Raw genomic sequence first — 57671 nt, 5'->3', positions numbered from 1 at the left:
TCGAAGAAAAAGTTCACCACCTTGCCCACAAAAACACTTCCGGTTTTCAATCGATTGGTGGTCAACCCCTTGAACAAAGACGAAATCTATGTAAGCTACAATCGCAAACACGATTTTACCTTCGGTCCAGGTGATGTATGGCGAAGCTTAGATGGCGGAAAAACTTGGATTACCTGTGCCCGATACGGTCCGTATTGGAAAGGAAACAAGGATCTGGACTATTGGAAAAGCAGGAACAACCCTACCGGAACCAATATCGAGTTTGCCCACCTAAAGACCTATATGGACGGTACTGCGGGTTCCTCCGGTAACCGAATGATGTCAATAGCCCCTAATGGCAACCTTTATATCGGTATAGACCAACAAACCCTACGATCGACGGACAAAGGCATGACCTGGCAGCAAATAGATGATTATGAGACCTCACCGGGCAGTAACAAATGGATCGGCCGAGGAGGCAGTAATCTTCCAGGAAGGTTTATGCTTTTAGAAACGGGTATTAAAAACAGAAGATTGCTCTGTAGCGGCGAACACGGATTGTGGCAAACTACGGATTTAGAAGGGTGGCCCGACAAACAGGCCGTAGCCGTTGAGCAAATTGAAGGACAGGTACATGACCATAGCGGTAATCATGGGGCCCACTCTATATCGACCGTAGCGGTACATCCGCAAGACCCCAAAACTATTTTCATTTTGTCTTGGCGCCAAGAACACCGCGGTAAACTGCGCAAGACTACCGATGGCGGAAAAACTTGGGCGAATATCGCTACCATTTTTGAAGCCGACAATAACTCTTGGCAAGGTCTGGCCCCGCAGAACTCCCTATTGATCGACCCGAATGACCCCAATACCATGTATTTCTGCTCGACCTCGCGAAAAATTTCTGAAATAGGCGGGGGAAAACCTGAAAAACTCACCAAAGGCGGCTATGGTTTCTATCGTTCTTTTGACGGAGGCCATACTTGGGAATTGAGTAATACCGGTTTTCATAAAAATGCAAGTGTTAGGCGTATCATTATGCATCCTGATCAACCGGAAACCCTATACGCCGCCCTGAACGATAAAAACGGGGGACTCTATATTTCTAAGGACAAAGGGAGTAATTGGGAAAAGATGACCATTCCATCCGTCATAAATTCGGTGAACAATGTATTCATAGACCGGAATACCAAGGATATACTCATTTCTACCGGACAACGTAGTGGTACTTATGAAGAAGGCGGGGTTTGGCGGAGTTCGGACGAGGGCGAAACTTGGCAACAAATATTCAAGGCCCCCTTTGTTTGGCAGGCCGAAACCTCTCCCCTTGACCCGAAACTTATCGTTCTCAGTGCTGCGGGACAACAGGTGAGTATGTCGGGTAAATTCATGAATCCGGGTATTTACCTCAGTACGGATGGCGGTAAAAGCTGGAAAAAAATCAACAAGGGCCTGGGCCAACCCGACAAAATCGTCGACGTTAAACCCGACCCCTATAACAAAGATGTGCTTTGGTGTGCCGGATGGGGCAGCGGTTGGTTCATAAGCTACTTAAACGGAGTAACAGAAGGTTGGGCCCAATAACAACAAAAAAATAACCAAAATGAAACACTTTAAAACCCTTTTTGCTTTCTGCTATGTTTTCATCGTGACAACCGCAATAAGTTTTGCCCAAAACTCAAACAATAAAAGTGAACTATCAGCTTTGTCCTACGAAGCAGAATGGTCCTCATTGCAAAAACACAACACACCAGATTGGTTGTACGGAATGAAATTCGGAATCTATTTTCATTGGGGACCGCAAACCGTACAAGTAGCCTCCAAAAACCAAGAAATGACCGTTCTTGAAGCTATTGAAGCTTGGAAAGGCGAAAAATTCGATGCTAAAAATTGGGTAGATTTAATGGAAGATGCGGGTGCCCAATTTGGGGGTCCAGTAGCATGGCACGGCAGCGGAATCGTAAATTGGAATAGCGATATTACCGATTGGAATTCCGTAAAAAAAGGCCCTAAAGTAGATATTTATGGAAGCCTGGCAAAAGAACTACGCAAACGCAATATGCCTATAATATCATCTTTTCATACGGGTGATTTTTGGAGCCGTATGTGGGGCCAACTATCAAAGGAAGATCCAATTTACCTCAACCCCTATGAAGACAACTCAATGTACGCTACGGCCAATGAAGGCCGAACAGCAGAGGTCATTTTCCAGGCGTGGTTTGATCGTATTTCTGAAGCTATTGACAAACACGAACCAGATATGATTTGGTTTGATACTGGATTTGGAGGAACCGTAAAAGGCGAATTAAAAAAGTACACAGACCGTGGCCGCCTGTTACCGGAAGGTGATAATGAACTGATCAGTGTACCCGAAAGTTATCAGCAAAAATTGATCAGTGATTATTTTAACAAGGGGCTAAAATTAGGGAAAGAAGTAGAAGTATTTTATAAAACTCATGATATTCCACCAGGAATAGGAATTCGTGATATTGAAGACGGAAACCTATTGGGAATGCAATATGACCCATGGATGGCAGACATCAATATGCAACGTCACTTTGAATGGCCCAGTCCTTGGTTCTACAATCCTGCGAACAAAGTAAAAGAGGCCGGCACATTAATCGATATGTTGATAGACATGACCAGTAAGAATGGTAGAATGCTTCTAAACGTACCCCCTAAGGCCGATGGTAGTTTTCCAGAGGAAACAAAAAAGGAACTATATGCCATGGGTGATTGGTTGAAAATAAATGGAGAAGCCATCTACAACACCATGCCCTGGATATTTTATGGCGAAGGACCTACGGAAGTAACCAATCCCGGCCATCACGGACAAGGAAAAAACCACGGGGAGTTGATTCCTAAATACACTTCAAAAGATATTCGGTTTACCCAAAACGGAAAAAATTTGTACGCTATCTGTATGGAATGGCCAGGGGAAAAAATTACCATTAGAACATTAGGCAGCAAGGGGAAACTCTATCCTGGAGACATCAAAAATATTTCAATGTTGGGAAGCAATGAAAGCATCAAATGGGAACAGAAAGTGGAAGGCCTTGTTGTTCAATTTCCGAAACAAAAACCCTGCAATTTTGCCTATGTGCTAAAAATTGAGCGCCGTTAAATTTTCTCGCTCAAAAGTAATAGAACACTAATATAGTAACACAGAAAATGAGACATCTAAATCACCATCGGAAAAAAGAAAAAAGTACCCCTGCATATACTTTTCTATCAATTGTATTGCTTCTTTTTTGCCACTTGAGTTTATCGGCACAAAGTGTTCTCCTTGGGGACAACGCCCCCTACCCCAATGTAAACGATGGTGATTTTAATTTGATACAGGCCGGTTCTTGGCGCCTCGGATTACAATCCCCATTCTGGACACCCTCCAACGAACCACAAAAAGAAGGCCACTCAATGGGCCTTTTCACCGGTCGCTATTTTAGCTCTTTCGATTATGCCTATATAGATTCCAAGCCTTTGAACACGACCCCTGGTTATCAAGACCTAAAAGTGGGCGATGAATTGAACTGGAGCTTTGGGGCCGATTTGGAATATATAAGTAACGGTTCTCTTTCATTACATCTATTTTTTGGTGAACAGGAACGGATCTTGGCCAAAAAAGTAAAACTCATAGGTTCAGACAAAACCATAGAACATTTTTCAGGCACCTATACCGTAACCCAAGAGGACGTAATGACTGGACCTCCCCGTGTTCGGGTCGTATTTTATTCCAGTGAGGATGTAAAAGTTTTTCTAGATTATGTCAACCTTAGCGTAAAAGCTCCCGAAAAAGAAGGTCCTAGCCTTTCGGGAAAAATAGTGGCCGACGGTATCCGTTTGGATTGGACGGATAAAAAAGCGAATTCAGACAGCAAGTTTTCGGTATACAGAAGTAAAAGAAAAAGCGAAGCGTACAAAAAACTGACCACGACTGCTGATTTTAGTTTTACCGATACAAACCTTATTAACGGTATAGCATATAGCTATGTTGTAACCCGCCTCGATACTTCAGAATCTGCGGGCTCTAACAAAGTGCTTCTTAAAAAAATAGACCATGAAGCCCCTGCCCCTCCTTCTACACTAAAAATTGAGGCCCTTGAAACCGAAATTAAACTGGAGTGGAACAAAAGTATAGATGACGATGTGGCCAGTTACTCCGTGTATAGAGGGGATGCTAATGGAAATCACCTACGCCAGATTGCTCATGACCTCACAGGTTCCGAGTATGTAGATTTTACCCCAAAAAAAGATGTCTACAACTCTTATGTGGTATTTGCTCATGATTACTCCGGGAATAAAAGTAAGGCTTCACCACAAGTAAGCGCTAAAGTAAAAGCAGTATTTGGAACCTCATTTAGTGATCTTATTCTACCGATGCCCATTCACAAAGAACTACGAAGCAATCTTTGGGGTGCAGAAAGCGTTTTACCACGCGACCCTGATAACGGCATAGAAGACCCAGAGTGGAGCTATTGGGGAGGCAGACCAGTAAAAGACCAAGACCAAAAATACCATATATTGGTTACCCGATGGCCGGCAAATGCAACCAAAGGCCATTGGGAATGGCCCAACTCAACAGTGGCCCATGTGGTCTCCGAAACCCCAACAGGACCCTACAAGGTAAAAAAAGATACGGCCTATGGTTTTCACAATGGATTGGGCCATAATCCTGATATAATATTGTTGAACGACGGCACATATATGCTCTACTCCCTCGTAAACTGGGAAGCTACCTTGTTCTCCTCTAAAACCATGAACGGCCCATGGAAACGTTTGGGAACCATGACCGTTGATTGGAAAAGCACTAATGAAGACGAAAAACTATCGTATCGTTACTATCGCAATCTTTCGGGTGTTCAATTAGAAGATGGTCGGTTTCTATTTGTAACAAAGGCCGGGGAAATGATGCGCAGTGCCACGGACGACCCGCTTGGCCCCTATACCGTACTGACCGACCAGATCAGATACAACCCTATTATCCCTGAAAAATATAGAAATAGTAATTACGAAGACCCCGTACTTTGGAAAGATGACGTACAGTATCATATGATAATCAATGCATTCTGGGATTATCGCGCAATTTATTTACGTTCACCCGATGGCATCCATTGGAAATTCAACCCCGGTACGGCCTACACTCCGGACAATACTTCCTACGAAGATGGTACGCGAACCCATTGGTACAAACTAGAGCGCCCTCATATATTACAAGATGAATACGGCAGGGCCACCCATCTTTCCCTTGCTGTGATAGATGTCCCAAAAGCAGATGATCTGGCTAAGGACAAACACAGTTCAACAAACATCATTGTTCCCCTTACTGTACATAAACGCATTAAGATGCTGAATAAAAGGAACGTAGATTCAACCACAAAAAAAATTAAAATTCTAATACTTTCAGAAGCAGGTTTTGACGCGCAAAACGATATTGACCTTGCTTCTTTGAGATTTGGTGCTTCTGAGGAAGTCGATTTTGGAAGAGGTTCTAAAGTTTCTAAAACCAAGAAAAAAGGAAAAGATCTCGTCGTGGAATTTGACGGCTCTGGAAACGGAATTACAGCTATCAATTTTGCCGGAAAACTCCTTGGAAAAACAAAAGAAGGCAAGCTGATAATAGCGTATTCCAAACTTTCTACAAGCGAACAATAAGGATTAAGACATTTCAAAAAATTGATACTATAAAATCAGAACACATATGAAATCATTTACATTTTTAAACAAAGTATGCTTCCTAGTTTTATTTGCTGGGTTTAGTAGTCTACTGAGTGCTCAGGAACAACCCAATGTTATAATTGTCATGGCAGATGATATCGGTCTAGGTGATATCGGTTTTTATCACAAAGAAAGAACGGGTAAAGAACCGTTTGTACCCACCCCTAACATAGATGAACTTATTGCAAATGGCATGCGTTTTTCCGATGCCCATTCCCCTGCTTCTTTATGTGCTCCTACCCGATATTCCATGATGACCGGAAACTACCCATATAGAAACACAAACAGTCCTTGGGGTGTTTGGTCTCCGTTAAGCAATGATGGTATAAACGATTCCAACACACTATCTCGTATTGCAAAAAAAGCGGGTTATAATACGGCGTTTTTTGGTAAATGGGGATTAGGAGGTGTTTGGAACGGTGCCCCTGATGATTACTCCAAAACCGAGGGAGGCGCCCAAAAATTTGATTTTAATTATTCTATTGAGCTCCCTCAGGGCATTCAAAACAAACCCTACGTCTATTATGAGAATGGGGAGTGGATGAAACTCAAAACAGATTCAGAACTGGTACACATTCCTTTTGAACAAACTGAATATGGCGAAGATAACAAAGAGCGCAATAGAGATGGCATTGGCGACTCTAACTGGAATCCTACCTTAGCCGGGCCTATATTGGCCAACAAAGCTGTGGGCTATATTGAAAAACAAAGTGAAAAACCATTTTTCATGTACTATTGTAGTCAAGCTGTACATGTTCCCCACACTCCTGCCAAGACTTTAGATGGAATAAAAATAATGGGTTCCACATTAGGTAGTCACGGCGATATGATTGCTGAACTAGACGCTCAAGTGGGTATGATGATAAAAGCTCTAAAAAAATCCAGAAAATATAAAAATACGCTGTTCGTGTTTACTTCAGACAACGGTGGTCTTAATAAAAATAAAGCCTTAAGGCGAGCAGGTCATGATTCCAGTAATGGGTTAGCCGGTAAAAAAGCATCCATCTATGAAGGTGGGCATCGCGTTCCTTTTATTGCAGTTTGGCCCGGAAAGATAGCTAAAAATTCAGAATCCCATGTGCCTATTGTAGGTCAGGATATGGTTGCCACCTTATCGGCAATTGTAAACATTCCCCTTGATAATACCAAGATTCTAGATTCCGCTAATCTTCTTCCTATCTTTCAAAAACAATCTACTAAACCACTACATAAGTACCTCATACATAGGTCACAAGATGTAAAGGGTCCTTTTCACGCGATTCGAGAAGGTGATTTTAAATTAATCATGATTGCGGACAGTAAGAAAAACCTAAAGGGACTAAAAGCAATTGAGTTATATGATTTGAAGGATAACTTGAAAGAAAAGAAAAACAAAAACCTAATTAATGAACCCGGGCAAGCAGATCGTGTAAAGAAAATGCAAGAAACCTATCTAGAGCTATCCAATAATAGAGAAACAACACTTTTCTAGTACTAGATATCCTTTTTCAATATAGAGAAAAGATACATCCAACAACGGTTTTAAATTATATATAAATACGCTATTTAATGAGAATTATACGTTTGACCATATTAGCTATACTCTGCTGCCTAGAAGTAACGGCCCAAACCCAGGAAACAGCATCAAAACCATATAGCGAATTATTACAGGATTTTGTTGATATGCGATTTGGCATGTTCATTTGTTACAACATCATGTCTTATGGAGCCAGTTGGGGAGAAGCTAACTATGACATATCTACCTTTGACCCAAAAAAATTAGATACGGACCAATGGGCCAATGCCGCTGTTTCAGCTCAAATGAAATTTGGTTTGCTTACCACAAAACACCATGAAGGTTTTTGTTTATGGGATAGTCAAGTAACCGATTATGACGTTGGTTCAACTCCCTACAAAAAGGACATTGTAAAGCAATATGTTGAATCTTTCAGAAAAAAGGGGCTCAAGGTTGGGCTCTATTACTCTATTTGGGACAGTACGCATGGCATAGACAAAGGTAAAATAGGTACAGAGGAGATAGACTTTATAAAAACCCAGATTACCGAACTGCTTACCAATTATGGTAAAATAGACTATTTTGTTGTGGATGGCTGGTTTTGGCGTATGGGCCATCATGAAGTACCCTTCATAGAAATTCGTGAATTGATCAGAAAACTACAGCCTAAATGTCTATTAACAGACCATACCCATTTACAGGCCCCTTACCAATTAGACGTTCCGTACTTTGAAGGTCCGTTTGGTGCGTTTCCAGAGGAAAATAACCAAATGGCATCTGCATTGGGTCATTGTAGTTTTAAAGGAAACGGGTGGTTTTGGAGCCCTGAAACTCCAAATGGTATAAAAAAAAGTGAAAGTGCCGAAAAGTTGGTTTCAAAATTGGAAACCTTAGAGCACAGGAACTGTAATTTTATGCTCAATTGTATGCCCAACAGAGAAGGTTTTTTAGACTCTGTCTTTATTACTCTTTTAGAAGATATTGGACAAAAATGGTCTCCCAATACACGTAGAGCAGACCTTCCCTCAAAAAAACATCTTATTTACTCTGCGCCAATTGTAAAAGCTACCGCATCAAGTGGTGAAGCCAGCAATCTAATTGATGCTACCCAATACAAAACCGATTTTAAACACTGGAGTTCAAATACTTCGTCAAACCAAACTTTAACTTTTGATTTGGGGAGTCCTCTAAATATAGATATCATCACTTTAGTACCCAACCATAAGAGCAAACCAGCTCCTGAAACTGCCCTATCAAAAGGAAATATCTTGGAATGTAAAACCTATACCAGCATTGATAATGAAAACTTTACGTTAGTTGCCACAAACTCTTGGCCTGAAAACTCCAAATATAGAAGCATTGCTTTTAATGCATCCAACGCCCGTTATGTCAAAATTGAAATTTTAAGGTGGGTCGGTAAAAATGCCATAATAGCTGAAGTAGAAATTGGAAGTTCCACTCATCCAACGAAATAAAGAACTGTAAAAACACTATTGATAATGAAAAATGTACTTTCCTTACTTCTCTGTCCTGTCAAGAGTTTTAAGATAGATTATGTGTCGTTCAACCTCGCTTACCATCAAAAAACACATTTGATATAGGCATCTGACCATTTGTATCAAACTCAACATAATGCTATGGTTAATTTTACGTCAAGCAGGATTTTTAAGCACAAAAAACGAGTATAGATCAATTTCTATACAACTCAATACCTTTAAAACATCATTTCGACCAAAACAAACAAATAAACAAACACCAAAAAAAGACATGTTCAAATTCCTTTACCAGTTTCAAAACCATTTTATGAGACGCAATTTTTTCTTTGCCATTTCGGCCTTTATTCTGATTACCCTGGGCAGTTGCAAAAAAGAGAAACCTGTTTATGCAGACGTTATTTACACCAAACCCCAATTGGTAAAAGACCCACCCGTAGTTTTTATGTCTCCTGAAGAAAGTATGAAAACCATGCATTTACCCGAAGGTTACCGTATGGAGCTGGTGGCTAGTGAACCTATGATCAACGAACCTGTAACAATTGCTTGGGGTCCGGATGGTAAACTCTATGTTGCTGAAATGATTACCTACATGCAAGACATAGACGGTACAGATGAAAACGAGCCATGGAGCAGGGTTTCGGTTCTTGAGGATATTGATGGTGATGGAAAAATGGACAAAAGCACTGTTTTTGTGGACAGCCTAATTCTCCCCAGGATTATACTCCCTTTGGATGACCGTGTTCTTATTGGTGAAACTTACAACCGTAGCCTTTATAGTTACAGGGATACCGATGGTGATAACGTAGCCGATGAAAAGAAGCTAGTGCTTGAGAACAACAAAAGGGACAATGCCAATCTGGAGCACCAATCCGCTACCATGATATGGGGTTTGGACAATTATCTTTATTTATCCAACGGTTCCTTACGCTACCGTTTTACCAAAGGTGAAATGGAAATTGATACGTTAAGGGATGCGCCTTCCGGACAATGGGGTATGACACAGGATGAAGTGGGTCAAATTTATTATTCCAGCGCAGGTGGGGAAACTCCCGCTCTAGGTTACCAACAACATCCTTATTACGGCACCTTGGAAATGGAAGGGAAATGGGAAGAAGGTTTTGAGAAAGTGTGGCCCATCATTGGAACTCCAGACGTACAGGGCGGCCTCAGAAGATTGCGTGAAGACGGCACTTTAAACCATTTTACGGCCAGTTGTGGCCAATCTATCTTCTTGGGAGATAAACTGCCCATGTACGGAGACCTTTTTATTCCTGAGCCCGTAGGACGTTTAATCCGTCGTGCAAAAGTAAATATAGTTAATGGTAAAAAGGTATTGTCCAACCCTTACGGGGAAACAGAATTCCTGGCATCCACAGATACCAACTTTAGGCCTGTAGATACCCAAACAGGTCCTGACGGTTGCTTATACGTAGTAGATATGTACCGTGGTATTATTCAAGAAGGAAACTGGGTAAGAAAAGGAAGCTTTTTACGTCCTGTGGTAGAGCGAAAAGGTTTTGACAAGAATATTGGGAAGGGTAGAATCTATAGAATAGTACATGATGAAATAGCTCCTTCCAAACAAGAAGACCTATTACACAAAACCTCTAATGAACTAGTAGATTACTTGCATCATCCTAACGGTTGGTATAGGCTTACAGCCCAAAAACTTCTGGTACTTAAACAGGACAAATCCATAGTTTCAGATTTAAAGGATATTGCAACTGGCGGAGATCCCTTTATAGCTTCAATGTTTGGCGATACGGATTATGCTTTGGGCAGGCTTCATGCCATTTGGACGCTAGACGGTCTTGATGCTATTGATAAAACTTTGGTTTTGGATGCTTTGCAAGATGAAGATGTCCGGGTACGCATGGCAGCGGTACGTTTGAGCGAACCATTTTTGGCATCTGGTGACACGACTGTTCTTAACGCTGTTGAAACTTTAAAAAGCGATAAAAATCCTGAGGTCTTACAGCAGTTGGTACTTTCGTTACGGTCTACTAAAGACAAAAAAGGCAACGAAACCATTTCCAAAATTATAGCTGCCAACCCCAACAACGAAGCAATTGCAAGTATTGGTGAAGAAAGCTTAAAGGAGGTTCCCTTAGAAATTGAACAGATTAAAAAACAATATGTTCTTGAGAGTAGCAATACCCGAAATAGAATTGTTAACGGATATACCCATTTCAAAAACTTATGCGCTTCTTGCCATGGTATTAACGGAACGGGTATTGAGGGCATGGCCCCTTCATTGGTGGGTTCTCCGCGAGTAACGGCTAAAAAATGGGATATCCCCGTAAAAATACTTCTTAATGGACTAACAGGGCCGGTTGATGGCAAAGAGTATTCCGGTGTTATGGCGGGCATGAAACAACAGGACGATGACTATATTGCTAGTGTACTGACTTACATCAGAATGCACTTGAACGATTCTAACGGTATTGGCTCTTGGGTGGTTAGTAAAGTTCGGAACGAAAACAAAGATCGCGAGGATTACTGGACCATAGAAGAACTGGAAAACGAGGAATAAAATCCTCTTTAATTCAAAATACAACATTGTTATCTTATGAGAACATTTAAACTAACGCTCTGCATTTTACTAATGTCAGCTATAACTTGGGGGCAAAAAAGGAGTTTACCGGACGGATTTACCAAAACGGATCGTTCCAAGTTGAATATTAACCAAGGATGGAAATTCCATTTGGGCGACCCCGAAGCTGATTTCTATACATTGGCAACGGACGATTCCAAATGGGAAACGGTTAACGTACCTCACGGGTTGGAACTTACGACCATGGACCTCAACGGTGCACAAGATGATAAGTACCAAGATACATTCATGAGAAAAGTAGGTTGGTACCGAAAGGAAATAGAAGTATCCAAAAATACGAACACCAAAGTATTTCTGGAGTTTGAAGGCGTCCACCAAGTAACGGATGTTTGGGTAAACGGCAAACACATTGGTCAGCATGCCGTTGGAGGATACACACCTTTTCATTTTGATATTACCGATTTTGTAAATAGAGGAGAGAAAAATCTAGTTACCGTTTTGGCCGATAATAGAAAACGAGAAGACGTTCCTCCGGACCCAGGGCCTATGGACTATATTAAGTTTGCCGGTCTATATCGTGATGTGTATTTGGTAGAAACCAATCCGTTGCACATTACTTTTAATTGGGAGGCCGAAAACGCAGGTCAATACATTACCACACCAACCGTAGACCCGGTTAACCTTAATGCCACCATTAACATAAAAACTACGGTTCGCAATGAAAATGGGGAACCTAAAAAGACTACTGTTTTAAACCGCGTCATAGATGATAAAGGTTTGGTTGTCCTAAAGTTAAAGCAGATCAAAACGATTCCTAGCGGAGCGGACGTTCAGTTTAATCTTATAGGAAGTATAGAAGATAATCTAAAACTTTGGTCTATTAACGAGCCCAATTTGTATCGTGTTCATACTTTAGTTTTTGAAGATGATAAAGCGGTAGATCAGGCAGAAGTTAAAACAGGTTTCCGTAAAATTGAAATGAATGATCATGACGGCATCGTGTTAAACGGAAAGCCTTTAAAGCTCATTGGCACCAATTTACACCAACACTATGGCTTTATAGGTGATGCCATGCCCAACTCATTGCACTATAAAGACATACTTCAATTAAAAAAATTGGGAATGAACGTGGTTCGTACCGCACATTATCCGCATGACAATTCTTTGCTCGAGGCCTGTGATGAATTAGGAATGTTGGTCTACGAAGAAGCCCCTACATGGATGTCTATAGGAAACCAAGCTTGGTTTGATAATTATGAAAAATCGGCTAGAGCCATGGTCAGAAATCATAGAAACCATACCTCTGTTTTTATTTGGGGAGCCGGTATCAATCACCGAGGTTATGTTCCAAGGGCCCATAACGTAATTAAACAAGAAGACCCTTTTAGATACACTGCTTCGCAAAGTAGTAGATGGACAGGTTGGCAAACTTCCGGTCTTACGGACATTTACGGGCAAATGGTATATGGCCCCTATTATTGGAGTGGTGATGAACCTATGCTGGCAATGGAAGGTCGCCGTGGTCCCGAGGCCGTTAATGAATATATGAACAACCCTATGAAATTGGGACTCATATCATGGACCGCCCACGCCTACTACACTTTTCACCCTACCAAAACCCCTAAAAATAGAAGTCGAGGTGGTTTTATGACCGCTTTTCGCTATCCGCGTCCAGAAGAAAATTTGGCTTGGTATCCTGCAGAACTAACCAATTATCCTTATCTACATATTAATACCGAATGGAAGGAAGGTACCAAAGAAGTAGTTGTATTCAGTAATTCGGAAAAAGTAGAATTAAAAGTAAATGGAAAAACCATTACAACGCAACACCCTTCTAAAGCGGATAAGTATAAATATTTAGAACATGCCCCTTTCGTATTTTCCATTTCCGAATTCCAAAAAGGAAAGCTTACGGCAAACGGCCTACTTGACGGCAAAGTGGTTGTTACTGAAACCAAACAGACCCCAGAAGCGGCCTATAGGCTTATTCTGGAACCGGATACGGAAGGCCGAAAATTTGTTGCAGATGGTTCCGATATTTTGGTAGCCTACGCCAAAGTTGTGGATAAAAACGGGACCCTACTTCCTGATGCCGCCCTGTCCGTTGAATTTTCGGTAAGGGGAGATGCCGAAATTATTGGAGACAAAGAAGGGATAGGCTCCAACCCTATGCCCACAGAATATGGGGTGTCACCTGTTCTGATTAGGGCTGGAAATACGCCTGGAAATATAGTCATAACAGCTAAGGCCAAAGGACTAAAAACAGCCTCTGCAACGGTTGGGACCGTAAGGGCCAACTTTGATGTGATAGCCGCAAATGCCAAACCCATATATGATTTTGAAACGCTCCGGGTTGATTTAGGCGAAGAGGAACAACTCGTACAGTTTGATTGGACGCCTTGGAACGGCAAGGATAATAAAGCTTCTACAAAAGAATTTAAAGAATTTGGAGGTTTTTCCGCCACTGTTCAAAGTAGTGAAGACCCTAGCTCAACCCGTTGGTTGGGTGAAATAAATGTTATTGGTAAATACGGATTTGCACATGGCGAAGGTGTCCTAGGTATGTCAAAAGAAGGACTTACCCTAGAATTTTCCGGATTGAAAAAGGGAAAATATAAGTTGAATACAGTTCATCATGCTCCCAGGACCAATACGGATAGTATGGATCCCAATCAAGAAAAAATGTCAACTTATAAAATCTATAAGATTCCGTACGCCAAAGAGCTTAGCGTTACTATAAACGATACAAAGGGTTCCTCAACCCAAGGGAATATAATAGTTACCGAAGGTGAAAATATGCAGACTACACCATTTCATCCTACCGACATCCATTTTGAATCAGATGGTAAAAACAAGGTGCGTTTTGTTTTTAAAGGTCTGGACGGAAAAGCGGTTTGGCTCAATAGTTTTGTGTTGAGCGAATGGTACTAGATACAACCTTTTAGGTATTTTTTAAATCCCCTTGGTATACCCTCGGGGATTTTTTATACACGTAAGCACAATCAGCCTCACTATCAAATGCTCAAAATATCACATCAAAATATATTAACATCACTTATTACGGACTAAATAATTAGATTAAAAATAATTTTATATATTTACCGAAACCGTACTAGACCGTACTAGATTTAATAACACCGCTATGAAAAATGTATTTTCCCTATTATTTGTAATCTTCAGCACATTCTATGGCTTATCGCAAGACGTACTTGTAGAGGCAGAAAGTTTTGATAACCCTGGAGGTTGGGTAGTAGATCCACAATTTGTAGAGCAAATGGGCTCACCTTACCTAAATGCGCATGGTATGGGCAAGCCTGTAGAAAATGCATCAACAGAGGTCAATTTTAAAAAATCTGGTAATTACCATGTCTGGGTACGCACCATGAACTGGGTTCCCGGTGAATGGGAAGCTCCAGGAAAATTTCAATTAAAAGTAGGTGAAACTGTATTGGATACGGTCTTGGGAACACGCTCCGGTTGGGGATGGCAATATGCCGGACAGACCAAAATAAACAAAAAGAAAGCCACTTCTATTGAATTGAAAGATCTTACAGGCTTTAATGGGCGTTGTGATGCCATTTATTTTTCAACCAAAAAAGATACGCCTCCCTCATCCACAAAAAAGTTGGCAGCTTGGCGTCAAGAAATTACGGCCCAGCCTAATGCTCCCAAAGAGTTAAAAACCTATGACTTAGTAGTTGTGGGTGGCGGACTAGCAGGTTGTGCAGCAGCCATCGCCGGCGCCGAACAAGGGCTAAAAGTTGCCTTAATCCATGACCGTCCCGTTTTAGGAGGTAACGCAAGTGAGGAAATTAGAGTGCATACAGAAGGTATCTACGGAAACTTTGAGCGCATTCTTAAAAAAATAGATACCAAACATTACCCTAATGGTTCGGCAGAATCTAAACTTGATCAACAAAAAAGGGATGAAAATGTTAAGAGTTATGACAATATAGATTTATTCCTTAACTGGCGTGCTTATGATGCTATTTCTGAAGAAAATAGCGTAAAATATGTAGATGCAAGACAAACTTTTACGGGAGAAAGAAAACGGTTTACCGCTCCCTATTTTGTGGATTCTACAGGTGATGGTTGGATAGGTTTCTGGGCTGGCGCCGAATTCTCGTACGGCCGTGAAAGCGTTGATACCTATGGCGAATACTGGGAAGAGCATGGGGAACTATGGAGCCCGAAAGAAGCGGATAATGCCGTTATGGGTTCTTCCGTTCTTTGGGGATCTAAAGACACGGACAGTCCTCAGAGTTTTCCAGAAGTACCTTGGGCCATGCCGGTATCTAAGGATTATGCCGAAGTTAATGGCGAATGGCAGTGGGAGTTTAGTAGAAACGATTTGAGTCAGATTGATGATGCCGAAGAAATACGGGATCATATGTTACGAGCCATTTACGGATCATTTTCCAATGCCAAAAAAGACGAGGTAAACAAAAACAGAAAATTGGAGTGGGTTTCATATTTGGTAGGAAAACGAGAATCCAGAAGATTAGTAGGCGACCACATTTTTACTTTTAACGATGCCAAAGAAGGAAGAAAATTCCCAGATGGCGTAGTTATAGAAAAAAGAGCCGTAGATGTGCATTACCAAACCGTTCTTGAAGATGAGAGCAATCCTGATTTTATTTCGGAAGCTTTATTCTACAGAGGTCCGCAGTACTATATTCCGTATAGAAGTCTATACTCCAAAAACATTAAGAACCTGTTTATGGCCGGGCGTAATTTCAGTTGCTCTCACGCTGGACTTGGAGGGCCAAGGGTTATGCTCACTACCGGACAAATGGGTGCTGCCGTAGGTTATGCTGCCTCGCTTTGTAAAAAATACGAAGTTATGCCCCGTGAAATTTATACCGGATATCTAGAAGAGTATTTAAATTTGATAGAAGATCAGAAATATGAAAAAATTCCTACTTCTAAAAAATGAGACCCATTGCATTAGTCTTCCTGTTGCTTTTTACCCACTTATGTAATGCACAATTTGGGTCGGCTATTGCATTGCCCAATACCTCTGATAAAACCGTTTTAGAAGCTAGTCCGGAATTTTTTGTCTTGGATTGGAAACCCAATACGGCTCTTTACATTTCGCAAACTCCCTTGGAAATTGTTACCGATTCCGTAGGAGCCCAGAAAGTAAACCTATTTAGGGATACTGCGGGAGCACCCGTCCTGTACGCCTCCAACATTATTACACCGGTTTGTGCAGACGGAGATTGCAAGTTCATGCACATTACCTTGTATTGGACACTTTTAGGTGATTATGCCGGTTTTGACCGTTCTCCCCAAGAACCGTTGACCAAACATGATCATGATGAGTTCCTCTTCTCCGATTATTGGAAACTTCACGATTTGTTGAAAGACCACAATTCCATCTTAAAAAGAAGGGCTATAGATGAGTTGGTTACCAAACCTAAACCTTCAAAAATAGAGGGTGTAGATGCCCTGTCCGGTGCTACTGTAAAAGAGGTAAAAGAATCCGTTGTTTCGGGAGCGCTCTATTCCTGCTATGTAGCCTGGCACTTGGTTCATGGCAAAATTAAGGAGCAAATTAAGGCCCATACCGTTCAACAACAAAATGAAAGTATGTTGGTTCGTATGCTGAATAGTGACCATACCAATTATCAAATGTATGCCCTGGAAAATCTAAATCAAGAACAATATAAAGCTCAATTTTCAAGAATATCGGAACTCTTTAAATCCGGTATTCCATTGGTTCGATCATATATTATTAAAAATTTATCGCATTCCTTTTCGCAGTCGCCCTCTACCATGCAACCTTTTTGGGATGCACTCCCTCATATTGACATCAACACCCGAAGCCTTTTGCTACAACATATAGATTTTGCTTCGGATACGACCATAAAGGATATTTCCACACAATTAGGGGTGCTAACTAAGAATCAACTACTTAAATATTTGGGGAATCTTGAAAGCAAAAAGAAAATTTCACCGGATATTCTAAAAAATCTAGAACGGTTTGCAGCATCTACCAAAGAGAAGAATGCATATCTTGTTGCTCAGTTTTTGGAAGACAATAGCTAATCGCACCAAATAAAATCTACATTTTATGATTTCGTTTATTATTTCTGTTCTTGTGTTGGTACTAGGGTATTATACCTATGGAAAACTAGTAGAGAAAATTTTTGGTGCAGACACAAAGAGAGAAACACCAGCAGTTAGGCTCCGGGACGATATTGATTTCATGCCCCTACCCGCTTGGCGTATATTCCTCATTCAATTTTTAAATATAGCAGGCTTAGGCCCAATTTTTGGAGCAATTGCCGGTGCCATGTTCGGTCCCGCCGCATTTTTATGGATTGTATTGGGCAGTATTTTTGCCGGTGCCGTTCACGATTATTTTTCAGGTATGTTATCCGTACGCCATAACGGACTGAGCATTAGCGAAATTGTTGGTATCTATCTAGGACCAAAAATGAAACACCTGATGCGTTTTTTCACTGTTATTCTACTCATTTTTGTGGGTACGGTATTCCTCATGGGGCCGGCCAAGATTATTGATGGTATGACAGGCAATATGTGGAACTTATGGATTTGGGTCGGTATAATCCTTGCCTATTATATTCTATCCACGCTTTTGCCCATAGATAAAATGATCGGTAAAATCTACCCTGTTTTTGGAATAGCTATGCTTCTTATGGCCCTTGGGCTGGTAATTGCATTGTTTTTTGGTGATTATGCCATTCCAGAACTGGTGCCCGCCAATCTAACCAATATGACTTCCGACCCCGAAGCCACTCCCCTTTTCCCTATTCTTTTTGTGACCATTGCCTGCGGCGCTATATCCGGATTTCATGCTACCCAATCACTTTTAATGGCTCGTTGTATGCAAAACGAAAAATTGGGAAGAAGTATATTCTTTGGCACAATGATTACCGAAGGCGTAGTTGCCCTTATATGGGCCGCTGCCGCTATGACCTTTTTTGGTGATGTTGGCGGACTTAACGATGCCATGTTAGCCAATGGAAACAATGCGGCATGGGCGGCCAATGAAATATCAATGAACATGTTGGGCAAAGTAGGTGGTGTATTGGCGCTACTGGGTATTGTTGCGGCTCCAATTACCTCGGGTGATACCGCTTTCCGTTCGGCGCGACTCATTCTGTCCGATATTTTCAAAACGGACCAAAAGAAAATTAAAAACCGACTCTACATCAGTATTCCGCTGTTTATAGTAGCTTTTGCGCTTACCCAGATGGATTTTGGTATTATATGGCGCTATTTTGCCTGGAGCAACCAAACACTAGCAACCGTGGTATTATGGACGATAACCGCATATCTAATTTATGAGAACAAATTGTATTGGATAACCCTAATCCCAGCTGTGTTCATGACCATGGTCTGTTCCACTTACATTCTTATAGCACCAGAAGGATTTCAATTGGAGAATAACGTTGCCTATATGGGAGGTGCCGTTCTTACTATTCTTATTTCTTTGCTTTTCTGGTATTATGCCGTACAGCGAAAGAAAGTTTTTGCCCAGCTCATGTAACCGGTTTAAAGTGAACTCCTTAAAATAAGTTGGGTTTCATTACTCTTATGTTCGCGCCTGCCTTCCAAAATCATTTTAGCGGCTTCCGCGCCCATTTTCTTAAAATCGGTACTAATAACGGATATACCACCATCCAATATCTCTTTGGTACTGGTATCGTTATAACTGATAAGTCCTATTTCCTTACCTAGTTTCCAATTGGATTTTCGCGCTAATTTTATAATCTCTACCATATCCCTATCATAGGCATCAATGGTTACGTAAAGTGTACCTTCTTCAAAATAATCGGCTGAAAAATTATAGTATACCTCGCTTTTAAAATCGTTTTTGCTGCAAAACCGCTCAAAACCTTTTTGTACAAAATCGCCATGAGGGGCATTTTTACGATTAAAAAGTACCAACCTCTCGTACTTGTTCACCAAATGGATATGCTCCGTTAACAGATTAAAAATATCATTTTCAAAATCTTGAAAAACCATTCCGTAACCGTCGTTTACATTGGGTTCGTATTTATCTAGAATAATCAATTTTTCCGGTGGAACTTTGTTCAGTACCTTTTGCACAGATTTTACATCCTCAATATAGGTAGTAACCACAAAGTGGGTGTAATTCTTAAGGTTATCTAATATTAACGAAGCAAAAAGTTCAATATTCTGGTGATGGAAATACAAGCGTACCTTTACATTCTCCCCTAAATTTGAGATGAGTGAATTGTATAGATCCTCTTTAAACGGTGTGAACTTATCCAGCAAAAAGAATACTTTGAACTCTGTCTCTACAGAAAGATCGTTTACAAAATAGCCTATTTTGTCTACAGCGCGTACAATGCCTTTCTCACTAAGGTAGTTTAACGCCTTAAAAACTGTTTCACGGCTAAAGTTAAAATGGGCAGAAAGCTTGTTTACTGAGGGTAGCCTTTCATCAAGAATCAGTTGTTTTTGTTCAATTTGCGAAATAATACTATCTGCTAGCAGAAGATATTTAGGCTTTTTTGAATTCTTTTCTATACTAAGCTTTACCATCCGTTCTTTCTTGTCAATTTGGGAAAACGCAAAAATACTAAAACCAAAATTATCTATTCTGCTGCTCCATTTTTAATAATTCGCCCCACTTTTTCAGAATTAAAATCGATTTTACAGATTCTAAATTAGACAAAATCAGCCTAACAGTCTTTTACCACCCTCTTTTTCAGAAGGAAAAATCTTATGAAATACCAAGATATTTAAGAGAATGTCATTTGTTACCCCTTCAAATTCAACATTTAGCAAAAAAGATTTGGCAAATATATAATAATGTTATTTATTTGTTAAACAGACTAGACCAGACTAGACTTAAAACTAGTAGGGTTTAAACTAAATAACTCACTATTCACCTCTCAACAAAAACCGAAGCTTATGAAAAAAGCAGTCTTATTCTTTCTCCTATCGATTTTCGCACTTTGCGAAATATCGGCACAAATTACGGTATCAGGTACCGTAAGTGATGAACAGGGTGTCCCCATACCCGCCGCCAATATTGTTGAAAAAGGAACAACTAATGGTGTTGTAGCAGATTTTGATGGTAATTTTACTATTGAAATTTCGGAAAATGCCTCCCTGATTTTCAGTTCTATTGGTTATGGCACCGTTGAAAAAGCGGTTAACGGTCAAACTACCTTAAACGTAACTATGGCCGAAGAAGCTTCACAACTAGATGAAGTTGTAGTAGTAGGTTACGGAACCCAAAAAGCGGTTAATCTAACCGGTTCCGTAGAAACGGTAAAAGCGGAAGAAATAGCAAAGCAACCTGTTGCCCAAGCCTCTCAGGCCTTGGCAGGTCTTGTTCCCGGTCTTACCGCTACCCAGTCTAGTGGCCAGCCCGGTGCGGATGGTGCCGCAATTAGAATTCGTGGTGTTGGTACCTTAGGAAACGGTGCTAAAAACAATCCTTTGATTTTGGTAGATGGTATCCCGGATGACATCAACGGATTAGATCCCAGTGACATTGAATCCATTTCCGTTCTAAAAGATGCCTCGGCAGCGGCCATATACGGTTCACGTGCTGCAAATGGGGTAATTCTTATTACTACCAAAAGAGGTAAAGAAGGTAAAATTTCAACTACCTATAATACATATGTGGGTATCCAAAGCGTAGCGCAAAACTTAAAGTTCATGGATGCGTTAGGCTATATGGAAGCCTTTAATAGTGCGGAGCCAGGAGCATTTTCAGAAGAAACCTTAAATCAATACCGTTCAGGTAACGGTGTAGGTACGGAAGCCTTACCGGATACGGATTGGGTTGATCTTCTTTTTAACTCTGCCGCTCTACAACAATACCACAGTCTTTCTGTTCGTGGTGGTTCAGAAAAATTAAAAGTATCAAGTTCCATATCCTATACCGATCAAGAGGGAAATGTGCCCAACTTTAATTTTAAAAGATACAATGGTAGGTTCAATTTAGATTACGCTATAAACAAAAAGTTAGACCTTGCTTTTGACCTTAACTTCAGAAGAGAGATAAAAAGTCAGCCAGCAAGATTAAACAACCTTACCCGTTCGGCTTATCGTTTGCAACCTTTATTTATAGCGTTTAACGATGACGGAACCTATGGTTCTGGTTTTGGAGGAAGTAACCCAATTGCACTAGCAAATTCTAGCGCTCAGGACGAAACTATATCCAATTACTTTAGGGCATTGGCAAAGGTAACGTACCGTCCTTTCAATAATTTCTCAGTTTCGGCTACCTATGCCCCTCAATTTTTTGACAGGGACAGAGATGATTTTAGAGCGGGATATACCTATTACGAAGGTTCTGGCGGACCTGCCATTACAACAGTTGGCGGTGGCGTTGGCGAGAGCTCTTTGTTCAAAGAGACTTTTACCACTTTTCAAGATAACTTCAATGCCGTGGCCAATTGGGGCAAGGAATTTGGAGATCATAACATATCCGTCTTAGGTGGTTACGAATTTTTGAAGTTCAATTCAGAAGTATGGACGGCAAGTAGAAGAGGATTTGTTTTGGATGAATTCCGCGGGTTGGATAACGGTCTACCGGATACACAATTAAATAGTGGTAGTTCTACACTTAATGGTCTAGAATCTGTTTTTGGTAGAGTTAACTACTCTTATAAAGACAAATATCTTCTTGAGGCCAATGTAAGAAGAGATGCTTCCTCGCGTTTTGCAGAAGGTTTCCGTTCAGCAACATTTCCTTCGTTTTCCGTGGGATGGGTAGTATCCGAAGAGAAATTTTTACAGGACAGTGAAACTCTTAATTTTCTAAAATTCAGGGCTTCATGGGGGCAATTAGGCAACCAGTTCATCTATTCCAATAATCAAACGGACAATAATGGGGATGTAATTCAAGGTTCCGACGGTTCTGCCGTGGCACAAGAAGTAAACTTCCCGTATACCTCATTGTTCGGGTTGGGTAACGCCAATGCTGTTCTAGGTGGTACACCTGTTGTAGGTGGCGCCCAGACCGTATTGGCCAACTCACAATTGCGTTGGGAAACAGGAGAAACCCAGAACATAGGTTTTGACGCCAAACTTTTTAACAGTAAACTTTCAGTAACCGGTGAGTATTATGTACGTAAAACCAAGGATATTTTGTTAGGGGTTACCATTCCAACTTCCGTTGGTCTTGACGCTCCGGTTCAAAATGCCGGTGAGGTATGGAACACAGGTTACGACATTTCAATTGGATGGAACGATATGATTGGTGAAGATTTTAGATATGGCATCAACCTCAACTATTCCGGTTTTGATAATGAAATTAAAGATTTGGGAGGATTGGACCAATTACCTCCTGGAAATACAATAAATAGAGTTGGCGAGGAAATAGGTGCTATATACGGACTTAAAGTAGACGGACTTTATCAAGAAAGTGATTTTGATACAGGTGGAAACTTAAACGGTAACCTACCTGTTCCAGGTTTTGGGGCCATTCAGGCAGGAGATATCAAATATGCCGATATTTCAGGACCGGACGGTGTTCCCGATGGAGCGATTACGAATGATGATCGTACCATTATAGGTAGTAACATTACCACTAAAAACTGGGGCCTTGAACTTTTCTCTGCGTACAAAGGTCTAGACCTTTCCGTTTCCCTATTAGGGGCAGGAGGGCGTGATGTAGTATTGCAAGGTGATGCCGGTTGGGCTTTCTACAATGCCGGTAAAATCCAAGAATGGCAAGGCGATTACTGGACTCCGAACAATACAGGTGCAGAATACCCAAGGTTAACACCTGGAAGTTCACACCCTAACTGGCGTGTAAACGAAACCTGGATGCACGATGCTTCTTATGTACGATTAAGAAACGTAACTCTGGGCTACAAACTTCCTAGAGATTTCGTTGATAAGTTCAGCATTACAAATGCTAGAATATATGTCTCCGGGCAAAACTTGGCCACTTGGGACAACATGCCAGAAGGAATAGATCCTTTAACACCCCAATTTTCTTCAGGAGATTTTTATCCCGTAACCAAGGTTTTTACCATGGGGCTAAACGTAACATTCTAACAGCATAACTACAATACAATGAAAAATATAAAATATATCATCTTAAGCGTGGGCCTTCTGATTTTAGGGTCCTGTGAAGACAATGTTCTTAATCTGGAAGACCCCGGAAGCCCTACCGATGCAACCTTCTTTAGGACGGAAGCGCAACTAGAGGTTGCCCTTACCGGAGTTTACGAGCAATTAAATTATGTAAATGCGGTTCCTTTTCCGCAATTATTGGATCATACCACAGATTACGCTTTCAATAGAGGTAATGTGGGCGGAACCATTGCGGCAACTACAGGAGGGCTCACATCTACTGAAGGCCTTGTAAATGGTTTTTGGAATAATTTCTATACGGGAGTGCAACGCGCCAACAACCTATTGACCAATATGGACAAAGCAGTAGATGCATCGGATCCTAACCGTTTTGAGCAAATTAAGGCGGAAGCCCTTTTTCTACGTTCGCTTTTCTATAGTTACCTAACGGAACTTTACGGAGACGTTCCTTTTAGAACTGAAGTAACTTCTTTGGAAGAACTAGAAATAGTAGCCAGAACTCCAAAAGCTGAAATTGTAGCAAGTATTATATCTGATTTGCAGGAAGCTGCCGCCATACTCCCTCCTACGCAACCGGCTACGGAGAGAGGTCGTGCATCGGCAAATGCGGCAAACGCACTTATTTCACGTATCGCACTCTATAATGAGGATTATGAATTAGCGGAAAGTGCCGCTCTTAAAGTCATGAATTCGCCTGAAACGCCTTCATTGTACCCAGATTACGAGGCTTTATTTACAGATGCCGGTGTAGGTTCGTCCGAAGTTTTATTCGACCTTTCTTATATAAACGGAACAAAAACCCACGGCCTATCACAAAGACAAGGCAGTAGATTTGGCGGATGGTGCCAACTAGTACCTGCTCAACAAACGGTAGACAGTTATGAGACCATAAACGGACTACCTATTGATGAGGACCCGGAATACGACCCTGCCAATCCGTTTGAAAATCGAGATCCAAGATTGGAAGCAACTATAGCCTTACCCAACAGAGTTTGGACAGGCCATATTATTCAACAACATAGTGATAGTATTGCCACATGGCGAATAGAGGACGGTGTTAAAGTAGAGCGTGTATTCAACCCAAATTCTGCCAACCCAGCAGGGCGAGCCATAGTAGACCCCTATGACGGTACGGAATACGTTACCGGAGGTGCTAACCGTTTTACCGCTTTCAGTGGTTATTTCTGGAAAAAATTCTCGGATGCCCCAAGACTATTGGGTTCTTTGTCCGGTGGACCTAGTCCGTTACAATCCGAGCAGACCATTTATCTATTGAGATATGCCGAAGTTCTTCTTAATTATGCCGAAGCAAAAATTGAAGGTGGCTCCATAGACGGTAGTGTTCTGAACGCTATTAATGCGGTCCGCGAAAGAGCGTATACCAATAGTGGGGTGCCTTTTCCGGCTGTATCCACTACCGATCAGGCAGAGCTTAGAAAAATTGTTAGAAGGGAACGTAAAGTTGAGTTTGCCGATGAGGGCTTAAGATTGTTTGATATTAAACGATGGAGAATTGCCGAAAAAGTATTGAACACAACACTTTTGGGCGGCCCCGCAAACGGATTTAGCAAAATAGGAGATTTAGGTTTCGTGCCAAATATTGATGATGACGGTCATATAGATTACACCGGTGCACCTACCCAACCTAGGGTTGAACTAGGAAACTTGGACTATAGGGAATTGGAAAAGAGGGTATTTGATGCTGGAAAACATTACTTATGGCCTATACCACAAGCCGAAATTGATGCTACCGAAAATATTGTAACACAAAACCCCGGTTATTAGAAGAGAATTTTGAGTTTGTTTTTGTTAGTTTTTTAAAAATAGGGGGTACAAGTTTATCCCCTATTTATTCAATACAAAAACAAGAATAATAGTATATTCATAAAAACAAGAATGGGCAAAATAGATATCACGGTAATATTACTTTTTACACTGCTTGTATTTGTATGCGGATTAAGTTTTTCTAAATCCGGCAAAAACATGAAATCTTTTTTTGCGGCAGGGGGAGCACTACCCTGGTGGATGAGCGGCCTTTCGCTCTTTATGAGTTTCTTTTCGGCAGGTACTTTTGTCGTATGGGGCTCCATAGCCTATTCCAGTGGTTGGGTAGCCATTACCATACAGACCACTATGTGCATTGCCGGCGTGCTTATCGGCTTTTTCATTGCCCCTAAATGGCAAAAAACAAAAGCACTTACCGCGGCCGAATTCATTACGGACCGTTTAGGCTACAATACACAAAAAATTTATACCTATCTGTTTTTATTGATATCCATCTTTACCACCGGTGCCTTCCTGTATCCGGTAGCTAAGATTGTGGAGGTATCTACAGGTTTCCCCATCCACACCAGCATTATTGCGCTCGGTATCCTGATCTTGATTTACACAGCTGTTGGCGGTCTCTGGGCGGTAATCGTTACGGACGTTCTACAGTTTGTGGTGCTTACTGCAGCTGTTTTAATCGTAGTTCCGCTTTCGCTGGATAAAATTGGAGGCATAGACAACTTTGTCTCAAAAGCACCCGAGAATTTTTTTAATCTGGTTAACGAGGAATACACTTGGGGTTTTATGATTGCCTTTGGCCTATATAACCTTTTCTTTATTGCTGGTAACTGGGCCTATGTTCAACGCTATACAAGTGTTGCCACTCCTAAGGATGCTAAAAAAGTAGGATGGCTTTTTGGTGGTCTCTACTTGGTCAGCCCCTTAATTTGGATGTTACCTCCAATGGCCTATAGAATCCTTAATCCGGAACTAGGTGGCTTGGCAGATGAAGGAGCTTATTTATTAATGTGCAAGGAAGTACTGCCAGTTGGAATGCTGGGCTTAATGTTAGGCGGAATGATTTTTGCCACCTCTAGCTCTGTAAACACAACCTTAAATATCTCGGCAGGTGTTCTGGCCAATGATGTTTACAAACATTTTAGACCCAACGCGGACGGAGATAAATTGGTAAAAGTAGGTAGGACCGCTACCATATTGTTAGGTATACTTACTATTATCATTGCTCTTCTCGTTCCATATATGGGAGGTATTGTTGAAGTAGTTATGAGCTTGGCAGCCATTACGGGAGGAGCCATGTTCTTACCTCCTATGTGGGCCTTGTTCAGTAAATACCAGACTGGAAAAAGCGCTTTAATTGTTACGGTCATTACCTTGGCCATCAACGCCTTTTTTAAATTTTTAGCCCCTACCCTTCTTAACTTTTCGTTTGACAGGGCCCAAGAAATGGGGTTTGGCATGGGTATTCCCGTAGTACTCTTAGCTGCATTCGAAATATATGCGCGTAACCAGAAAAAAGAGACCGAACAATATGATAACTATCAACTTATAGTAGCTAAAAAAAATTCCGAGACGGAAGAAGAAGCATCTGCCGGAAACAAAAAAGGAACGCGCGTCATCGGCATTGGTGCGGCGCTAACAGGTCTAATGATTTTAATCTTATCGTTCATTGCTAAAACTGGTGCACTCTTGGTAGGCGGCATGGGAACCTTAGTCTTATTACTAGGTAGTTATATCATCTTTAAGACCACTACAGCACGTTCCAAATAAAAAATACCCAATCTAAACACTAAAGTACAAATTACATTATATGATTTCAGAAGCCTATAGTTCCCAAAAAAGAATCACTAAAACCGTACCTCTACAAGGAGACCTTGTTGTAGTTGGAGGCGGTCTTTCAGGTGTCTGTGCCGCAATTACGGCTGCCCGTTCGGGTCTAAAAGTAATACTTCTTCAAGATCGTCCTGTACTTGGGGGCAACGCCTCTTCTGAAGTTCGTCTTTGGAGTTTGGGGGCCACCTCTCATATGGGAAACAATAACAGATGGAGCCGAGAAGGTGGATTGATCAATGAAATTCTTTTGGATAACCTTAAACGGAACAAGGAAGGGAATCCACTAATTTTTGACACCGTACTACTCGAAAAAGTATATGAAGAAAAAAACATTACTTTATTGCTGAATACAGCCGTGTATGATGTTGAAAAAGGTGAAGATGAAAAGATAAAAGCGGTTACCGCTTTTTGTAGCCAAAACTCTACCACCTACACAGCAAAAGCCCCTCTATTTTGTGATGCTTCCGGAGATGGCATTGTTGCTTTTATGGCAGGAGCTTCATTCCGTATGGGTGCCGAAACGCGAGAAGAATTTGATGAAGGTTTTGCTCCTAACATTGAGGATTATGGTAATCTTCTAGGGCATTCGCTTTACTTTTACACCAAAGACGTAGGTAAACCTATATCCTACACCGCGCCCTCTTTTGCTATAAAAAATGCAGATGAACTTCCGCGAATCAAGAACTTTCAATTGGGTGACCATGGTTGTAAATTATGGTGGGTAGAGCACGGTGGACGTTTGGACACCATTCACCAATCCGAGGACATAAAATTTGAACTTTGGAAAGTGGTCTATGGTATTTGGGACTACGTAAAGAACAGCGGTAAATATCCCGAAGCCGCAAACCTTACCTTAGAATGGGTAGGAACTATTCCCGGTAAGCGGGAAAGTCGCCGTTTTGAAGGAGATTTTATGCTTACCCAAAAAGACATTGTGGAACAACGTGATTATTATGATGCGGTTTCCTTTGGGGGTTGGGCCATGGATTTGCATCCCGCCGATGGTATTTACAGTAAACACAACTCATGTACGCAGTGGCATGGCAAAGGCGTATATTCCATTCCTTACCGTTGTTATTACTCTAAAAACATAGACAACCTTTTTCTTGCTGGCAGGATTATAAGCGCCAGTCATGTTGCCTTTGGCTCTTCAAGGGTAATGCTTACCTGTGCACACGGGGCGCAAGCAGTAGGTGAAGCTGCCGTGCTCTGTACAAATGAAGGATTATTGCCAAGGGATATCGCTTCCAAGGACAAAATTGAAATACTACAACTGGCCCTGAACAGAAACGGGCAAAGTATTCCCCGGTTATCCTTAAAAGATACCGAAGACATAGCAGTTAAAGCCAACATAGAGGCTAGTTCTACTTTAGCATTTTCAGGTTTTGCTGCTTCAGATGATTGGCAGGTATTAAAATTCGGGTTGGCCCAAATGGTTCCTCTTAAGGCTAATGAAACCTATAGCTTTGAATTTGAAGTGGATGCTTTAGAAGCCACCACCTTGGAAATTCAACTTAAGAGCAGTTCAGCCTGTACCCATTTTACACCAGATGTAATCATTGATAAAAAGGAGGTCAATTTAACTAAAGGAAAACAGAAAATTACTTTTTCAACTTCAAGGACACAAACGCAGGACCACTACTCTTTCTTCTGTCTTTTGAAAAATGAAAAGGTGAAAGTACGTCTGTCAGATGAGCGCATTACAGGCTTAATGACCGTTGAAAATAAAATAAACAAAGCGGTGTCCAATTTTGGAAGACAAGACCCTCCAGCGGATATTAATATCGATAGTTTTGAGTTCTGGACTCCTGAGCGACGTCCTAAAGGAAAAAATATTGCCCTTCAGATGACAAAGAATTTGCCCATTTTTGAGGTAGATAATATTAAAAACGGAGAAGTCAGGCCCAATTCAAACGGAAACACCAATGCATGGGTTGCCAAAATTGAGGACGAAAAACCCACATTACGCCTAAAATGGGACGATAATGTTGCTATTAAAACCGTAAAACTCTTTTTTGACTGCGATTATGACCACGCTTTGGAAACTACGCTTATGGGGCATCCAGAAGACGTTATTCCTTTTGTAGTGGCCGATTATACCGTTAAAGATGCTTCCGGAAATCTCCTAAAGGAAGTCACTGGAAACCATCAGGCCATAAATACCATTGAATTGGATGAAGCTATTTCCACCAATTCATTGGTCTTTGAGTTCAACAAAAAAGAAGCTCACATACCGGTTTCTGTTTTCAAAATATCGGTTTACAACTAATTCCATAAAATGAAAAAGGTAACTGGAATCTGTATTTTTCTTATTCTAGGCACTACTCAAGTAGCGTCCCAGAAAGATGCCGTTGCCCAATTGCCGGATATCAGTTCTTTTCACCAAGACCTGTTTGTTCCCAAAATAACGGAAGGTAAACCCAAAGCCGGTAAACGGGTAAGGCAAACCTTGGCCTCGTATCAAAACACAGATGTTTACCATTTAGTTTACTTGCCTACCGACTATAAGGAAGGTGAAAAATACCCTGTCATTATAGAATTTCCGGGCAACGGACCTTACACAAGTGCTTACGGAGATGTTTCAACAGGCCAGGTAGACGGTTGCAATTTGGGGTACGGACTAAGCGAAGGCAAAGGTTTTATTTGGGTGAGTATGCCCTTTATTAGCACCAATGGCCAAGAAAACCAAAAATGGTGGTGGGGCAATATTGAAGCCACAAAAAAATACTGCATAGATGTTGTAAACGAAGTTTGCAACAAATTTGGAGGTGATGCTTCCAACCTTATTTTAGCAGGATTTTCAAGGGGAGCCATCGCCGTAAATTATATAGGGCTTCATGACAATGAAATTTCAAATCTGTGGAAAGCCTTTATTGTTAATTCTCATTACGATGGTCTAAAAACATGGGACTACCCTAATTCCGATAAGGCATCGGCCATTGAAAGATTGAAACGACTTAACGGAAGACCCCAACTTATTTGCGCCGAAGGTCAAGGAACAAGAAAAACAAAAAACTACATTGCCCAGTCGGGAATAAAAGGAAACTTTACTTTTTTGGATATCCCCATTAGAAACCATACCAATTCGTGGCCATTATACGAGCTAAAGGAACGGGAAACTGTTAGAACATGGTTATCGCAAATAATTGAAAAAAACTAAAAAAACAGCAATACAAAATGAAATACCTATTCTACAAATCTGCTTTATTTTTTGGTTTCTTACTTGTGGTTTTTTCTTGTAAGACCAATACAGGAGATGATGAAAAAAATCAAACCTTAAGCCATGGAACTACAGACGTTTCTCTGTTTACCGCTACAAATGGTCAGCTAGCGTTCCTAGTCACCAAAAATAAGAAGGTAGTTTTAGACACCTCTCTTTTGGGTATTAAAGTAAACGATAAGCTCCTTGGAAAAAATGTGGAGATAACTCTTCTAGAGCAAAAAGAAACACAAACCCAATTTCCACTAAACGGAATAAAAAGTGAGGCCTCATACAAAGGAGATGTATATAGCTACAAAGTTTCAGAGGCAGATGGAACCGACTGGAAATTAGAGTTTCAACTTTCCAATGAAGGGGTAGCTTACCGTTATGTGGTTTCCGGACAAGGCACACAACATGTTCAGGGCGAAGAAAGTAGCTTTAAAATACCTAGCCAGACCAAAGTTTGGTACTTTGAGCGCGATAGCGACTGGAAATTAAAATCGCACGCAGGCGAATGGCTTTCCGCTGATATTTCCGAAATGCCAACAGTTTCTAAGATGGGGCCCATTCAAGGCTTAACGCTTACTTGCGAACTTCCGCAAGGAGGTTATGTTTTATTGGCCGAAGCCGCACTTTATAATTATAGCGGTATGCGTTTGGAAGCAACTGGTAACAACACCTTTAAGGCCAATTTTGAAGAAGGTGATGCCGGTTTTGATGTTACAGGTAATGTAACCACACCATGGCGCTGTATTCTATTGGCGGACACTTTAAACGATTTGGCTAACAATACCATGGTAGCCTCATTAAACCCTGCTCCCGACCCTAAGTTATTTGCAGACAGCAACTGGATAAAACCCGGAAAATCTGTTTGGCACTGGTGGTCCGGAAAATATGTAGATTACAAAGAAGAGCATGATATGGTAGATGATGCCGTAGAACTTAACTTTTCATATAATATGGTTGATGATGGCTGGGAAAGATGGCCCGATAAATGGACTAAAGTGACAGAACTCTCCAACTATGCCAAAGAAAAAGGGGTTGGGATTTTTGTATGGAAGCACTCCAAGGAAATCAATTTTCCTGAAGACGACTATGCTGTAATGGGGCATTTTTTGGATAGTGTAAAACAGACAGGCGCCGTCGGGGTTAAGGTAGATTTTATGAACGGCCAGAGCAAAAACATCATATCCTTTGATGAAGCCTTATTGAGAAAAGCGGCAGAAAGACAATTGATGGTCAATTTTCATGGTTGCCAACAAAGCTCGGGCGAGTATCGCACCTATCCAAACGAAGTTACACGTGAAGGTATACGAGGTTTAGAAGTAAACCATATGAAAGAAGGCCCTTTGACCGCTTCGCACAATGCGGCATTACCTTTTACAAGATATGTAACAGGTCATGGTGATTATACCCCTCTTGGTCTTACCGAACCCGGAGAAACTACATGGGCGCATCAATTGGCCACTTTGGTTACTTTCTACTCCCCTTTTAACTGTATTGCCGAAAATACCCAGTTCCTTTTAAAAACCAAGAGTGTTGCGCCAGCACTGGATTTTATTAAAACGGTACCTTCGGTCTGGGACGAGACCTTTGTACTGCCCCAAAGTAAAATTGGTGAACTGGCAGCCATAGCCAGACGCACGAACAATGATTGGTATTTGGGCGTACTACGTAGTGGACCGGCCCAAGAACTACAAATTGACTGTAGTTTTTTAGGTAATGGCGAGTATACCGCAGAAATTTTTACTGACGATACCGAGGCCAAACGTATTGATTTAAAAGGACTGAACAAAGAGGCAGACCTACGCCAATGGGACACGGCCGTACCCTTTAAAAAATCATTGGAAACGGTCACAAAAGAAAAAACACTCACCGTTCGCCTAGCGGAGCATGGTGGTGCCGTTATAAAATTCATCAAAAAATAAAAAGTACCCATGAGAAATTTTGCTTCCATAGCGCTTTTTAGCCTCCTATTTCTAAGTTCCTGCACGGACAAAACTGTAAAAACATCACTAGAAAACGAAACCCTATCCCTTAACGGGAAATGGCACTTTTTGGCATCTAATGAAGAAAGTGAAGAAAATCTATTAACTGCCGATTATACAAAATGGGATACGCTTTCCGTTCCAGGCAATTGGGACGTTGAGAACAAATATGCCCATTTTAAGGGCAAAGGGTACTACCAACGTAATTTTAGCATTCCTCAAAACTGGCAAAAAAAGCAGATTCGTATAAAGTTCGATGCCGTTTACGAAACCTCAAAAGTTTGGCTGAACGGTAAGTTATTAGGAGCACACGAAGGAGGCTACACCCCTTTTGAATTTAATATTACAGACCAAGTACTGACCGATAAACCGAACTCAATTTTGGTCATGGCCGACAATACGTTCAGAAGAGGCGCTTGGTGGGCTTGGGGCGGCATAAGCCGAAACGTTTCCTTACTTGCTCATAATGATGTCCGTTTGGTTCGTCAACATATTTCCGCAGTTCCCAATTTTGATAAGGGTATGGTAGCTATAGCCATTTCTTATACTGTTGAAAATAACTCCGGCCAAGAAAAAAATATTACTGTAAACACTAAAATATCCGGTCCGGACAATGAAGCTTGGGCGCCCAAAACCCTTGAGCTTACCACTAGCAAAAATGGGATTACCACTAAGGTTCTGACTTTTCAAAAACCGTTAGAAGAAGTAAAATTATGGCATTTTGACCGTCCTAACCTTTACTCTTTAAACAGTACTATTGCTTCTGATTCCCAAGAATTGGATGCCGTTTCCGACAAATTCGGTATTCGGAAAATGGAAGCTATTGGGGAGCAATTATACCTCAACAACGAAGCGGTGCGCTTAAACGGTTTCAATCGGGTACACGACCATCGTTTCTTCGGTAATACGGAACCTGATGAACTTATTAAAAATGATATTTTGAATATTAAAGCCCTAGGCGGAAACTTTTCAAGAATCATGCACGCACCTGTATCAAAAAACCTTTTACAGTTCTGCGATAGTATCGGCTATATGCTAATTGAAGAAATCCCGGTCTGGGGTCGTGGTGCACCAAATGCCATACCCAATAACCCAAGGACAAAAAAGTGGCTGAACGAAATGATTACTCGAGATTATAACCACGCCAGTGTTGTAGGTTGGAGCATGGGCAATGAAATTGGCAACCCAGATGGCGAATGGGAAGACATGACCATGACTCCTGACCAGTATAACTATGTAAACGATATGCTGGATCACGTGGCCTCCATTGATTCCACACGCTTAAAAACAGTGGTAAGTTTTACATCTCACCTGCCTTTGGCAAAACCCGGTAACGAACCCTATGAAAAACTGGACTTGCTATGTATGAACTCTTATGGCGAGACCTATGAAAAAGTGGGTAAGGCCCATGCCAGATTTCCGGGGAAACCTATTTTTATTTCAGAGATTGGCGACAAACAGATAGGACTCACATCCGATGCCGAGTTTAGTGATAGGCTTATTGAACAACTTGATAAAATACGAACGTTACCCTACGTAGTTGGCTCATCTCTATGGACCTATAATGATTACCGAAGCGATTATAAAGCCACGCCTCCATCAGAAAATAGAGCCTGGGGAGTTGTGGATGTATGGCGAAACAGGAAAAAAGCCTACAAACAGATTCAAGATATCTATGCACCCGTTCAAGGTTTAGAAGCAACCATAAACAAAGATGAAATAGCAATTTCTTTGCTACCTAGAAACAAACAAGATATTCCCGCTTATATTATGAATGGGTATACGTTGGCGTATGAGCTTTTTAATGATAAAGGTGAGTCAGTCAGCAAAGAACGTATTGAACTCCCAATTATAAAACCCGGAGATGATGCATTGAAATTCAACTTTAAAAATAACCCTAATGCCACTCAGATAGACGTAGGCCTATGGTCACCCTTGGAAATTGAAGTTAAAACCGCCTCATCAAAAAAAGGAAGCAATCCGCCTGTAGAAAACTCCAATTTCCCCGTGATAGAATTTTTGGGCAGGACCCATGATGGTGTAGGCATAGGCTATACGGTAAGCGAAAAAGACTCGATTTTCACTTTTAAATATGGAAAATCACCGGAAAATCTAACCGAAGAAACAACAACAAATTTAAAGGGAGCCTTTAAAATTCAATGGTCACAGACCGAGCCGTTTTTCATAAAATTAAAATCAGATGTAACAGATTGGTCACCAACAAAACAACTTCAAGAATAATATTCAACTCAAAACTAGAACCTTTGTATATGAAACTCATTAAAACCCTTTGTTTAGCGGTACTTCTTATTCCGTTCAACTCCATAGCTCAGAGTACTACTACTGACCGCCCCAACATTGTTTGGATCATGTTGGAAGATTGGGGTCTTGACTTGGGCTGCTATGGCACCCCGGGAATAGAAACTCCAATCACGGACAAGCTTGCCTCAGAAGGTATACGTTACACCAATGCTTTTTGTACTTCTCCCGTTTGTTCTACTTCACGTTCGGCCATGCTCACGGGCTATCACCAAAACTATATTGGTGCCCAACAGCACAGAACGGCAAAAGAAGACAGAAAACCTTTGCCATATGATATTGAGCCCATGCCCGTACTTCTGAAAGAAGCAGGATATTTTACCGCTTTGATGCTTTACAATAAAACCGATGCCAATTTTAATGGCGATTTAGGTTTTATGGGGAAGGATTGGAAGGAACGCCAAGAAGGACAACCTTTTTTCGCACAAATAACCTTGGGTGGTACTCATAGAAAATGGGATCGTGACCCAAAAAACCCTATAGATCCGGCCAATGTGGTACTCCCCCCCTATTATGTGGATACCCCATTTGCCAGACGTGATTGGGCCAATGGTCTGGAACAAATGCAAATATGCGACCGGGAAATAGGAGATATCCTAAAGCGATTAGAAAAAGAAGGTCTGGCCGAGAACACATTGATTTTCTTAATTGGAGATAACGGCCGATGCCACATTCGTGGAAAGCAATTCCTATATGACCCGGGACTTCAGGTGCCATTAATTATCAAATGGCCGGGTAAAGTTGCTCCTGCACAGGTAAACACAGATATGGTTCAGACAATTGATATTACCGCAACCATTCTAGATGTAGCCGGGGCAAAACCTAAACACGAACTGCAAGGCAAAAGTCTTTTTAAAGAGGAGTCAAAAAATAGAAAGTACATTTTTGCGGCACGTGGGAGAATGGGCGGCACCCATGATGCTATGCGTACCATCCGATCTAAAAAATACAAGTTAATCCATAATTTAATGCCGGAGCGAGCATGGTTACAATACAGCGGGTACAAAGAAGATATGTACCCTATGCTGGCCGAAATGAACATCATGAATATGGAAGGAAAACTTAATGAAGACCAAGCTAAGTTTTTTGCTCCTACCAAGCCTGAGATTGAGCTTTTTGATATTGAAAAGGACCCATTTGAGCTAAATAACCTTGCAAGCGACCCGCATTATGGCGATATTAAGGATAAACTGTTGGAAGAACTCTATGTGTGGAGAAGGTCTATAAAAGACGAAGGTGTTTCCCAAGAATTTAGAGAGGGCGGTCTCTCCTCCAAATACCCTACTAGAACACTTGAGGAGTGGAAAGAACGCTATGAAGCCTGGAAACCATGGGTATTTCGCAAACCAAAATCAAAAGAGAAACACCCATTTGTAAAGAGCAATTACTAAACCGCTACATATCTATGCAATTGAAATATTCGGTGTTTCATATTCTGTTTTTGATCTTTGGAATTTGTTCCGCTCAATCCCCTACCGGTGAGGGGCAGCTTTTACTGAGCGGAGACTGGAAGTTCCATGCCGTTTATGGCGAAGGCTCAAATTATATTGATATTTCCGAAACACCGGAAGATATTGTAATAGACAATACCAATACCGAACGGGTAACTGTAAAAGGCAATTGGCAGACCAAAACAGAAGGAGAACGGGGTTCCGGTTTCTTTGGAGCCAATTATTTACAACGCGACTTTAAAGCTGGTGAATCCGAGGAGAACTATGTACGCTACCGTCCCAAACTAAAAGAATCAGGGTTCTACGAAGCTTTTGTTCGCTTTCCGTTTGCATCACATTTAACGGCAGAAGTAAATGTTAACCATGCTAATGGGGTTACGGCTTCTTATTTTAACCAACGAAACCGCTGTGACCAATGGTTAAGTTTGGGAGTTTTTAGTTTTGATAAGACTTTAGACAGTTATGTTGAAGTTACCGCTATTACGGCCAAAACCGTAGCTGCGGATGCCGTAATGTTCAGACCCTTATCCACAGAGAAAATGGAAACTTCGGTTGCGGAAAAAGCAACTATTTTTCAATCAGATTTTGATGATTCCAACTGGAAAGACCTAAATGTCCCAGGACATTGGGGCATGCTTAACGAATTCTCTAATTATACCGGAAAGGCTTGGTACCGAAAAACTTTCAACCTTCCCCAAAACTGGAAAGAAAACTCCAAGGAAAGAGTGCGCCTTAAATTTGATGCCGTTTATCACATCGCCAAGGTTTTTTTAAACGGCGAACTTGTTGGCAGTCATCAAGGTGGTTTTACCCCATTTGAATTTGATGTGACCGACAAACTCAATTTTAACGGTCAGAATGTACTGGCCGTAGAAGCGGACAATAGTTCACTGGTTGGTGCTACTTGGAACTGGGGCGGAATTATCCGTGATGTTCACCTTGTAAAAAATAACGATGTGCGCATCAGTTATCAATATATTCATGCAGACCCTGACCTAAAAAAAGGTTCGGCCAATTTGAAGCTTAAAATCCGTGTTAAAAATTCATCGACACAAAAAAGAACAATAGCACTCACGGCTACTATAGACAAAGTATCAAAACCGGCTGACCTGCAATACACTATTACCTTACCGCCCAACAGTACAAAAGAAGTGCAATTGGCAACAGTTTTACCCGCCAACGATGTTAGGTTATGGCATTTTGATACGCCACACCTGTATCATATGACAACCATTGCCACAGAAAACGGGCAAGTGTTGGATACGCGCACAGACCGATTTGGTATCCGAAAAATAGAACTAACGGACTCTCAACTCATTTTAAACGGAGAACCGGTGCGTCTAGCTGGTTTTAACCGGGTGAGTGACCATAGATATTGGGGGTCTTCTGAACCCCAGTATTTGATAAATAAAGATGTGGACCTCATGAAGAACGCAGGTGCCAACTTTATGCGAATCATGCATGGCACCCAGAATGAAAAGTTGATAGAGCGTTGCGATGAAAAAGGTATCCTGATTTTTGAGGAAGTCAATGTTCGTGAGCTTACCAATCCTGAGTTTACGCCCCCACATTACCCTTTGGCCAAGCAGTGGTTAAAAGAAATGATAGACCGTGATGTAAACCACCCCAGTATTATTGGGTGGAGTGTTGGCAATGAACTTAAAGACCATTTTGATTATGCCAAATTGACTATTGATTATGTCAAAAACGAGCTGGACCCTTATCGTTTGGTTACCTGCGTGAGTAATAGCGGCTGGCGCGATACTGCAACTCCCGAGAACGACCCCAATACATTGGTGGATATAATCATGCACAATCTTTACCCGTTTCAGGGCAAACCAGATGAAGTATTTAAAACCCTTCGGTCCAAATGGCCCAACAAGCCCATTTTCATTTCGGAATATGGAATACAACCTATGGCCACTATTTCTTTGGATAGCGACATTCCCGAAATAACCGAATGGAACAGCAGTCTACGAGGCAAGAATCCTTTTGTAATTGGAGCTTCATTATGGACATTCAACGACTACCGAAGCGGCTACGCAGCAACCTCTACAGAGGAAAATAGAGTTTGGGGACTTGTAAATACATGGCGCCAAAAGCGTAAATTATATAACCGAATAGAAAATGAACATAGCCCTATTCAACAAATTGAAGTATCAGATGTAGATGTAAGAAAAGGAAATGCCAAGATTTCGCTTACCCCTAAAACCTCAGGCGACTACCCTAGCTATACTTTAAAAAACCACAGTTTATTATGGTCCATTCATGATTCAAAAGGTGACACACTGGCCAAAAACAGTATAGAGATTCCAGTATTAAAACCGGGAGCAGGTCCTACGGAAAATAACATTAACTGGAAACCGTACTTAAGTGACATATCCAGCTTAAACATAAACCTAATTTCGCCAAACGGTTATAAGCGGTTTCATAAAAGTGTTGCCATTACAGTACCTGAACAGCCTTCAATTTCTCAAATAGAGTCCGGGAACGCAGCGGTTCGCATTCATTTTAATCCTGTTTTTGGTGCGGACACTTATCATGTCATCCATCAAAATACCAATGGTGAACTGGTAAAATCCGAAAAGACCACAACCAATTTCCTAGAAGTGAAGCATTTAGAAAACGGAAAAGAATACATCTTTCAGCTTATCGCCACAAATGAAAAAGGCATAAGTAAACCTTCCGAAACACGAACCGGAAGCCCCAGTGGAAAAGAGCTTCCGCCCATAATTTGGGATGCTTTTTTAGTTGGCAACAAGCTTGTAGTTGGCTACTCTGGTAAGACAGATGACACTAGCTACGTGGTAAGGTATGGAACTAGATCCAGCTACCTGCCTTTCAAAAACGCCACACGAACAAAAGGAATGACAGTAATTGATTTTGAAGGTGATGACCCACACTTTGTGAGCATTATGAAAAAAACCAAAAGTGGAGAAAGTGAATGGTCCAAACCAAGGTATGTATACACATTAAGAAATATTGACAAAAAGTAAACCATAACAAACAACTGGCCAAGTTTCCGTAAAAAGATTGGCCTACCAAAAGTGCTATAACAGTATGAAAAAAACGAATTTAATTGCAGCCTTTGCAATCGTATGTTTACTCGTTTCATGTAAAACCGAGAAAAAAACAGGTGCAGAAAACAGTGCATCACAAGAAGAAGCATCCAACAGCAATGCAGTACCCGACTACAAAATTGAGTTTGGAAAAGTCGCTGAAAAATCTGTTTTCCGCAATGACAGCCTTAGTATTTGGGGTGGCTCTATGGTAAAGGGCGAAGACGGTCTTTACCACATGTTCTATTCCAGATGGCCAAAAAATATTGGTTGGGAATGGGTAAACTATTCCGAAGTTGCCCATGCAGTATCAGAATCGCCCTTTGGACCTTTTGAACACAAAGACGTTACCCTACCGGACCGTGGTGCAGAATTTTGGGATGGTTCTACGACCCATAACCCAACTGTTCATGAATTTAACGGAAAATTCTACCTGTATTATATGGGCAATACCGGAGACAAAAAAATTGTTAGTGTTCCCGGTAAACCTAAGATTAACTGGATGCACCGTAACAACCAACGTATAGGTGTTGCCGTAGCGAATTCACCCAACGGACCATGGAAAAGATTTGATAAGCCTGTTTTAGATGTTTCTCCCAACGAGGATGCACATGATGCATTAATGACATCCAATCCATCGGTCTGTCAAATGCCCGATGGCAAAATCCTAATGGTTTATAAAGCTGTAGGTAAAAAAGACCCACTTCCAGGAGGTGGACCTGTTGTTCATATGGTAGCCATTGCCGATTCTCCAACCGGACCCTTCAAGAAATATCCAGATCCCGTTTTTACTTTTGAAGGCGAACGTTTTCCTGCCGAAGACCCGTATATCTGGTACCAGGACGGTAAATTCAGAGCTATTGTAAAACGTATAAAACACGTAGGTAAAGTACGTGACTTCTCATTAGTACATTATGACTCCAAAGATGGTATTAAATGGGAAAAGGCCAAAAATTTTGATATATCCAAGCGTATCGTGGAATGGGAAAACGGAAGAACACAACAATTTGTTCATTTGGAACGCCCACAGGTATATACGGAAAATGGGGAACCTATAGCCCTGTTATGTGCTGCGGACACTCTTGATGCAAATGGTGTTAGAGAGTCGTTCAATATTCAGATTCCTCTGAAAATCGAGAAAACGGTCCATTAAAATGGTATTTAAAAACAAACACAATTTAAACTATAAAATCACATCTATGCAAGTCCATCCTTTTTTAAAGCGATCCACATTAAGTCTTTTTGCGGTAGCCTCGCTTATTGCTTGTTCAGACCAAAAAACGGAGGCTAATTCGGCTCCAACAGAAGATTCTGCAACTAAGGAACATAAAGTTTTCCCTCATAAAATGCCTGCCGAAAAACCGGACATGCCCTTGAGTGCAGCTGCGGAACGGATGTTCAATTATCCTGCTCCCCGCGTTCAGGACAATGAGCTATTCTCTCAATTCAAATACACAAAATTAAAAGGTTTTGATTATAGCAATGGGGATGGAACCGTTTCTAGACGTGACCCTTCACGGCCTATTTTTGTAGATGGGAAATATTATTTATACTATACCAAGAGAGATACCAAAACACCACCTATTGGTTGGAACAGAGCCAGCGAAGCCACCGATGAAATTCCTTCTACGGATTGGGATTTGTGCGACATTTGGTATGCCACCAGTACGGACGGCACCACTTGGAAAGAAGAAGGGATAGCCATTAAAAGACCCGAAAAACCAAAAGCTGGATGGCGTTCCGTGGCTACACCGGATATTCTGGTCTGGAAAGGAAAGTACTACCTCTACTACCAAGCCTTTAACGAACCTAGCGGGCTAAGAGGTGATTGGTGTCCGGTATCCGTATCTTATGCAGATTCACCTGATGGGCCATGGACACATGGGGGGGATTCCGTAGTTCCTTTCGGAAAGAAAGGCGAATGGGACCAAGATGCTACACACGATCCTCAGCCTATAGTCTATAATGGCAAAATTCACCTGTATTATAAAGCCGCATACAACAAGTGGCCGGACATTCGTGATAAATATGCCGTTGGTCATGGTCTAGCCATTGCCGAGGACCCTTTAGGGCCATTTGAAAAACACCCTTTAAATCCCGTAATGACTTCCGGACACGAAACCACTTATTTTCCGTTTAAGGAAGGCGTAGCTACATTGGCCATAAAAGATGGAAATGAAAGGTATACTATGCAATATGCCAAAGATGGCGTTAATTTTGAAATTGCTTCCGTAGTTTCTTTCGCCCCAACGGCCGCAGCTCCTTTTGCTGCGGATGCCTTTACCGATTCTGGGAACGGAAGAGGTATTACTTGGGGACTTTGCCATTTTACAAATGCCGGAAGTACACCCAAGAAAGGCTATTCCATTATGGCAAGATTTGACTGTGACCTAAGCCTTGATGTAGATGACCCCTTGTATAAAAAAACAGGGGTATATCATAAACCCGAAGTTTATTTTGCTCAGGCACCTCATAAAAATCTCAATCCCGAAGGACGATAAAACGCTTGATTATAACAGTCTAACATACAGTTGTTAAACCGTGGTAAATACGTAATAATTATCTTAAATTTAGCAAGGGACTATTTTAGAGAACAGGGCTTCATTAGACGCTTTATTCCTTTAGAATAGTCTCTTTTAAAGAACACAAACTACCAAACCACCGTTTACATGTACAACAAATTTATTTTTCTCGCTTTTGCCGCTTTACTTTCTTTTAATTTATCCATCGCCCAAAATCAAAATAAAGAACGCCCCAACGTTGTTCTTGTATTTATAGATGATGAAGGTTACGGAGATGTGGGTGTATATGGAGCCACCGGTTTTGAAACACCTAATATAGACCAACTGGCCGCCAAAGGCACACGTTTTACAAATTACTACGCGGCACAACCCGTCTGTAGTGCCTCACGAGCTGGAATTTTGACCGGATGTTACCCAAATAGAATAGGATTTTCCGGTGCGCTTTTCCCACATCATAAAATAGGTTTGAACAAAGACGAGCTTACCATTGCCGAAATGTTCAAAGAACAGGATTACAAAACCGCCTGTTTTGGAAAATGGCACTTGGGTTGGCAAAAAGAATTTCTACCGCTGCAACACGGTTTTGATGAATTTGTGGGCCTTCCCTACTCCAACGATATGTGGCCACATGACAGTGCAACGGGAGAACACCTTACCGAAGAAAAAAACAGGGCCAAATTTCCAAAGCTTCCCATCATAGAAGGCAACAAAACTATTGCATACGTAGAAAGCCTTAAAGATCAGGATAAACTAACTACCCTATACACGGAAAAAGCAGTGGATTTTATAGACAAAAATGCCAATGAACCCTTTTTTCTTTATGTACCACACACCATGGCGCATATTCCGTTAGGGGTTTCCGATAAATTTAGAGGGAAAAGTGTACAAGGCCTTTATGGTGATGTTATGATGGAAATTGACTGGTCTGTGGGAGAAATTGACAAAGCCCTAAAACGAAATGGCGTTGTAGACAACACCATTTTTATTTTTACTACAGATAATGGGCCTTGGTTAAATTTTGGAAATCACGCAGGTTCTTCTGGAGGGCTTAGAGAAGGAAAAACCACAAGCTGGGAAGGTGGGCAACGGGTTCCTTTTATCATTCGCTGGCCAGGGAATACCCCAGAAGGAACGGTGACCCATAAATTGGCATGTGCCGTAGATTTGCTCCCTACTTTCGCCGCGATTACCAACGGAAAATTATCCAGCCATAAAATAGATGGCGTAGATATCTCATCGCTTTGGAAAGGACAATTTTCAGAAACACCTCGTAACACCATATTATACTATCACGGAAAGAACAACTTGAACGGAGTTCGGAAAGGCAATTGGAAACTGGTATTGCCCCACACCTACAGTAGCTATAATACCGAAAGTGGTAATGATGGCCACGGCGGAAAAAGAATAAAAACCGTAGTAGATCAGCCCGAACTCTACAATATGATGCGCGATCCAGGGGAAAGATATAACGTAATAGCCTATCACCCAGAAAAAGTAAAGGAACTTATGCTCATTGTAGAAAAAGCCCGTAAAGAATTGGGTGATCTAAACGTAGCTATTGAATACGGAACCGAAAACAGGGAAATCGGCAAATTGTAGAAACATTCACCCATCATTTTTTAGAACAAATAAAATCACAACTATATGAAACTTAACAAACTTATTTGGCTAGCGGCATACCTGCTACCATTACTCTCCATTGCCCAAGAAAAGAAGCCTAACATTGTTTGGATTTTTTCCGATGATCACTCCTACCAAACTATTGGGGCCTACGGTGGTAGGTTACAAAGCCTAAATCCTACCCCAAATATTGATAAATTGGCGGCAGAAGGGATGCGGTTTGACAAAGCCTATGTTGAAAACTCAATTTGTGCTCCAAGTAGAGCCACCTTATTAACAGGGAAAATGAGCCATCTTCATAAGAAATTGGACAATACCAAGAACACCATTTTTGACCATGACCAACAGCAGTTTCAAAAAATACTGCGCACCAATGGTTACCAAACTGCTATGATCGGAAAAATTCACCTTCCCGGAAAAATGCAAGGTTTTGATTATTGGGAGGTACTACCCGGACAAGGAAAGTATTACAATCCTGACTTTATTACCGAAGAAGGTGATACCAACTACAAGGGTCAATATGTAACCGATGTAATTACGGACCGTGCCCTAAACTGGTTGGAAAACGAACGTGATCAGGACAAACCGTTTATGATGATGGTTCACCATAAGGCCCCACACCGTAACTGGGACCCAGCAGAGCGCTATATGAGCAAATATGAAGATGTAGAAATTCCCGAGCCGGACAATTTTTTTGATGATTATGCCACACGCACTACAGCTGCCCACAAACAAGAAATGGATATTGCCACAAGCATGAACACCCATATTGATTTAAAGGCCGAAGGTGATCGCTACGCGAACGACCCAAGGTATAAGGAGCGTTTTGCAAAGTTTGCCCAAGATAATTTAAAAGGTGAAGCCCTTGTTAAATGGAAATACCAGACCTACATGAAAGATTATCTGCGCTGTATCTGGTCTGTTGATGAGAGTGTAGGACAGATAATGCAATCGCTTAAAGAGCAAGGGTTGGATAAAAATACTATTGTCATATACTCCTCGGACCAAGGTTTTTATATGGGAGAGCATGGTTGGTTCGATAAGCGTTTTATGTATGAAGAATCGTTCCGAACACCACTTATTGTAAAGTGGCCAGGTACCGTTAAACCGGGAAGCGTAAATACCGATTTAGTGCAGAACATTGATTTTGCTGAAACCTTTCTTGATTTGGCCGATGCACCTATTCCAGATGATATGCAGGGCAAAAGTGTCGTTCCTCTTTTAAAAGGGAAAGCACCTAAGGACTGGCGTAAATCTATGTACTACCACTATTATGAGTATCCCGGAGCACATGCCGTACGCCGTCACGAAGGGATTGCCAACAAACGTTACAAACTCATTCGTTTTTATGGAGAAGATGTTCCCAATGGGGAAGAATGGGAATTTTATGATTTGGAAAAAGACCCTTCGGAAATGAATAACATATTCAACTCATCTACTATGGCAAAGCAAATTTCGGAAATGAAAAAAGAGCTTGCCCAATTAAGAGTTCAATACGCAGTAAACGAGTAAAAATTCCTAATACAAGTAATAAAAGACTGATGAAAAGAATACTGTTAGCTGCCTTATTATGTGCCTCTACCTATTGTACCGCACAAGAAACGACCTCTGATTTAAAAAAGTATGAACCTTATGTCAACCAATTGGGTTATAATTTAGGGGAGTCCAAACGTTTTGTTTGCTATGGCGCTGAAAATGGCACTCCGTTTCAATTAATTAACACTGCTACATCCAAAGTTGTTTTTGAAGGCGAAATGCTGAATAATGAAGGGTGGTTTTCAGGATTTAATCCTACAGGCTCAAATGTAGAATATGTGATTAAAGTTGATGGTTACGGCAGTTCAGTTCCTTTTTTAGTGGCCGATCATCTTATGGAAACGGCTTCTTCAAAACTAGCATACGATTTTTTTGTAGACGCCAGAGGGTTTTCCAATTTGGAAACATATGATATGGCTGCCGTATACGGTGGTGGTCCAACCCGGGATGGTGGAGCATATGGACTAGAAACTATCTTTGAAATATTACAATACGCCAGTAATCCCGCCCTTTTTGATAATTGGAAAACGGAATTAGGTAACAAGAAAGTGGCGGATCTTATAGACCTTATTCTTTGGCATGCCGAATTTGCCTATAAATACGTGGACTATAACGGCCCCGTAAAAACCCGACACGGTACTTTGGGTTACCAAGGGCAACCGAGAATGACCTATGACTATTGGAATACTTTAGACCAATTGGCAGCGGTTTGTGCGGCCTACCATTCCTTTTTAAAACCGTATCTAGCAGAAGATACCTATCAAAAATACAGAAAAGCCTGTTTGGACAATTGGGAAGCCTATGACCGGCACAAGGTTGTGCGTTTTTGGACGTATAGCACCAAATGGGTAGATGAAGGTTTTCAGGAGTTTAATGAAATGGGCAATGCCTACGGGCAGTCGGTCTTTCGTAATCTGTTCATGTACGAGACCGAAAGACATGAAAAGAACGGTTCTCCTGAAAAGTTCCTAAAATATGCACAATCCGGTGCTTCTGATATTATAAGGAACTGGGATTTTAACAATCCTCGCCATATGTGGTGGATTAGAAATGCCGAACATATTACTCCACAGGCATTGTCTTTCTTTTTATTACTAGCCCCTGACAAAGCCCCTGACGGTACCCTGGAAAAATTGGAAGCTTGGGCCCTACACATGAAACAAAAAAGCAATAATTTCTGGAAATACCGCAAACATAGCGAAACGGAATGGGCACATCCTAAAACCAAGGAATTAGGTGGCGCACCTGCCCTAGGAGGTTCTATGTTCGCTATAGCCCATCTATTGAAAGACCCTGAATTACGAGCATTGGGTTGGGCCCAAACCGATTTTGTTTTTGGAGTAAACCCGGTAGGAACACATCTGAGCAATAAAAGCGATGCGCGTGTAAAAATTGACGGGTATTGGGATGGAGTTGAAAAAGGTTGGCCACAGTCCCACCCACATGGTTATGGTGAATTAGGCAAAGTTAGAGGTACATTGGATGGTTCTCCTCTGGATAGTCAATTTCCTATTGCAGAAAAAGTTGAGGCCATTGAGGGAAAAAACGAAGGACGGGTATTTGGTAAGAATGCCTATGCAACCGAGGGCTGGGGAATTTCTAACAGGGGTTGGCAAGCCACTCTAACCTTTTCAACATTAGGCAGCCATAAACTTAAAGTTTTTGATGGTAATTTTAATAAGGAAATCTCATCTGTAGAACCTGGCCAGACCATTACCATACAACTAAATGCCGCCTTAAATATTGATAGAAATGCCATAGATAAAGGTTGGGTACTCTTGAAAAAAGGTGAGAAAGTTGAAAAAATTCAGCTTACGGAAACCGATGTAAATACCGGGAAATTCACTTCTACATTCAAAATACCAAAAAACACACAAGTAAAATTTTTAGAGCTATCTTACGGTTTCTTAGGTTTTGAAAAGAAATTAAAATTAGAAGTAAAGCAGTAAACCAACCTAAATTTTAACATGAAACATTTTTCTAATTATATCGTATTTTTTATCCTCGTAACCACATTGGTATCATGCAAGAACGAACCTAAAAAAACTACGATGAAAGAGGTTGGGCAAGAGGTTGAAAAAAACAATCTGAAGCTATTGGTAGGTACTCACGCAAGTGAAGACGAGCAAGGCATCTATCAATTAGAATTTAATACGGTGACTGGGGAATTGACAAACTCAGAGCATTTGGTAAAAGAGGACAACTCTGGTTATTTATACCTTTCAAAAGATGATAAAAGAGTATATTCTTCAAACGGAACAAAACCGGGAAGTGTATCTGCATTTGAATGGAACGACAAGGGTACTGAATTGAGCAAAGTCTCTAACTTTTCCAGCGAAGGCGATGGCGCCTGTTACATTGAACTAAGTCCTAATGAAGACTTGCTTGCCGCTGCCAATTATGGCTCTGGAGGTATAGTAATGTACAGCGTGGATCAAGATGGAAAAATAATTGGTGAGCCTACTCCTCGCCAACATGAGGGCAACGGGCCCCACAAAAATCAAAAATCACCTCACGCACATTGTGTGAAGTTTAGCAAGGATGGAAATTTTCTTTATGCCGTAGATTTAGGAATAGATAAAATATTGGCCTACCCCATTAGTAATAACACACTGGAAAGAGAACATATAGCCCTGCAATTAGACCCAGGAGACGGCCCGCGTCACCTCATCTTTCACCCTACAAAAAACAGGGTTTTCATTATAAACGAATTGTATAGTTCCGTTGTCTCTGCCGATGTTGACCCCAAAACGGGAACATTCAAGAAAATTGATAAGAAAAGTACACTGCCCGAAGATTTTGATGGATTTAATGCGTGTGCCGATATTCACCTAAGCAATGATGGTAAATTCTTGTACGCCAGTAATAGAGGCCATAATAGTATAGCTATTTTTTCCGTATCGGATAATGGCATGATGAATTTGTTGGGAACGGAATCCGTTCAGGGAGATTGGCCAAGAAACTTTACTTTATCACCGGATAATAATTTTCTACTTGTAGCCAATAGAAAAACAGATAACATTACGGTATTTAAAAGGGATGCCAACACTGGGCTTTTATCCTTTACAGGCCATACTGTAGATTTACCACAACCTGTCTGCTTAAAGTTTAGATAGCTTGTCCCCCCCTTCTGGACTTTTAAAAAGTAAAAAAATTGCCGTGAATTTACATTGCCAGAAGGAGAGGACCGAATTAGCTATCTATAAAATTATATACTGTCTATATTAATGTACTTATGCTCTTGCTCTACGCGCTCAATTAGCATGCGCTGCTCGCCTGCGGGAAAATCCCAAATTAGGGTATCGCCTTGAGCATAACCTATTACGGCCGCGCCCATAGGGGTCAAAATGGAAATTCTATTACTGTTCACATCACTTTCCGTGGGTATGACCAGTTTAAACTTTTTACGCCATCCATTTTCAGAAACAATGGTAATAGTAGTGTTAAACCGGATAACATCTTCCGGCATTTCTGCCTCATCATGTATTTGAGCCGATTCTAGTTCACCTACCAGTTTCTCTACAGATCTACGTAAAGTTTTATCCTTATAGTAGCCCGAAAGGTTCATGAACCTTTTCAACAGCACATATTCTTTCTTTTCTATAACCAAGCCGCCGTATTTCATTTCAACTTTTTTTATGGAAAAATTCCTCTTTGCACATAAGTTTCTTCAAGTCTTTCTATTGCTATGATAAATGCCGCCGTACGCATATCAACCTTTCTCTTGGCAGAAGTTTCTATCACTTTGGTGAAAGACTCTTTTAATTTTTTCTCCAGTTTTTCGAGAACTTCTTCCAATTGCCAGATTTCACCGTTTCGGTTTTGCAGCCATTCAAAATAACTTCCTATTACCCCACCGGAATTACAAAGAATATCCGGTAAAATGGTAACTCCTTTTTTCAGCAGAATTTCTTCAGCTTCAACATCGGTAGGTCCGTTTGCACCTTCAGCAATTAGATATGCCTTTATTTTGGGGGCATTGGCCGCAGTAATTACGTTACCCAATGCAGCTGGAATACATATGTCGCAATCCAGACCAAAGAAATCCGCATTTTCCAATTTCTCAGCACTGGCAAAACCCGTAACACTGCCATTGTTTGCCTGAGTATAAGCTAACAGGTCCTCTACGGAAATGCCATCCTCATTTACTATGCTTCCGTATGCATCCTGTACGGCAACCATTGAGGCTCCTTCTTTCTCAAGAAAATATGCTGCCCAATAGCCAACGTTACCAAAGCCTTGAACAATAAAACGTTTATCCTTTAAATCTATCTTTTTGTTCTCTGCCCAAAACTTAATATTGAGAAAAACACCGTAACCCGTTGCCCTATCACGACCTTGAGAACCTCCGGCACCTATAGGCTTACCAGTAACTACATGCAGATTGGTGGACCTTTCTGCAGGAGATTTGGTAGACATATAAGTATCTAATATCCAAGCCATGGTTTGCGGATTGGTATTCACATCTGGAGCGGGAATATCCAACTCCGGGCCAATATTATCGCCCAATGCATAGGTAAACCTTCGGGTTATACGCTGTAGTTCTTCATTGGAATATTTGGTAGGGTCTAGCTGTATACCACCCTTGGCTCCACCATAAGGCAGACCGGCCAGAGAAGTCTTCCAGGTCATCCACATGGCCAAAGCCCGTGCGGCATCTATATCTACGGTTGGGTGATAACGCAGACCACCTTTGTATGGACCTAAAGAGTTATTGTGTTGTACTCTATAGCCCGTAAATATTTCAACCTCACCGTTATCCATTCTTACAGGAAAATGAACTACAAGTTCGTTATTGGTTACTTCTAATATCTTTCTGATATTATCGTTTAAACCAATGATGCCCGCAGCATTATCAAACTGCCGCATGACATTTGAGAGCATACCTTGCTTTATAGCTTTTTTCTGCTCAGGAGTTTTTACAATCATAGATTTATACTTAAAACAAGACCTTAGTGGTCCTTCTTTTTCTAATTATTTGTTTTGAAAGCGGTTTTCTCCGTGTTAATCGGGTTTTCCTAATTGGCTTTTCATCAAAAAGATGAACATATTCACTGCAAGAACTTATAGAATTCTTATTCGTAGTAATAAAACATTTACTCAGGTAACTACATGTACTGCAAATACTTCTGTTATACCCATTCATCTTATAATTTGATTGAAAATTTTAAGTATAAAATCTACCCGATATTCCTGAAAATTCAACAAAAACACTCAGGTGCGGACAATCGGGTAGATATAGATAACCAACTATCAAACTAATTCATGACCAATTCACCGGTTGCCAGTGCATTGCTTATATCTGCCGAAACAACGGTGTGGCTTCCAAAGAAACGACCACCATCCTTACGCTTAATTTTTATTTTAGTAGAACCGTCTTTATTACTTTCTACAGAAGTAACTACTACCCTATCTCCTTTTAAAGCTTTGTAATTTGCCAAGCCTCCTCTTTTTATAATAAAATTGGCCCTTGGGAAATCTATATGTTTATAGGCTCTAGTTTCTGGAGTTCCTATTTCAAGGACATCTCCAATTTGAACATCCGAAGTTTGTATTTTAACCTCATCTTGGGCATGTAACAAACTTGCCGAAAACAATAACGCAAATGCAAATTTCTTCATCATCATATATATATTTAAGTTAAACATTATTTATACTTCTACACTTTTGGCCCGCATCTCTTCTACCCTAGTTATTGTTAGGGAAATTCTATCGGCAGGCGGACCGTAGGTTATAATATCGCCCACAGATCGTCCAACGACCAAAGCACCCATAGTGCTCGTGACCGATATTTTTTGATTTGGAATATCCTCATACTTATGAGGTACCAATTGAAAAGTATATTCTATGTTAGATACGCTTGACACGGAAACCATGGAGTTGAGCCTAACCACATCCTGTGGCATATCTGCAGTATCAAAAACTAAAGCCGTTTTTAAATTTATATCCAAAGTTTCCAAAGCATCTTGATGCGTATAGTCAACCAGGTACAGATTGGAATTGAGGTATTTTTTCAATACCGTACAATCGTTCTTTTCCAATACCAGGCTACCGTATTTCATCTGTTTTACTTTTCAATTATACCATCTATAACTGATGGTTTCATCTAAATGCAAAACACATGCCTATCAGAAGAAAATAATTTCAAAAAAAAACAAAAACACCTGTAAATCAGTGTATTAAAATTTTACACAAATTGATTTCGAATTAAGAAAGTGGGTAATAATTCCCCGATTGGATAAATTTACCCCGGCTAATTACTTTAATTTTTCACGTAAGGTCTTGCGGTCTATTTGAAGAATTTCTGCCGCTTTGGTCTTGTTTCCTTGAGTATGTAGGAGCACACGCTGTACGTATTCCTTTTCCATTTCTCGCAAGGGTTTAAGCTCATCATCCGGGAAATCTATTTGATATTTTAATCCTTCGGGAAGGTCTTTAAGAGTAATAGTTCCATCGCACATGATTACCGCACGCTGGATAATATTTTCCAACTCCCTAATATTACCGGGCCAGTGATACCGCTTTAGAACCTCTAGAACGTCTGGAGAAATTTTCAATAGTCGGTCTTTGTACTCTACCCCATACTTGAACAAAAATTTATCTACGAGCAAGGGAATATCACTTTTTCTATTTCTTAGAGGTGGCACTTCTATCTCTACCACGGTAAGCCTGTAATAAAGATCTTCTCTAAATCTATTTTCTTTTATGTCTATCTGTAGATCGGCATTGGTAGCCGCTATTATCCGGATATCTACTTTCTCACTTTTTCTAGAACCCACTTTTGTAATTTCCCGTTCCTGTAAAGCCCGTAACAGTTTGGTCTGGACCGTAAGTGGCGCAGTACCAATTTCATCCAAGAAAAGAGTACCTCCTTCTGCAGCCTGAAAAAAACCGGTACGGTTATCATTGGCACCCGTAAAAGCACCTTTTACATAACCAAAAAGCTCTGCCTCGAGTAAATTTTCCGGAATAGCTCCACAATTGACCGCCACAAATGGGGCCTTGTTAAATTTCCCGGAATAATGAATGGCCCGTGCCACCAACTCTTTACCCGTACCGCTCTCTCCTTTTACCAGTACAGTGGCCTTATTGTCCTTTACCCTCTCTATGACATCCGTAATTTTATGAAAGGCCTCTGATTCGCCTATCATTTCATTATGTATAGTTTTATTGGCAAGGGATGTTTTAGGTTTCACCGGTTTGCGACTTTTACCATGTTCAAAAGCCTTGTCTACCGCCTGTCTAAGTTCTTCCTTGGTAAAGGGTTTGGTCAAATAATCCGTAGCTCCGGATTTAATGACCTCTAAAGCTCCATCTACGGAAGGGTAACCCGTAATAACCAGCTTTGGGATTTCCGGATAGTGCTCATCCGTAAATTTCAATAATTGTAACCCATCTACCTCAGGCATTTGAATATCCGTTATCAACAGATCAATAAATGTATCCTTAAGAACATAGAGCGCCTCCTTTACCGAAACCGCCTTATAGGTATGATAATCCATAGACTGAAGATGACGCTGCAGCAGCTCTAAGATATTGATGTCATCGTCTACCAATAAAATGTTCTCTTTTCTAAGCATTATTACAATTTAGGGAAATCCAGAATAAAAATTGTTCCTTTTGGGGTGTTGGGCTTATGTTCAATAGTACCTTTATGACTGCTAATAATTCCGTGAACTACACTGAGGCCAAGCCCAGAACCTTCACCCAATGGCTTGGTAGTGAAAAAAGGTTCGAAAATTTTATCATCGATTTTTGGGTCTATACCTTCTCCCTCATCTGAAATGGAAATTCGTATTTTCTTTCCTTTTTCAACAATGGAAACCTCTACCGTACCTTTTACCGGAGAGTAATATATAGCATTCATCACCAAATTGAACAAAACTTGGGTTATTTGAATCTTATCTGCACGCAAACGAATATCATCCGACCCAAACTTCTTTACTAGTTTAATATTCTTTGAACGCAAGGAGGGTGTCAACAATTTTAGGGTGCTCTCTATAATGGGGTTTAGCTCTAACGGTTGCATTTCCCTTGGCATCTCACAAGCAAAAAACATTAATTTTTTTACTATTTCCCTACTAAATATAGTGTTCTCCACAATTTTATCTAGATCCCGCAACGCACCTGCATCCTTTACCCTATCCTTCAGAAGCTCTGTAAAGCCCAAAATATTGGCCAAAGGAGTATTAAGTTCATGGGCAATTCCCGCAGTTATCTCGCCTAGAATATGAAGTCTGTCGGTTCGTTCCATTTGGCGTTTTACTTCAGCCTCACTATCTCGTATTTGCTTTCTTTCCAACAAGTTTCCTATGGCAATGGCCACGTTATTGAGCAGGTCTTTTTCTTCCTCTAAAAAATCCGCATAAAAATACCGGTCCTCCGGATATCCTACATTTATATATCCGCTAACCTTATTAAAAACTTTTATATCAGAATGCATCAAGGTCATAGTATCCCTATAGCCCTCCGTTTCAATAAGGTAATCCCCCAGACTTAAATGAACTTCGCTTACCTCATCAAACTGCCATGCATTTTTCAGACAATAAACAATAGCCTCCAGCGAAGTTTCCAGTTGGTCAAAGTCCGTATTACCAATGATAGAAGTTACCTCATAGAGGCATGTCAGTTCTTTTATCCGTTCTTTTAACTTGTCTTTAACCGTAGTAGCCATAATCCCAAAATAATCTATTTACAAAGATCATATTTATAAGACACTTCTGTCCATTTTTTTAAAATTCTTATCCGAAATACATAAACACCAATTTACATAAATCTAATAATCTTATTTAAACACATGGTCTTAAACTTAGAATCTCAGACAAACAAAAAAGTTGAGACCGTACAGATGGGGGCGGTCTCAACTAAAAAACAAATTGGTTGTTGGTGTTTACTCTTCAAATGTAAAATTAGGCAGTTTCATAAGCTCGCCTCCTTTTAAGGCGGACTCATGGGCCAGTATGCCTACACAAGTAATATTGGCCGATTGTCTTGCATTGGGGTAAGGCGACTTCCATTCGGTCAACGCATTTATGAACTCATGTACCAAATGCGGATGTGAACCTCCATGGCCCGCACCCTGGGTAAAGCTAAGATGCTGATGTTCTTCAGAATCATAAACACCTTGCGTAGTAAAATGCTGAATTTCCTTTGGTAACAACTTTGCAAAATCCGGACTTTGAATTTCTTCGGGAATTTCGGGCTCCGGTTTTTTAGCGGTATGAACCACCAAAGGTTTTCCTTCGATAAGCGGCCACTCTACGGATTTTTTTGAGCCGTACACTTCAAAACTCTCTCTGTATTGTCTGGCCACATCAAAAAGGGAACGGTACACCTGAGCGCTCAAGTCTGAATTCCTGAACTTTATATGGGTTGTTTCTACCGCAAACGGCGAGTTGTAATGTGGTATTAATTCTTCTCTGATTGTACCAGAGCCAAAACAGGAAACATATTCGGCCTCACCCCTTGTGAGTGCCAAAACAGGACCTACGCAATGTGTTGCATAGTGCATTGGAGGTAAACCGGGCCAATAATTGGGCCAACCGTCCATATCTTGTTGATGGCTAGCCTTTAGGAACTGTACCTTACCTAAATCGCCATTTTCATAAAGCTCTTTCATATACAAGAACTCTCGGGCGTACACTACGGTTTCCATCATCATATAGGTAAGACCACTTTCTTCTGTCAGGCGAACAATTTCCTCACATTCCTCAATTGTAGTGGCCATGGGTACGGTACAGGCTACATGTTTCCCTGCTTTTAGGGCCAAGATAGATTGCCTGCCATGGTCAGGAATGGGTGTGTTGATATGAACCGCATCAATCTCCGAATCGCTCAAAAGTTCTTCATAAGAAGTATACCTTTTTTTGATGTGAAATGTATCTGCCAACTGGTTGAGTTTTGCTTCATTTCGTTGGCATAAAGCAACAAGATTGGCATTGGGGTGTTTTTGATAGATAGGAATGAATTCGGCTCCAAAACCAAGTCCAATAAGGGCTATGTTTATTTTTTGTGTACTCATACTGATGTTATTTTATGCAAATGTTTTCTTTAAAAATTGAATACCCTCAGAGGCAAATTGGTCCTGACTATCAGCAAGAGTTTTCCATATACAGACCGCTCCGGCAAGTTCCTCTATTTCTGGCGTAAAACTTTCTATGACCATAGACCCTTTGTAATCAATATCTTCCAATCCTTTCTTAAAATCCAACCATGGGGTGAGTCCCGTTCCAGGAATACCCCGGTGATTTTCCGATACCTGAACATGTATCAATTTATCCCCAACTAATTGTATGGCTTCTCTAATATTCTGTTCTTCTATGGTCATATGAAATCCGTCTAACAAAACCTTAGCATTTGGCTGATTAATATCATTTATTAATCGCATTACATCCTTTGACGTATTTATCAAATCGGATTCAAACCTATTTAAAGGTTCTAAGGCTACGGACAACCCATTTGCTTTAGCCATTTCACAGACACGTTGCAAATTGTTTACTGCCCTATCCCACTCTATTTTACGTTGTTCTTGGGAGACCATACGTGCCTTACCCACCGCCGAATACATTGGTCCTGCCAAAAACTCCGTTTCCAATAAGTTACAAAGCTCAAAGCAATCAGTTACGTACGTGAAACAATTCTCATGTAAAGCAACATCATCTGATGTTAAATCTTTTGTAGGTCCAAATGCACCGCAGACCGTTGCCTTAAGTCCATTATCATCCAACGCTTTTTTCACCAGTTTTCCATCTATTTTAGAAGGAATCTCAACAGGTATCTCCACTACATCAAAACCCATTTCTTTTATTTTAGGAAAGAGGGTTATTGATTCCGAAGTAAAAGGCGATTGCCACAACCAAGTACTTACCCCAAATTCTATGCTATTGTTCACGTATTTATTTTTAAGAAATTATAAGTTAGGGACTACCTTCATAATGCCTTTCATAATGCGCCAATGCCCCGGAAATGTGCATATAAAGGGATATTCACCAGGTTCGCTTGGAGCGGTAAATTTTAAGGTGACCGTCTGTTCCGGGTCAACCAACGTTGTGGCAAAAAGCACTTCGTCCATTTTAGGCACATAATTCTGTTTGGCTCCGTCAGGGTCTGCAGCAAGTTTGTCCGAAGCCAATCCTACTTTCTCCATCGCCCCCTGTTTTACGATTACCAAGTTATGCTGCATAAAATCTATGTTTTCCAATACTAGTTCTACGGATTCTCCGGCCGGCACTATAAATTCCGACAGGTCATATTTCATTTCATTCTTGACCGTGCGCATCCGTACCACCAATCGCTTCCCGTTTTCTGAAGAATTATTTTCTACATCATCAATCTTATCACGATAGGCTTCTGCAAAAACTTGGGCTATACTGGAATTTGCAAACACCTCATCTGTACTTTTGAGCAAGTTCTTTTCAACTTCGTACCTCCATTCTCCGGAGAGCGATATTTTGTTGTTTCTGTATTGCAAAAACATTTTATTTTCATCGCCATAAATTCCACCGCCACCTCCGGTATCTTCTACACGAATGGATACGCGGTTCACACCTTTTTTTAAGATGCCTTTGGGTACTTTATATACACGGTCCTTATCATAGCTCTGTTCGGTAGCCCCAACTTTAAGTCCGTTTATATATACCACATCAGAATCGTCTATTGGGCCTAGAGAAATGGTTCCCGAAAGGTTTGATACATTCTTGGAAATACTAAATTGTTTACTGAACCATACGATACCATCTATTTCAAGTCCAGCGTCTTCTATAAATTGCGGAAGCTCCATAGTTTCCCAATTAGAATCATCATACTTTACATCAAATCGATTTAGTTGTTCAATATTAGCATCCATCACCGGTTTAACCATTTCTATATGTTGCATAAACCCTTTAGGGTGCACACTGGCAGCAGCGTAGAGTGCTTTTGAAAGCCAAATATCATCTACGATTTCTTGGGCACTACTCATTTCATACAACATACTGCCAATTTCCTTGGAGCTTGGTCTTTCGGAAAAATAGAGCAATGCCGCCAAACGAACTTTGGGGTCTTCATCATTCAAAAGGTCTTCTTTCAAAATAGCCTTATCTGTACGGACAGATTTAGGCGCTATTTGTATAGCCGCCCTTCGTACTGATGGAGCGGGGTGCCCAAGAGCATCCATAATTACATTATATGTTTCAGGGTTGGATTCCAAAGTACCTAACCCTTCCAAAGTCCAAAGGGCATGCAAAGCCGCTGGATTCATTCCTAGCTCATCTACTTCTGTTTTGGAAACCAGATTAACAAGGGATTTTACCACATCACGGTCTGCACGTTCTACCAATAAGCGTTGTGCGGTCATTCGCCAGAACATATTGCTATGGGAAAGGGCCCTTACCAGTTCTTCCGGTTTGCCCTTATCCAAAGTCATTTTTTGTTTGCTCTTGCTATTTTTTGAAACGACCCTATAAATACGGCCTCTGGACTTATCCCTAAGTGGATTTTCATACGCATTTCCTTTTCCGTTTACCGCATCGTAACCGCCTCTTTCTTCATTAGGTGTTGGGTTATGCTGAATAATAAAATTGTACCAGTCCAAAACCCATACGGCTCCGTCCGGACCAACCTTTGCTTCTATAGGAGATACCCATTCATCTGAACTGGCCAAAAGGTTTCCACCATCGGTTTCTTCGTAGCCGGCCCCTTTTTCATGTATTCTTGCCATGTGGACCAGACCACCAGTAGGTTCGCAGACAAACGCAATCTTATTAAAAAACGCTTTTGGAAAATCCCGTGCTGTATAAAAGTGATGTCCTGCAGCAGCGGTGAACCCTCCAAAGACATCTACCTGTCTAATGTTTTTAGTTATGGGCCGTATATCATAATGACCATCTATTTTAACGCTTCCATTTAGCGGAATACCTTCTACGCCTTTTAAGTTTTTATCCGGAATACCTAAATACACACTATGCGTATTGTTTGCTGTAGAAGCAAAAAGAGCGTTGTCCTCGGTAATACCCAACCCCCAGGTATTATTACTGGTCCTTGTTAAAAACTCAAATGTTTTCTTTTTAGGTGCAAAGCG

Annotated in this window: 35 protein-coding genes (2 of these 35 cut by a window edge); 25 read left to right on the top strand and 10 right to left on the bottom strand. The window is 41.0% G+C overall.

The features are described from left to right. The 10 genes from Q4597_RS10385 to Q4597_RS10340 form a co-directional block, all read left to right on the top strand. A protein-coding gene (locus Q4597_RS10385; protein ID WP_303406157.1) for a VPS10 domain-containing protein crosses the window boundary here: on the top strand, nucleotides 1-1563 show its 3' portion. 1092 nt of this gene lie to the left of the window's left edge; 1563 of the gene's 2655 nt are visible here — the last part of the coding sequence; its start codon lies beyond the left edge, outside the window; it ends in the stop codon at nucleotides 1561-1563. A 19-nt stretch (nucleotides 1564-1582) separates the two neighbouring features. Further along, a complete protein-coding gene (locus tag Q4597_RS10380) occupies nucleotides 1583-3103 on the top strand; it encodes an alpha-L-fucosidase (RefSeq protein WP_303406156.1) in 1521 nt (506 codons plus the stop codon). 47 nt (nucleotides 3104-3150) lie between these two features. After that, nucleotides 3151-5631, top strand: coding sequence for a hypothetical protein (locus Q4597_RS10375; RefSeq protein WP_303406155.1), 2481 nt, complete (start codon nucleotides 3151-3153; stop codon nucleotides 5629-5631). 46 nt (nucleotides 5632-5677) lie between these two features. Further along, complete coding sequence (locus Q4597_RS10370; protein ID WP_303406154.1) at nucleotides 5678-7165, top strand: arylsulfatase; 1488 nt, start codon at nucleotides 5678-5680, stop codon at nucleotides 7163-7165. Between the two features lie 77 nt (nucleotides 7166-7242). Then, nucleotides 7243-8664 (top strand): alpha-L-fucosidase, encoded by a 1422-nt coding sequence (locus Q4597_RS10365; RefSeq protein WP_303406153.1) that lies wholly within the window; start codon nucleotides 7243-7245, stop codon nucleotides 8662-8664. Nucleotides 8665-8992: 328 nt separating this feature from the next. Next, a complete protein-coding gene (locus Q4597_RS10360) occupies nucleotides 8993-11218 on the top strand; it encodes a c-type cytochrome (RefSeq protein ID WP_303406152.1) in 2226 nt (741 codons plus the stop codon). Nucleotides 11219-11254: 36 nt separating this feature from the next. Beyond that, the gene (locus Q4597_RS10355; protein WP_303406151.1) at nucleotides 11255-14170 is read left to right on the top strand and encodes a sugar-binding domain-containing protein; all 2916 of its coding nucleotides are present in this window, start codon (nucleotides 11255-11257) and stop codon (nucleotides 14168-14170) included. Between the two features lie 211 nt (nucleotides 14171-14381). Next, nucleotides 14382-16175, top strand: coding sequence for an FAD-dependent oxidoreductase (locus Q4597_RS10350; RefSeq protein ID WP_303406150.1), 1794 nt, complete (start codon nucleotides 14382-14384; stop codon nucleotides 16173-16175). Beyond that, nucleotides 16172-17290 (top strand): hypothetical protein, encoded by a 1119-nt coding sequence (locus Q4597_RS10345; RefSeq protein ID WP_303406149.1) that lies wholly within the window; start codon nucleotides 16172-16174, stop codon nucleotides 17288-17290. The genes Q4597_RS10350 and Q4597_RS10345 overlap by 4 nt, the downstream gene beginning before the upstream one ends. Nucleotides 17291-17315: 25 nt before the next feature. Next, complete coding sequence (locus Q4597_RS10340; protein ID WP_303406148.1) at nucleotides 17316-18758, top strand: carbon starvation protein A; 1443 nt, start codon at nucleotides 17316-17318, stop codon at nucleotides 18756-18758. Nucleotides 18759-18763: 5 nt separating this feature from the next. Here Q4597_RS10340 and Q4597_RS10335 read toward each other — a convergent pair whose 3' ends face one another. Continuing rightward, nucleotides 18764-19780, bottom strand: a complete 1017-nt coding sequence (locus Q4597_RS10335; protein WP_303406147.1) for a GntR family transcriptional regulator — start codon at nucleotides 19778-19780, stop codon at nucleotides 18764-18766. A 372-nt stretch (nucleotides 19781-20152) separates the two neighbouring features. Between Q4597_RS10335 and Q4597_RS10330 the strand changes: the two genes are divergently transcribed. From Q4597_RS10330 to Q4597_RS10260, 15 genes are all read left to right on the top strand, one after another. Then, nucleotides 20153-23260, top strand: a complete 3108-nt coding sequence (locus tag Q4597_RS10330) for a TonB-dependent receptor (RefSeq protein ID WP_303406146.1) — start codon at nucleotides 20153-20155, stop codon at nucleotides 23258-23260. An 18-nt stretch (nucleotides 23261-23278) separates the two neighbouring features. Then, complete coding sequence (locus tag Q4597_RS10325; protein WP_303406145.1) at nucleotides 23279-25084, top strand: RagB/SusD family nutrient uptake outer membrane protein; 1806 nt, start codon at nucleotides 23279-23281, stop codon at nucleotides 25082-25084. A gap of 198 nt (nucleotides 25085-25282) precedes the next feature. After that, nucleotides 25283-26854, top strand: a complete 1572-nt coding sequence (locus tag Q4597_RS10320; protein WP_303406144.1) for a sodium:solute symporter family protein — start codon at nucleotides 25283-25285, stop codon at nucleotides 26852-26854. 40 nt (nucleotides 26855-26894) lie between these two features. Next, entirely contained in the window at nucleotides 26895-29186 is a 2292-nt protein-coding gene (locus tag Q4597_RS10315) for an FAD-dependent oxidoreductase (protein ID WP_303406143.1), read from the top strand. A gap of 9 nt (nucleotides 29187-29195) precedes the next feature. Further along, nucleotides 29196-30077: a S9 family peptidase gene (locus Q4597_RS10310; protein WP_303406142.1), complete on the top strand. Its 882-nt coding sequence runs from the start codon at nucleotides 29196-29198 to the stop codon at nucleotides 30075-30077. Nucleotides 30078-30094: 17 nt separating this feature from the next. Beyond that, complete coding sequence (locus tag Q4597_RS10305) at nucleotides 30095-32047, top strand: glycoside hydrolase family 97 protein (RefSeq protein WP_303406141.1); 1953 nt, start codon at nucleotides 30095-30097, stop codon at nucleotides 32045-32047. Between the two features lie 9 nt (nucleotides 32048-32056). Next, nucleotides 32057-34348, top strand: a complete 2292-nt coding sequence (locus tag Q4597_RS10300) for a glycoside hydrolase family 2 protein (protein WP_303406140.1) — start codon at nucleotides 32057-32059, stop codon at nucleotides 34346-34348. A gap of 29 nt (nucleotides 34349-34377) precedes the next feature. Next, nucleotides 34378-35817, top strand: a complete 1440-nt coding sequence (locus Q4597_RS10295; protein WP_303406139.1) for a sulfatase — start codon at nucleotides 34378-34380, stop codon at nucleotides 35815-35817. A 14-nt stretch (nucleotides 35818-35831) separates the two neighbouring features. Next, nucleotides 35832-38873, top strand: a complete 3042-nt coding sequence (locus tag Q4597_RS10290) for a glycoside hydrolase family 2 TIM barrel-domain containing protein (RefSeq protein ID WP_303406138.1) — start codon at nucleotides 35832-35834, stop codon at nucleotides 38871-38873. A gap of 64 nt (nucleotides 38874-38937) precedes the next feature. Next, a complete protein-coding gene (locus Q4597_RS10285; protein WP_303406137.1) occupies nucleotides 38938-40089 on the top strand; it encodes a glycoside hydrolase family protein in 1152 nt (383 codons plus the stop codon). A gap of 46 nt (nucleotides 40090-40135) precedes the next feature. Beyond that, a complete protein-coding gene (locus Q4597_RS10280; RefSeq protein WP_289039877.1) occupies nucleotides 40136-41437 on the top strand; it encodes a glycoside hydrolase in 1302 nt (433 codons plus the stop codon). A 168-nt stretch (nucleotides 41438-41605) separates the two neighbouring features. Beyond that, nucleotides 41606-43057: a sulfatase gene (locus Q4597_RS10275; protein WP_303406136.1), complete on the top strand. Its 1452-nt coding sequence runs from the start codon at nucleotides 41606-41608 to the stop codon at nucleotides 43055-43057. Nucleotides 43058-43102: 45 nt separating this feature from the next. After that, on the top strand, nucleotides 43103-44590 hold the full coding sequence (locus Q4597_RS10270) for a sulfatase (protein WP_303406135.1): 1488 nt from the start codon (nucleotides 43103-43105) through the stop codon (nucleotides 44588-44590). Between the two features lie 29 nt (nucleotides 44591-44619). After that, entirely contained in the window at nucleotides 44620-46563 is a 1944-nt protein-coding gene (locus Q4597_RS19795; protein WP_303406134.1) for a cellulase N-terminal Ig-like domain-containing protein, read from the top strand. Nucleotides 46564-46581: 18 nt separating this feature from the next. Beyond that, the gene (locus Q4597_RS10260) at nucleotides 46582-47730 is read left to right on the top strand and encodes a lactonase family protein (RefSeq protein ID WP_303406133.1); all 1149 of its coding nucleotides are present in this window, start codon (nucleotides 46582-46584) and stop codon (nucleotides 47728-47730) included. A 92-nt stretch (nucleotides 47731-47822) separates the two neighbouring features. Here Q4597_RS10260 and Q4597_RS10255 read toward each other — a convergent pair whose 3' ends face one another. The 9 genes from Q4597_RS10255 to Q4597_RS10215 all read right to left on the bottom strand — a co-directional run. Beyond that, on the bottom strand, nucleotides 47823-48239 hold the full coding sequence (locus Q4597_RS10255) for a GreA/GreB family elongation factor (RefSeq protein ID WP_215914132.1): 417 nt from the start codon (nucleotides 48237-48239) through the stop codon (nucleotides 47823-47825). Nucleotides 48240-48250: 11 nt separating this feature from the next. Then, the gene (locus Q4597_RS10250) at nucleotides 48251-49543 is read right to left on the bottom strand and encodes a Glu/Leu/Phe/Val dehydrogenase (protein ID WP_303406132.1); all 1293 of its coding nucleotides are present in this window, start codon (nucleotides 49541-49543) and stop codon (nucleotides 48251-48253) included. A 329-nt stretch (nucleotides 49544-49872) separates the two neighbouring features. Beyond that, a complete protein-coding gene (locus Q4597_RS10245; protein WP_246560540.1) occupies nucleotides 49873-50241 on the bottom strand; it encodes a hypothetical protein in 369 nt (122 codons plus the stop codon). A 24-nt stretch (nucleotides 50242-50265) separates the two neighbouring features. Then, nucleotides 50266-50676, bottom strand: a complete 411-nt coding sequence (locus Q4597_RS10240) for a GreA/GreB family elongation factor (protein WP_215439679.1) — start codon at nucleotides 50674-50676, stop codon at nucleotides 50266-50268. Between the two features lie 195 nt (nucleotides 50677-50871). Further along, complete coding sequence (locus Q4597_RS10235; protein ID WP_303406358.1) at nucleotides 50872-52197, bottom strand: sigma-54 dependent transcriptional regulator; 1326 nt, start codon at nucleotides 52195-52197, stop codon at nucleotides 50872-50874. Then, a complete protein-coding gene (locus Q4597_RS10230; RefSeq protein ID WP_215914130.1) occupies nucleotides 52197-53288 on the bottom strand; it encodes a sensor histidine kinase in 1092 nt (363 codons plus the stop codon). Before Q4597_RS10230 ends, Q4597_RS10235 begins: the two co-directional genes overlap by 1 nt. A 216-nt stretch (nucleotides 53289-53504) precedes the next feature. Then, entirely contained in the window at nucleotides 53505-54635 is a 1131-nt protein-coding gene (locus Q4597_RS10225; RefSeq protein ID WP_303406131.1) for a Gfo/Idh/MocA family oxidoreductase, read from the bottom strand. Between the two features lie 12 nt (nucleotides 54636-54647). Further along, nucleotides 54648-55505, bottom strand: coding sequence for a sugar phosphate isomerase/epimerase (locus Q4597_RS10220; RefSeq protein WP_303406130.1), 858 nt, complete (start codon nucleotides 55503-55505; stop codon nucleotides 54648-54650). 18 nt (nucleotides 55506-55523) lie between these two features. Continuing rightward, nucleotides 55524-57671, bottom strand: the 3' portion of a protein-coding gene (locus Q4597_RS10215; protein WP_303406129.1) for a PVC-type heme-binding CxxCH protein. It continues 1359 nt past the right edge of the window; the window shows 2148 of its 3507 coding nt (coding positions 1360-3507); its start codon lies beyond the right edge, outside the window — the gene reads right to left on this strand; the stop codon is at nucleotides 55524-55526.

The sequence above is a fragment of the Zobellia sp. 1_MG-2023 genome, from assembly GCF_030549125.1.
Classification (GTDB): Bacteria; Bacteroidota; Bacteroidia; order Flavobacteriales; family Flavobacteriaceae; genus Zobellia; species Zobellia russellii.
The sequence above is the reverse complement of the archived record's forward strand: the minus strand, read 5'-3'. Positions and strand labels throughout refer to the sequence as shown.

Excerpts from the sequence above, each read along its gene's own strand:
- Q4597_RS10380 (WP_303406156.1), top strand. The coding sequence starts at position 1,583 with ATGAAACACTTTAAAACCCTTTTTGCTTTCTGCTATGTTTTCATCGTG.
- Q4597_RS10375 (WP_303406155.1), top strand. The coding sequence starts at position 3,151 with ATGAGACATCTAAATCACCATCGGAAAAAAGAAAAAAGTACCCCTGCA.
- Q4597_RS10370 (WP_303406154.1), top strand. The coding sequence starts at position 5,678 with ATGAAATCATTTACATTTTTAAACAAAGTATGCTTCCTAGTTTTATTT.
- Q4597_RS10365 (WP_303406153.1), top strand. The coding sequence starts at position 7,243 with ATGAGAATTATACGTTTGACCATATTAGCTATACTCTGCTGCCTAGAA.
- Q4597_RS10360 (WP_303406152.1), top strand. The coding sequence starts at position 8,993 with ATGAGACGCAATTTTTTCTTTGCCATTTCGGCCTTTATTCTGATTACC.
- Q4597_RS10355 (WP_303406151.1), top strand. The coding sequence starts at position 11,255 with ATGAGAACATTTAAACTAACGCTCTGCATTTTACTAATGTCAGCTATA.
- Q4597_RS10350 (WP_303406150.1), top strand. The coding sequence starts at position 14,382 with ATGAAAAATGTATTTTCCCTATTATTTGTAATCTTCAGCACATTCTAT.
- Q4597_RS10345 (WP_303406149.1), top strand. The coding sequence starts at position 16,172 with ATGAGACCCATTGCATTAGTCTTCCTGTTGCTTTTTACCCACTTATGT.
- Q4597_RS10340 (WP_303406148.1), top strand. The coding sequence starts at position 17,316 with ATGATTTCGTTTATTATTTCTGTTCTTGTGTTGGTACTAGGGTATTAT.
- Q4597_RS10335 (WP_303406147.1), bottom strand. The coding sequence starts at position 19,780 with ATGGTAAAGCTTAGTATAGAAAAGAATTCAAAAAAGCCTAAATATCTT.
- Q4597_RS10330 (WP_303406146.1), top strand. The coding sequence starts at position 20,153 with ATGAAAAAAGCAGTCTTATTCTTTCTCCTATCGATTTTCGCACTTTGC.
- Q4597_RS10325 (WP_303406145.1), top strand. The coding sequence starts at position 23,279 with ATGAAAAATATAAAATATATCATCTTAAGCGTGGGCCTTCTGATTTTA.
- Q4597_RS10320 (WP_303406144.1), top strand. The coding sequence starts at position 25,283 with ATGAAATCTTTTTTTGCGGCAGGGGGAGCACTACCCTGGTGGATGAGC.
- Q4597_RS10315 (WP_303406143.1), top strand. The coding sequence starts at position 26,895 with ATGATTTCAGAAGCCTATAGTTCCCAAAAAAGAATCACTAAAACCGTA.
- Q4597_RS10310 (WP_303406142.1), top strand. The coding sequence starts at position 29,196 with ATGAAAAAGGTAACTGGAATCTGTATTTTTCTTATTCTAGGCACTACT.
- Q4597_RS10305 (WP_303406141.1), top strand. The coding sequence starts at position 30,095 with ATGAAATACCTATTCTACAAATCTGCTTTATTTTTTGGTTTCTTACTT.
- Q4597_RS10300 (WP_303406140.1), top strand. The coding sequence starts at position 32,057 with ATGAGAAATTTTGCTTCCATAGCGCTTTTTAGCCTCCTATTTCTAAGT.
- Q4597_RS10295 (WP_303406139.1), top strand. The coding sequence starts at position 34,378 with ATGAAACTCATTAAAACCCTTTGTTTAGCGGTACTTCTTATTCCGTTC.
- Q4597_RS10290 (WP_303406138.1), top strand. The coding sequence starts at position 35,832 with ATGCAATTGAAATATTCGGTGTTTCATATTCTGTTTTTGATCTTTGGA.
- Q4597_RS10285 (WP_303406137.1), top strand. The coding sequence starts at position 38,938 with ATGAAAAAAACGAATTTAATTGCAGCCTTTGCAATCGTATGTTTACTC.
- Q4597_RS10280 (WP_289039877.1), top strand. The coding sequence starts at position 40,136 with ATGCAAGTCCATCCTTTTTTAAAGCGATCCACATTAAGTCTTTTTGCG.
- Q4597_RS10275 (WP_303406136.1), top strand. The coding sequence starts at position 41,606 with ATGTACAACAAATTTATTTTTCTCGCTTTTGCCGCTTTACTTTCTTTT.
- Q4597_RS10270 (WP_303406135.1), top strand. The coding sequence starts at position 43,103 with ATGAAACTTAACAAACTTATTTGGCTAGCGGCATACCTGCTACCATTA.
- Q4597_RS19795 (WP_303406134.1), top strand. The coding sequence starts at position 44,620 with ATGAAAAGAATACTGTTAGCTGCCTTATTATGTGCCTCTACCTATTGT.
- Q4597_RS10260 (WP_303406133.1), top strand. The coding sequence starts at position 46,582 with ATGAAACATTTTTCTAATTATATCGTATTTTTTATCCTCGTAACCACA.
- Q4597_RS10255 (WP_215914132.1), bottom strand. The coding sequence starts at position 48,239 with ATGAAATACGGCGGCTTGGTTATAGAAAAGAAAGAATATGTGCTGTTG.
- Q4597_RS10250 (WP_303406132.1), bottom strand. The coding sequence starts at position 49,543 with ATGATTGTAAAAACTCCTGAGCAGAAAAAAGCTATAAAGCAAGGTATG.
- Q4597_RS10245 (WP_246560540.1), bottom strand. The coding sequence starts at position 50,241 with ATGATGATGAAGAAATTTGCATTTGCGTTATTGTTTTCGGCAAGTTTG.
- Q4597_RS10240 (WP_215439679.1), bottom strand. The coding sequence starts at position 50,676 with ATGAAATACGGTAGCCTGGTATTGGAAAAGAACGATTGTACGGTATTG.
- Q4597_RS10230 (WP_215914130.1), bottom strand. The coding sequence starts at position 53,288 with ATGGCTACTACGGTTAAAGACAAGTTAAAAGAACGGATAAAAGAACTG.
- Q4597_RS10225 (WP_303406131.1), bottom strand. The coding sequence starts at position 54,635 with ATGAGTACACAAAAAATAAACATAGCCCTTATTGGACTTGGTTTTGGA.